Raw genomic sequence first — 57411 nt, forward strand, 5'->3', positions numbered from 1 at the left:
GAACCGTCAAATCCCCATAGCCGCAAAACCGAAATCTCCACCCCGCGGGTTCCTTCCCTGGAGGCTTCCGGACGCCGGCCTCGAGCCACGCCATCTCAGTAGAGGGCCGGCATCCGAAACCCATCACAGGGAACGAACCTTGCCAGTGATGCCGTGAATGTTAAGTCTCGGCTCCGATGCGGACGTTCCGCCCGAGTTCGAAGACTGACCGCGACCGTTCTGTGGCCTTCGTATCGACAGCGCCAATGAGCGGCGTCCCACATCCTACTCCTTGCGTCCATGGGAGGGTCGTTGTGAACCAAGCCCTACTGCCCGGGCTTGTGGGAAAGCCGATCCAGCGCGTCTCGAAGCGCAGTGGCGGCATCGCCACGCTCGTCAGGGGACATCAGCTCCGGTTCAAGTTCCAACCTGAAGTGCGGCAGCTCGGTTCGAACAGCACGACGAGCGGCCGCCAAATTGGCCTTCAGATCGATGACGCGGTAGGTGGCGACGGGATAGGCGATCCCCTTGACCTGGACTTGCCCCAGTTCCTCACAGTCGATTGCGTCCTTCACTTGCGCAAACGTCTCGTAGGAAATGAGGATGGCCCCCGGCGGCGCCTCTTGCTCCAGGCGCGAGGCGAGATTCACGGCGCCGCCGATTATCGTGTAGTCCATCCGGTCCTCGCTGCCGAAGTTACCGACAGTGCAGTAGTCGGTATGGATGCCGATGCGACAGCGCAGCGGTGTTTCGATCCCCATGTCCCGCCAGACTTCGGCAAGCTCGCTAATCCGCTTTTGCATTGCAAGTGCCATCTGCGCGCAAGCCAGCGCGTCCTCCTTGACGCCGCGAGTCTCGGGATCGCCGAAAAACATCAGGATCGCGTCGCCGACATATTTGTCGATCGTCGCGCCGTGATCCGAAGCAATTTTCGACATTTCCGTCAGATAGTGATTGAGGAGTTGGGTGAGATCCTCGGATTCCATTTTATCAGTGGTCTCGGTAAAGCCGGCGATATCGGAGAAGCATATTGTCAGTTTCTTCCGCTGGCTGGCGATCCTGACCTCCTGGCGGCCGGTGAATATCGAGCGATACACCTGGGGCGCCAGATACTTCGCCAGCTTGCTGGAAAGCGCCTCCAGAACCACGGATTTCTCGGCGAGGTTCTCCTCCCTTTGCTTCAGCTCAGTGATGTCCGAATAGACGGCGACCGTGCCGCCGGCGCTGATCCGCCGCTCGCTGACCATGACCCATCGCCCGTCGCCTCGCCTCTGCACCCAAGGTTCGCCAGGGTTGCGGTGCCGCGAGAGGCGCTCGGCGACCCACTCCTCGACCCGCCCCTCGGCGTCCCTGATGTAGCCGCGCTCAGCGGATCGGCGAATGATTTGCTCGAATGTCGTGCCGGGCGTCAGTTCGCTCTCCAGACCGGTGTAGAGCAATTCGCGGTAGCGGCTGTTGCTGAGGACGAGCCGGTCCTCCCAGTCGTACAGAGCGAATCCTTCGGAGATGCTTTCGATGGCATCGATGAGCCGCTGACGAGCTTCCGCAACGTCGCGCAGGTTCTTTTCCTCGACCTCGACAGCAGTATCCCGGAAGAGTCTCAGCGCTTCGGCCATGCGCCCGATTTCGTCGCTGCCCGCGGCTGGCAGCGGCGCACGAAGATTGCCCCCCGCAATCGCGAGCATGCCTTGGCTCACGGCCCCCAGTCGGGCGAGGAGGCTGCGGTCGACATAGAGCCAGACAACCAGAACCGAACTCAGGAGGCTGAGAAAGGCGGAGCCGAGTACAACCGCGGTGCCGTAGCGCTGGACGAGCGCGGCTTCGCGACCGGACGCAGCGATCTCCTGGTCTGCCGTGGCGACCAGGCGATCGACGCCAGCGGTGAGATTGCGCGACAGTCGATTGTTCTCGGCCAGAAGCCTTTCGCCCTGTGCCAGGACAGCAAACTCGTCCTCCCGCACCTTGGGGATGCTGTCCTCGCCGTCGGTCAAACCCCTGAACTCGTCAACACGCTGCCGGAAGCGGGTCCGCAGCTTTTCGTCGATCTCCGTGGAAACCTTTTCAAGAGCAGTGAGCGAACGGCGTAGCGGAAAAAGGATCAACGCCAGGTCGCCCGGCGTCGGCGCGTTCGCGACCTTCACCAGCGCGTCGTTGACCGCCGAGATCTCCAGCTGCGCCTTCTGCTGGGGAATGTAAGCCGCAATCGCCTGGACCAGGTCGGCCATCGCCGCTGCGCGTCGATCGGGCGACAGCGACGTGTCGGCCGCGACCGCCCGCCATTGCGGGAGCCTGGAATCCATTACTAGGATGCCGGTGGCCACAAGGCGCTGGCTTCCGGTCGTCGTCGCGGCGAGGCGGTTCAGGAGCTCCTCCTTGCGGGCGACCACGTCGAGCCGGGCGACAACAAGAGAGTCGAGCTCCTTCAGGTTGCGCCTCAGAACAATCGCGGCTTCCTCGATCTCGGCCAAAGGCAGTGTGCCCAACGTGGCATTCCGGAGGTCCGTACGCAGGGCCTCGAGGCGGGACATCTCGAGCGCGACGGCAGCCGAGACCTCGCTGTGCTGAGCCCTGCTTGTCGCCGCCAGCACCGATGGCGCGGCAGCAGCGACCCGTTCGGCCTGGCGCGACAGCTGGAGGGAGGCAAGCGCCGACGGCACTCGATCCGTGGTAATTCGGTCCACGACGTCGCCAACCTGGAGGAAGGCATAAAGCGCCGCAGCGGTTGCCAGCACCGCAAGGGCGCTGATCCCGAAAAAGGCGAGCAACAGCCGGCCGCGTATGCCGAGGCGTTCAAGCTCGGCGAGTCGGAACAGTCCGGCCACACTGGTCTGCATCAGACTAGACATCTCAGCCGGCACGCCGGCGATCAGCGAACCCTATTCAACCGGCACGTACTCTCCGCCGCGCCAGACGTACCAAACCCAGCTCTGCTTCGTGAGGTCGCCCTTGTCGTCGAAATCGACCCGGCCGATCACGGTGTCGAATTCCTGTTCGTGCAGTGCCGCAATGACGGCCTTCGGCTCCAGCGAACCTGCCTTCGAGACCGCCTGGGCCCAAACCTGGACCGCGCAGTAGCTCAACAGCGTGTAGCCCGCGGGTTCGAAATTCTCCGCACGGAACTGCTCAACGACCGCGGCCGCTTCGGGGCTTCGCCTCGCGTCCGCCGGGAACGTGAAGAGGGTCCCCTCCGCCGCGGGGCCGGCGATCAGGGCAAATTCCTCGGTCGCCAAAGCATCTCCGGATATGAGCTGAACCGTGTAGCCACTGTCGTGTGCAGCGCGAGCGATCAGCGCAACCTCGGCATGATACCCACCCACATATAGGGCGGAGACGCCGGCGGTCTGCAACGTAGCGACCTCGGCCGAATAATCGTCCTTCCCGGGAATGTATGCGTCGTAAACGGCCTCAGTCACGCCCCGCTTGTTCAGCTGCTTCCTGGTCTCGTCGGCGAGACCCTTCCCATAGGTCGAATTGTCGTGGAGGATCGCAATCTTCTTGTTGCCCCAGCGATCGGCAAGGTAGTTGCCGGCGATGAAACCTTGCGCATCGTCGCGGCCAATGGTGCGAAAGACATTGGCACGGCCCTGTTCGGTCAGCTGCGGATTGGTCGAGCCTGGGGATATCTCAACGACGCCCGCCTCCTCGTACACTTTTGATGCGGGGATCGAGGCCCCGGAGCAATAATGCCCGACGACGAGCACGACCCCGTCAGCCACCAGCTTCTTGGCGGCCGCCACAGCTTGCTCGGGATCGCAGAAGTCGTCGACCGAGATGAGCCTCACCTTCTGGCCGAGCACGCCGCCCGCCGTGTTGACGTCGGCCACTGCCATCTCCGCGCCGCGCTGTCCCTGCTCGCCGATCCAGGCGAGCCGTCCCGTCATCGCAGCCGAGACGCCGATCAGCACCTCAGCCCGCGCGGAGCTGAACACGGCCGCGAGAACTAAGATCGCTATGGCGATGATGCGGTGCATGTGTGCACCCCCTTAACTGTAGCTTACGCCAATCCCGTCAAAGCCGACAGCCCCTTCGGCAAGCGCGACTGTCTCGGGCTGCTATTGCAGCGCACACCCAATTTGGCGAAGCAAGCATACACTGGAATGGCGTGTCATAACTTCGTTCGCCGAGGTCGGAATCGCGCGCCAAATCCGAACGTTACCACTGACCGGAGTGAGCGTCGTGATCCCCCGCCTCAGCTTCCCTCCATCTCTCCTCCACAATCCGCAAATAAGCCGCCGTCACAAACAGCACGATCAGCCCAAACAAGATCCGCCGCGCCCCTTCGGGCATCTGCAGGATGGTCAGCAGCGTCGTCAGCACGGTGAGGATCAGCGCCCCGATGATGGTGCCGGTGCAGCTGCCGCGGCCGCCGAAGATCGAGGTGCCGCCGACAACGGCGGCGGCCACCCAAGGCAGCACCAGCGGGTCGGCGAGCGACGGCCTTGATCAGGCCGATGTAGTGCAGTGCCGACGAGCACGCTCGAGATAACGTAGAGCGCCGTGATCACCTGCCAGTAGCGGGCGCCGGACAGGCGTGTTGCCCGTTCGTTGTCGCCGACCGCCCCAGCACCACCGCTGCGACGCTGGCCGTCGCTTCCAATTCCTCAGGCGGCGCCTGGACGCCGGCTTTGTTTCCGTGAATCTCGCGATGCCGCATTGCACAATCATCTCGCCTGCGCAAAATGCGGCATGATCCGCAAATCCCTCACTGTCCTGGTGATCGATGAGAACCACATCCGCGCTTCGATAATCGAAGCGGGATTGCGGGAGGCTGGGCATCAGCAGGTCACGGTCATCCACGACGTCGCCGGCATCGCGCGACGGATCGCCGAGATCGAACCCGACGTGATCGTCATCGATCTCGAAAATCCCAACCGAGACATGCTCGAAAACATGTTCCAGCTTTCGCGCGTGGTGAAGCGGCCGATCGCCATGTTCGTCGACCGCTCGGATCAGGCTTCGATCGAAGCTGCGGTGGAAGCGGGGGTATCAGCCTATGTCGTCGACGGCTTGCGCCAGGAGCGGGTCAAGCCGATCCTCGACATGGCGATCAGCCGCTTCAACGCCTTCTCGCGCATGGCGCGCGAACTGGAAGAAGCCCGCAGCGAGTTGGAGAGCCGCAAGGTGATCGATCGCGCCAAGGGCATCCTGATGAAGTCGCGCGGCCTGTCGGAGGACGCGGCCTACACGCTGCTGCGCAAGACCGCCATGAACCAGAACCGCAAGATCGCCGAGATCGCCCAGAGCCTGGTAACGGCGGCAGGCCTGCTGGATCCCGAGGAGAGTTGAGAATGGCGGCCGAGCACCGGATCAATGCTGGCTTCATGCCGCTCTTCGACAGCGCTGTCCTTGTCGCGGCGAAGGAAATCGGCTTCGCCCTGCGTGAAGGCATCGACCTGACGCTCAACAGGGAAACATCCTGGGCCAACATCCGCGACCGCATCGCCATCGGCCATTTCGATCTGGCGCATATGCTGGGGCCGATGCCGATCGCCTGCAATCTGGGGCTGACGCCGCTCGCCTCCGATACGGTCGTGCCGTTCTCGCTCGGCCTCGGCGGCAATTGCGTGACGGTTTCGAACGCGGTCTGGGCCGGCATGGCCGCGCACGGCGCCCAACCCGATCTCGATCCGGCGCGGGCCGGCAAGGCGTTGGGAGCGCTGATTCGTGAACGGGCGAATGGCGGCGGCGATCCGCTTCGCTTCGCCGTCGTCCATCCGCACTCCGGTCACAATTACGAATTGCGCTACTGGCTCGCCGCCTGTGGCATCGACCCGTCGCGTGAAATCGAGATCGTCATCGTGCCGCCCCCCTTCATGGCCGACGCACTCGCCGCTGGCAGGATCGACGGCTACTGCGTCGGCGAACCCTGGAACAGCGCCTCGGTCGTCGCGGGCACCGGCCATATCGCGACGGTCAAGGCGGCCATCTGGAAGACCAGCCCCGAGAAAGTCGTCGGCGTGCGCAAGGCATGGGCGGAAAGAGAGCCGGAGGCGCTTTCGGCCCTGCTGCGCGCGCTGCATCATGCGGCGCGCTGGTGCCAGGATCCGGCAAACCGCGGCGAACTCGCGGCCCTGATGGCGCAGCCGGCCTTCCTCGGGCTTGAGCCGGCGCTGCAGATGCCGATCCTCAGCGGCCATCTTGGGCTCGGCGGCGGCGCCGAACTCACCGTCGGCGACTTCTTTCTGTCCTTCAGCAAGGCGGCGAACTTCCCGTGGAAGAGCCATGCGCTGTGGTTTTACACGCAGATGGTGCGCTGGGGGCATGTCGCGCACACGCCGGAAAACCTCGCTATTGCCCGCGACTGCTACCGCCCCGATCTCTACCGCTCGGCGTTGAAGCCGCTCGGCGTGGCGCTTCCCGGTGCCAATGCCAAGGTCGAGGGCGCGCTGAAGGCCGCGACTCCGGTCGGTTCGGCGGGGGCAAGCCTGGTGCTCGGTCCCGATGGTTTCTTCGATGGCCAGATCTTCGATCCCGACGAGATCGACGCCTACATTGCCGGCCAGAAATTGGCGCGCGCCGAAGTCTGATCATTTCGGCGGCATTCTTGTGCGCTGCACAAAAAATGTGCGTGCAACTGCGCTAATGAACAATCTTTGGCTTGCTCGCCCAGCGGGCCGGCGCGCCGACGATTTTGGCATGTCATTGATCTCGTTGACATTTGTCATCCATTCCGAAACTGGCACGGTTCCTGCGTTGCAATAGGCAGACTCTTCTCGGGTCACGGAATAGGCGTCCAATGGCGGGCGCTACAGGCAACGCTGCCGCTCAGGTCAACACGCGATCCCGGATGGACGGACGCGCGCGGCCTGGCCGGCGGCTTTTTTGTTTTGGTCGAACACGCAATCGACGGCGCCGATCCCAAGCCGCGCCCAACCGGAGATGACGATGACGAAAAGCACCAATAGCCATTCCGCCCAAACGGCGATCAGCCGCCGCGATTTCCTGAGGATCAGCGCGGCCACCGCGGCAACGCTGGCTGCGGCGCGTGCGCTGCTGCCCTCCGGCGCCTATGCGGCGCCCGCCGCGCCGGAAGTCACCGGCGCCAAGCTCGGCTTCATAGCGCTGACCGATGCGGCGCCGCTGATGATTGCCAAGGAGAAAGGCCTGTTCGAGAAATTCGGCATGCCCGACGTCGAGGTGCTCAAGCAGGCCTCCTGGGGGGCGACGCGCGATAATCTGGTGCTCGGCGGCGAAGCCAACGGCATTGACGGCGCCCATATCCTGACGCCGATGCCTTATCTGATGCACACCGGCAAGGTGACGCAAAACAAGCAGCCGCTGCCGATGGCGATCGTGGCCCGGCTCAACTACGACTGCCAGGGCATTTCTGTCGCCCAGGAATATGCCGGCACCAGTGTCGGCCTCGACGCCTCCAAGCTGAAGGACGCCTTCGCTGCGAAAAAGGCCGCAGGCAAGGAGGTGAAGGCCGCCATGACCTTCCCGGGCGGCACGCACGATCTTTGGCTGCGCTACTGGCTGGCTGCCGGCGGCATCGATCCCGACAAGGACGTCTCGACCATCGTCGTGCCGCCGCCGCAGATGGTCGCCAACATGAAGGTCGGCAACATGGACGTGTTCTGTGTCGGCGAGCCGTGGAACGAGCAGCTCGTCCACCAGGGCGTCGGCTTCACCGCCGCCACCACCGGCGAACTGTGGAAGGGCCATCCGGAAAAGGCGCTCGGCCTGCGCGCCGCCTTCATCGACAAGTATCCGAACGCCACCAAGGCGATCCTGATGGCCGTCATGGAAGCCCAGCAATGGTGCGAAGCCAAGGAAAACAAGGACGAGATGGCCGCCATCATCGGCAAGCGGCAATGGATGAACGTGCCGACCGCCGACATCATCGGCCGCCTCAAGGGCGACATCAATTACGGCAATGGCCGCGTCGCCAACGGCACCGATCTCTACATGAAGTTCTGGCAGGGCGGCGTGTCCTATCCCTTCAAGAGCCACGACAGCTGGTTCCTCGCCGAAAATATCCGCTGGGGCAAGTTCGCGCCGACCACCGACATCAAAGCACTGGTCGGCCAAGTCAACCGTGAGGATCTGTGGCGCGAGGCGGCCAAGGATCTTGGTGTCGCCGCGGCCGATATTCCGGCGTCTTCATCGCGCGGCGTCGAGACCTTCTTCGACGGCAAGATCTTCGACCCGGAGAACCCGTCCGCCTATCTCGACAGCCTGAAGATCAAGGCATCGGCCTGAACGGTGCAAACGGCGCTCGCGCCGTTTGTCGCCACAAGCGCAACGGCGCCGCTTGTCGCCAAATGCCAAAGGAACGTTCGAGAAATGTCTATCCAAGCCATCGAGGACCGCAAGGTGAAGCCGTTCCCCGCGCCTGCCAAGCCCGCCGAAATCATCGCCTTCACCGCCAGGGCGCGGCGCCGCTTCGACCCGGCCGCGATCGCACGCAAGCTGGCCAGCACGCTGGTGCCGCCGGTCATCGTCATCACCATTATGCTCGTCGTCTGGCAGGTCGCCTGTTCGTCGCCGACGGCCAGCCTACCGCCGCCAAGCCAGGTTTGGAACGAGGCCTATGACCTGATCGCCCATCCGTTCTTCAACAATGGCCCGCAGGATATCGGACTCGCCTGGCGGGTGCTGATCTCGCTGCAGCGCGTCGCCATCGGCTTTGGCCTTGCGGCTGTCGTCGGCGTCGCGCTCGGCGCGTTGGTTGGCCAGTCGATCTGGGCGATGCGCGGTCTCGATCCGGTGTTCCAGATCCTGCGCACAGTACCGCCGCTCGCCTGGCTGCCGCTGTCACTGGCGGCGTTCCGCGACTCCAGCCCGTCGGCGATCTTCGTCATCTTCATCACCTCGATCTGGCCGGTGATCATCAACACCGCCGTCGGCGTCCGTAACATTCCAGAGGACTATCGCAACGTCTCCCGCATCCTCAGGCTCAACCAGCTCGAATTCTTCGTGAAGATCATGGTGCCGGCCGCGGCACCTTACATCTTCACCGGCCTGCGCATCGGCATCGGTCTGTCGTGGCTGGCCATCGTCGCCGCCGAAATGCTAACCGGCGGCGTCGGTATCGGCTTCTTCATCTGGGATGCCTGGAATTCGTCGCGGCTGCCCGACATCATCGTCGCACTCGCCTATATCGGCGTCACCGGTTTCTGCCTCGACCGCCTGGTCGCGGCGGTCGGCGCCTTCGTCACCCGCGGCACAACGGCAAAGTGAGGAGAGGGACGATGACGGCCTATCTGAAACTCGACCACATCGACAAATCCTTCGCCCGCGGCAGCCAGGTCAGCGACGTGCTGAAGGACATCCGGCTGACCATCGACAAGGGCGAATTCGTCTCGATCATCGGCCATTCCGGCTGCGGCAAGTCGACCTTGCTCAACCTGATCGCCGGCCTGACCAAGGTCTCGGCCGGCGCGGTTCTGCTCGAAGACAAGGAGGTCGATAGTCCCGGCCCGGAACGCGCCGTGGTGTTCCAGAACCACAGCCTGCTGCCATGGCTCACCGTCTACGAAAACATCAATTTGGCAGTCACGAAGGTCCTTGGCCGGAGCAAGAGCCGGGCCGAGCGGCATGAATGGATCATGCGCAATCTCGATCTCGTGCAGATGGCGCATGCCAAGGACAAACGTCCGGCCGAGATTTCGGGCGGCATGAAGCAGCGCGTCGGCATCGCCCGGGCGCTGGCCATGGAGCCGAAGATCCTGCTGCTCGACGAGCCCTTCGGGGCGCTCGACGCGCTCACCCGCGCGCATCTGCAGGACGCGGTGATGGATATCCATTCGAGGCTCGGCTCGACGACGATCATGATCACCCATGATGTCGACGAGGCGGTGCTGTTGTCCGACCGCATCGTGATGATGACCAACGGCCCGGCGGCCACCATCGGCGAGGTTCTTGCCGTGCCGCTGGCCCGGCCGCGCCGGCGCATCGAGCTTTCCTCCGACCGCACCTTCCTGCGCTGCCGCGAGGCGGTGCTGAAATTCCTCTACGAACGCCACCGCTTCGTCGACGCCGCGGAGTAAGGCCATAATTGGAAACTCGTCATCATCATTGGCAATCTGCATCGGCAATGAGCAATCTACCGCATTGCACAAATATTATGCTGCTGTGCAAGGCATTCTGACTAATCTTTGATCCGCTGCCGAGCTTGGTCAAGAGTCGCGCGGCTGCGGTTCACATTGGTTTCATTCGATAATTAAGAGCGCTGTCGAATTGGCACGCTTCCTGCTTTTCAAAATGTAGGTCCGCAAGGGCCAAGTGACACGGCGTCCAATGGCGGGCGCCACAGGCAAAGCTGCCGCTCAGGTCCACACGCGCTCCCGGAAGCCCGGACGCGAAGACCTGGCCGGCGGCTTTTTTGTTTTGATGCAATCGACGGCGCTGGTCCCAAGCGGCGCCCAACCGGAGACGACGATGACGAAACGGATCGGAACTGGCGCGTCCCTCGCGGACTTCACGCGCCGCGATTTTCTGGCCGTCAGCGCGCTGCCGGCGGCGCTGTTCACCGCCGCGCTCCTCCTCTTTCCCGCCGGCGCCAAGACTGACGGCAAAGGTCTCGAAGTGACCGCGCAAAGGTCGGTTTCAATCAGTTCGCCGATGCTGCGCCGCTGACAGTCGCGAACGAACAGACAAGGGCGGTGCCTCCCACGCCGCAAACCGGAGCCAGAAAATGACCGCAAATCTCCCAGCCGCGCCCAGCCAGGACAGCGCTCCCCGGCAGGCGCTTGCCATGTCCACCATCGCCTTCACCGTCTGCTTCGCGGTGTGGACGATCTTTTCAATCATCGGCGTGCGCATAAAGCAGGAGCTGGGGCTGAACGAGACGGAGTTCGGCCTGCTCGTCGGCACGCCGATCCTCACCGGCTCGCTCGTGCGTATGGTGCTCGGTGTCTGGACCGACCGTTTTGGCGGACGGCTGGTATACACCGCGACCATGCTTGCGGCGGCGATCGCGACCTTTCTGCTCGCTTTTGCGCACACCTACGGGCAGATGCTGGTTGCCGCACTAGGCGTTGGGCTCGCCGGCGGTTCCTTCGCCGTCGGTGTCGCCTATGTCTCGCGCTTCTTCCCGGCCGGCAAGCAGGGTACGGCGCTTGGCATTTTCGGTGTCGGCAATGTCGGCGCCGCGGTCACCAAGTTCCTGGCACCGTTCGTGCTTCTCTCCTGGGGCTGGCAGTCGGTCGCGCTGATCTGGGCGGCAGCACTCGTCGTCATGGCCGCCGTCTTCTGGTTCACGACCGGCGACGATCCGGTCATCCGCGAGCGCCGCGCCGGCAAGGCAGCGCCCGCGAGAAGCTTCTTGCAGGAATTCGCGCCGCTCAAGAACCTGCAGGTCTGGCGCTTCGCCTTCTATTATTTCTTCGCCTTCGGTGCATTCGTGGCGCTCTCGCTGTGGCTGCCCCGCTACCTGATCGGCGTCTACGGCTTCGGGCTTGCGACCGCCGGCATGATCGGGGCGGCCTATTCAATTCCGGCAAGTATTTTCCGCGCCTATGGCGGCGTGCTTTCCGACCGGATCGGCGCCCGCACCGTGCTCTACTGCACCTTCGCTGTCAGTGCCGTCGCGACTCTCGTTCTGTCTCTCCCCTCGGCAGATTACGTCGTGCGCGGTGTCAGCGGGCCGATCGCCTTCCATTTCGAGGTCGGCCCGCTCGCCTTCATAGCCGTTGCCTGTGTGCTCGGCTTCTTCATGAGCCTTGGCAAGGCTGCCGTCTACAAGCACATCCCGGCTTACTATCCGCAGAGTGTCGGCGCGGTCGGCGGCGTTGTCGGCATGATTGGCGGGCTCGGCGGCTTTATCCTGCCAATCGTCTTCGGCGCGCTCAACGACCTCACCGGCGTCTGGTCGAGCTGCTTCATGCTGCTCTTCGTCATCGTCGCCACCTGCTTTGCCTGGATGCATTTTTCCATCCGGCGGATGGAGCGCACGGCGTCTGACGAAGCTTCAGGCCTTTCCTACGCGGCTGAGTGAGACCGGAGTGGATCAGGACATGACCGAGAAACTCGTTATCATTGGCAACGGCATGGCCCCCGGGCGCATGCTGGAGCACCTCCTGGAAAACGCGCCTGGGCGCTACCAGGTCACCATCTTCAACGCCGAGCCGCGCGTGAACTACGACCGCATCATGCTCTCGCCGGTTCTGTCGGGCGAAAAGGCCTATGAGGAGATCATCATCCATGGCGACGGCTGGTACATCAAGCACGGCATCACCCTCTACAAGGGCCACAAGATCGTCGCCATCGACCGGCAGGCAAAGACCGTCACCTCCGATCATGGCGTGACCGAGCCCTACGACAAGCTCGTCATCGCCACCGGCTCGGTGCCGTATATCATTCCGGTGCCAGGCCATGATCTGCCCGGCGTGCTCACGTATCGCGATCTCGACGACGTCCAGGCGATGATGCTTGCCGCCCAGTCGCGGGCCAAGGCGGTGGTCATCGGCGGCGGCCTGCTCGGCCTGGAAGCGGCTGCGGGTCTGAACGCGCAAGGCATGGACGTCACCGTGCTGCACGTCATGCCGACGCTGATGGAGCGTCAGCTCGATCCGGCCGCCGGATATCTCCTGCAGCGCGCCGTCGAGCAGCGCGGCATCAAGGTCATCACCAAGGCCAACACCCAGGCGATCACCGGCAACGGCAAGGTCGAGCGGGTGGAGCTTGCCGACGGCACAGTCATTCCCGCAACGCTCGTCGTCATGGCGGTGGGCATCAGGCCCAATGCGGCGCTGGCGAAGGAAGCCGGCATTGCGGTCAATCGCGGCATCGTCGTCGACGCCGGCATGCGCAGCAACGATCCCGATATCTACGCAATCGGCGAATGCGCCGAGGTCAACGGCCAGGTCTACGGGCTGGTCGCGCCGCTCTACGAGATGGCGCGCGTCGCCGCCAGCCATCTGGCCGGCAATGAGGCGGCGGCTTTCGTCCACATGGACACGCCGACCAAGCTCAAGGTCACCGGCATCGAGCTGTTCTCGCTCGGCGACTTCGCCGAGGGCGATGACCGCCAGGAGATCGTGCTGCGCGATGCCGCGGCCGGCGTCTACAAGCGCCTGGTACTCAAGGACGACCGCATCATCGGCACCGTGCTCTATGGCGAGACGGCGGACGGCGCCTGGTTCAACGACCTCAAGAAAAAGCAGACCGACATATCCGAGATGCGCGATACGCTCATCTTCGGCCAGTCCTACCAGGGAGGCGCCCCCCTGGACCCTATGGCGGCCGTTGCAGCCTTGCCGGATGATGCGGAAATCTGCGGCTGCAACGGCGTATGTAAGGGAAAGATCACCGGCGCGATTACGGCCAGGGGCCTGACCTCGCTCGACGACGTGCGCGCCCACACCAAGGCGTCGGCCTCCTGCGGCTCCTGCACTGGGCTGGTCGAAAAGCTGATGGTGCTGACCATCGGCGACAAATACAACCCCGCGGCGGTCCAGCCGATGTGCAGCTGCACCGCGCTTGGCCATGACGAGGTCCGCCGGCTGATCAAGGCCAAGGGCTTGAAGACCATTCCCGCCGTCATGCAGGAACTGGAGTGGAAGACCTCCTGCGGCTGCGCCAAATGCCGGCCGGCGCTCAACTATTATCTTGTCTGCGACTGGCCCGACGAATACGCCGACGATTACCAGTCGCGCTTCATCAACGAGCGCGTCCACGCCAACATCCAGAAGGACGGCACCTATTCGGTGGTGCCGCGCATGTGGGGCGGCGTCACCAACGCCGCCGAATTGCGCGCCATCGCCGACGTCGTCGACAAGTTCGAGATCCCGATGGTCAAGGTCACCGGCGGCCAGCGCATCGACATGCTCGGCATCCGCAAGGAAGACCTGCCGGCGGTATGGGCCGATCTCGGCCAGGCCGGCTTCGTCTCCGGCCACGCCTATGCCAAAGGACTGCGCACGGTGAAGACCTGTGTCGGGTCGGACTGGTGCCGCTTCGGCACGCAGGATTCGACCGGCTTGGGCATCCGTATCGAAAAATTCATGTGGGGCTCGTGGACCCCGGCCAAGGTCAAGATGGCGGTGTCGGGCTGTCCGCGAAACTGTGCCGAGGCGACCTGCAAGGATGTCGGCGTGATCTGCGTCGATAGCGGCTACGAGATCCATTTCGCCGGCGCCGCCGGTCTCGACATCAAGGGCACCGAAGTGCTCGGCCTGGTCAAGACCGAGGACGAGGCGCTGGAGCATATTGTGGCGTTAACGCAGATGTATCGCGAGCAGGGCCGCTATCTCGAGCGTATCTACAAATGGGCCAAGCGCGTCGGCATAGCTGAGATCAAGCGTCAGATCATGGACGATGGCGAGAAGCGCAAAGCCTATTTCGACCGCTTCGTCTTTTCGCAGAAATTCGCCCAGGTCGACCCATGGTCGGAACGTGCTTCCGGCAAGGACAAGCATGAATTCCGGCCGATGGCTTCGGTCGGCTTTGCCCAGGCGGCGGAGTAGGCGCGTGTTCCCGAAAAGTGGAATGCAGTTTTCGGACAAGAGCACGCGCAAAAGAGGAATGGCCACATGAATTGGGTATCGATCGGCACGCTCTCGGACATTCCGCGTCGCGGCGCGCGCTGCGTCGCCACGCCGGAAGGAAAGATCGCCGTCTTTCGCACGGCCGACGATCAGGTCTTTGCCATCGACGACCATTGCCCGCACAAAGGTGGGCCGCTCAGCCAGGGCATCGTCCATGGCACGGCGGTGACCTGTCCCTTGCACAATTGGGTGATCTCGCTGGAGACAGGCAAGGCGCTCGGCGCGGACGAGGGCGCGGTGCGCACCATTGCCGTGCGGATCGACGGCGAGCGGCTGTTCATTGCGCTGGAAGCGCTGGCCAGCCGCGCGGCGTGAACCATGCAGATTGATGAAGCGCGCGAGGTGAGGACCACCTGCCCCTATTGCGGGGTGGGTTGCGGCGTGCTGGCGAAGGTCGCCGCGGACGGTGAAATAACCGTTCGCGGCGACCCGGACCACCCGGCGAATTTCGGCCGGCTCTGCTCCAAAGGCTCGGCGCTGGCTGAGACCATCGACCTCGACGGCAGGTTGCTATACCCGGAGATCCACGGTCGCCGCACTGACTGGGACGAAGCGCTCGACCTTGTCGCTTCGACCTTCTCGCAAACCATTGCCGAACTCGGCCCCGGCTCGGTCGCCTTTTATGTTTCCGGCCAGTTGCTGACCGAGGACTATTACGTCGCCAACAAGCTGATGAAAGGCTTTATCGGCTCGGCCAATATCGACACCAATTCGCGTCTGTGCATGGCCTCGTCGGTCGCCGGCCACCGCCGCGCCTTTGGCTCGGACACCGTTCCGGGAAATTACGAGGATCTGGAACTTGCCGACCTGATCGTGCTGGTCGGCTCCAATCTCGCCTGGTGCCATCCGGTACTCTACCAGCGCATTGCCGCCGCCCGGGAAAAGCGGCCCGAGATGAAGGTGGTGCTGATCGACCCTCGCCGCACCATGACCTCAGACATCGCCGACATGCATCTGGCGATCGCGCCCGATGGCGACGTCGCTTTGTTCACCGGGCTGCTCGCCTATCTCGGCCAGCACAACGCGCTGGACCGCACCTATATCACGGCACACACGACCGGCTTCGGGCAAGCGCTTTTCGCCGCCTCGGCGCTCGATCTTGCCGGCATCGCGGCTGCCACGGGTCTCAGTGAGGACGAACTGGCCCGCTTCTACAGCCTGTTTGCCGCGACGGCGAAGACGGTGACCGTCTACAGCCAAGGCGTGAACCAGTCGTCTTCGGGCACCGACAAGGTCAACGCCATCATCAACTGCCATCTGGCCACCGGCCGCATAGGCAAGCCCGGCGCCGGGCCGTTCTCGGTGACCGGCCAGCCCAACGCCATGGGCGGCCGTGAGGTCGGCGGCATGGCCAACATGCTGGCCGCCCACATGGAGATCGAAAACCCCGAGCACCGCGAACGCGTGCAGCGCTTCTGGAATGCCCCAACCGTCGCCGAAAAACCCGGCCTGAAAGCGGTCGAGATGTTCCAAGCGGTGGCCGACGGACGCATCAAGGCGCTGTGGATCATGGCCACCAACCCGGTCGATTCGATGCCGGACGCCGATGCCGTCGAGGCGGCGATCAGGGCCTGCCCGTTTGTTGTGGTCTCGGACGTGCTGGGCGAGACCGACACGGTCCGCCACGCCCATGTCCGGCTGCCGGCCACCGCATGGGGCGAAAAGGATGGCACCGTCACCAATTCGGAGCGCCGCATCTCGCGCCAGCGGGCTTTTTTGGCCAGGCCCGGCGAGGCAAGGCCAGATTGGTGGATCATCGCTGAAGTCGCCAAGCGGATGGGCTTCGGCGAGGCTTTTTCGCATGTGTCGCCGGCCGACATCTTCGCCGAGCACGCGGCGCTGTCGACATTCGAGAATGATGGCGTTCGCGATTTTGATATAGGCGCGTATGGCGATATCGGTGCAGAGGCCTATGAGGATCTTCTGCCGTTCCAATGGCCAGCGCCGGCCTCACCCTCCCCCTTGAGGGGAGGGTCGGCACGCGCGTTGAGCAAAGCGAAACAAGCGGGACGGGGTGGGGTCGGTGGTGAAGTCTCGACCTCTCCGGGTCGCCCCACCGAGGTGGAGGCCGTCGCAGATGACCCCCTCTGGCCTGCCGGCCATCTCCCCCTCAAGGGGGGAGATCAGCCTGCTGCTCGGCTATCGCCAGTCTCCCAGGTTGATGAGTGGGCGCAGCCGGCAAAGCCGCCAATCTCCCCCCTTGAGGGGGAGATGGCCGGCAGGCCAGAGGGGGGTGTTCAGGCTGGACATAGCTCAGCCAGCATCCGCTTCTTCGCCAATGGCGGCTTCTACACGCCCGACGGCAAGGCGCGCTTCATTGCCATCCGCCCAGCCGCACAAACCCGCACCAACCCGGACTACCCGCTCGTCCTCAACACCGGGCGCGTCCGCGACCATTGGCACACCATGACGCGGACTGGCAAAAGCCCGCGCCTGTCGCAGCACATGGCCGAACCGTTTGTCGAAATCCACCCGGCGGATGCGCAGCACTATGGTATCGGCGATGCCGACATCGTGCGCGTCTCGACTGGCCATGGCGAGGTGCTGGTCCGCGCGCTGGTGACGGTGCGCCAACGCCAAGGCTCTGTATTCGTTCCGATGCACTGGACCGATCAGATCTCCGCCCGCGCGCGTGTCGATGCCCTGGTCCCGCCGACGACCGATGCGATTTCAGGTCAGCCGGCCTCGAAGAACGTTGCCGCCCGCATCCAGCGGTTCGCCGCCACTGCCTTCGGCTTCGCCGTGCTTGCCGAACGGCCCGCCTCGATCGACGCCGATTACTGGAGCCTCGCCCGCTGCCCCGCCGGCTGGCGGCTTGAAATTGCGCTGCAGGACAGCCGTGACTGGACCGGGTTTGCCGCCTCCCTGTTAGGCATGGAAGGGGAGACGCTCGCCTATCACGACATCGCCGGCGGGCACCATCGCTTCGCCCGTTTCGCAGGCAATCGGCTGGTCGGCGCGCTCTATCTGGCGCCTACCCCGGTGGCGGTGTCGCGCGGCTGGGCGGTCGAACAACTTGGTGCTGACCATGCCGATCGGCAGGCGCGGTTGGCGATTGTCGCCGGGCGGCCGGCCGGCAACAGCGTCGACCGCGGTGCCATCGTCTGCGCCTGTTTCGGGGTCGGTGCCAACCAGATCGCGGAAGCGGTACGCGGCGGCTGTACCAGCGTCGCGGCAATCGGCGCCGTCCTTCACGCCGGCACCAATTGCGGCTCTTGCCGCGCCGAGATCAAGACCATTATCGACGGGCGGCGTTTACAAGCTGCGGAGTGAATGCGCCGAGAAACTCTGCCGTGCCGCTACATGATGCTTACCAGCAATTTACAAACCATGGGCTACCAACGTTCTGACGTCGATTCGCTCGGAACGGGAACCCCATGAGCAAAGCCCTGACCTCATTCGCGCTTGCCGCCGTGCTGACGGCCTTGCTGATGGCGCTCAGCCTGATAGTGGCCAGGCATGGCTATCCCTATGGCGCGATCGGCGCCAAGCGCTTGAGCGACGTCGCCGATGCGGGGACGTTCATTCCGCTCGCGGCGATCTATTTTTTCAGCGCACTGCTGATGATGGTTCTGCCGATCAGGCTCGCTGGCATCGTCCTGACACATGCCGCCGATGCGATCTTCTGGACGGTCATCGTGTTGTTTGCGCTCATCGTTGGATGTCTCGCCGCGAGATTTGCTTTCGGTCAGCGCGATGTGCTCTCCGCACTGCTGAACTGGCGCTTCCTGTTTGTCGCAGCCGTCGTCGGATGCCATCTGTTCATCAACGAGCTGCGCCGCAACATCTTGTTGAGAAGCCTGTTCTTCGTCGTCTTCGCCGCAGCGACACTGGCCTGCCTGTTTTGGTCCTTCACCGTCTGAGCATGTGCGACCGTCGGCAGGCGGCTTAATTCTTGTCGACCGGCTTCGAACGCATTCGCGAAACGGTCTCACGCTCGGCCCGCTTCGAACGCATCGGCGGCAGGCCGCGGTCGATCAGGTCCATGTCTTCCAGCACCATGTCGCCCATCCGCTTGAAGGCGATGTCAAGCGCGCCGGCCCGGTGGGCGGAGCGCAGGAACCCCGGCAATGTACGGACCGGGTAATCCTGGGCCAGAGGCTCCTCAGGAAAAACATCGCTGGCGGCGACGATATGGCCGCTGCGGACGGCGTCCATCAGTGCCGGGAAATCGACCACGCCGGCTCGGCTGAGCAGGATGAAAGCGGCTCCCTTGCGCATCCTGGCAAACGCCTCGGCACCAAGGAAACCCTGGTTTTCGCTGGTCACCGAAGCGACGACGAAGATGAAATCGCTGTTCGACAGAATGTCGTCGAGAGAGGCCGGCTCGACGCCGTTTTCGATCAGGATCGACGGCGGCAGCCACGGGTCGAAGACTTTTGTCCGCGTGCGAAAGCCTGACAGCAGCCGGTTGAGTGCACGGCCAAGATCGCCGAAGCCGATAATGCCGACATCCGAACCGGAAAGAAGCCGCGCCGTCCGGTTGCCGTCGCCGCCCCACAGCTCCTTGCCCTGACGAAATGCGAGATCGGCGTCGACGATGCCGCGGGCGAGGTTGAGCGCCATGGCAAGGCCGAGCTCGGCCACCGGTTCGGCAAACACCAGCCCGGTGGTGACGACATGGATGCCGCGTGAAAACAGCGTCTCATACGGCATGTTGTTGATGAGGTTGCTCTCGACATTGAAGATGCAGCGCAGCGCCTTCATTTTTTCCAGTGTCTCCGGCGCGATCGGCGGCTGGCCGACGATGTAGCTCGCCTCGGCAAGGATATCGGCCGGCAGCATCGCCACCCCTTCGGGCGATGTTTCGACGATGCGGTATTTCGATCGAAATTTCGCCAGCGCAGCCGGCGTGAAGATCAGGTCGAGCGTGCGCGGTTCGGGTGCGCTGATCACCAGCGGCAAGGCGCTGTCGGACATGATACTTCACCTCCCGTGCGATCCGCGTCGCACCACACTAGAATCGTCTTTTCCCGCCCCCGACACCTATCACATGCCTGTCGAGAAGGAGAAGTTTGCCTTCTTCGGCCTTGCGGTGCGGCGGTCGGTGGTCCAGATAGACGGCGATCGAAGGACGACAAGGACGACAGCAACATGATCCCGTTTCGAAAGAACCTCATCGATGGCGAGTGGGTAGGCGATGCCGGCTCCCGCAACATCAACCCGTCCAATCTCGACGACGTGGTCGGCGAATATGCATCGGGGGGCGCGGAGCATGCTCGGCAGGCCATCGCGGCAGCGAAAGCGGCATTTCCGGCATGGTCTCGATCGGGCCTGCTGGCACGCCATGCGGTGCTGAGGAAGACGTCGGACGAGATCACCGCGCGGAAAGATGAAATAGGCCGGGCGTTGGCGCGCGAAGAAGGCAAGACGCTGGTCGAGGGCATCGGCGAGACTGTGCGGGCCGCCCAGATATTCGATTTTTTCGCCGGCGAGACGTTGCGCCTGTCGGGCGAGCTGGTGCCGAGCGTGCGGCCCGGCGTCGGCGTCGAGATCACCCGCGAAGCGGTCGGAGTCGTCGGCATCATCACGCCGTGGAATTTCCCGATCGCCATCCCGGCTTGGAAAATCGCTCCGGCGCTGGCTTACGGCAACACCATCGTCTTCAAGCCGGCGGAACTCGTTCCGGAGAGCGCCTGGACCATTGTCGACATCCTGCACCGCGCCGGCCTGCCCAAGGGCGTGCTCAACCTGGTCATGGGCAAAGGTTCGGTGGTCGGCCAGGCGATGCTCGATAGCCCCGACCTCAACGCCATCACCTTCACCGGGTCGGTCGGCACCGGCAAGCGCGTCGCCGCCGCCAGTGTCGAGCACATGCGCAAGTTCCAACTCGAAATGGGCGGCAAGAACCCGCTTGTCATGCTCGACGATGCCGACCTTGCCGTGGCCGTCGACTGCGCCATCAACGGTGCCTACTTCTCGACCGGCCAGCGCTGCACGGCGTCGTCCCGGCTGGTGGTGACGGACGGCATCCACGACCGCTTCGTCGAGGCGCTCAAGGACCGCATGGCCAAGCTGGTCGTCGGCGATGCTCTCGATGCGAAGACCCAGATCGGACCGGTTGTCGACCAGAGCCAGTTGAAACAGGACGAAGACTATATCGCCATCGGCCGTCAGGAAGGCGCGGACCTTGCCTTCGGCGGCGAGCGGCTCGATCGCGAAACCCGCGGCTTCTATTTGCAGCCTGCGCTGTTCACCGAAACCACCAACGCCATGCGCATCTCGCGCGAGGAGATTTTCGGCCCGGTCGCCAACGTCATCCGCGTCAAGGATTATGACGAGGCGCTGGCGGTGGCCAACGACACGCCGTTCGGGCTGACGTCCGGCATCTGCACCTCGAGCCTCAAGCATGCCACGCACTTCAAGCGCAATTCGGAAGCCGGCATGGTCATGGTCAATCTGCCGACGGCGGGCGTCGACTTCCACGTGCCTTTCGGCGGGCGCAAGGGATCGAGCTACGGCCCGCGCGAGCAGGGCCGCTATGCCGCAGAGTTCTACACCACGGTGAAAACCGCTTACACGTTTGCCGGCTAAGAAAAGGCGGCAGACCAGCCAGGCAGCGAGCAGTCGATGGCATCTGAGAATACGGACCTGACCTGGCTCAATCCGCCGCCGCACCACGCCTTCGGCAACAATACGGTGCATGTACGGACCGGCGAGGAGACCGACTTCTGGCGCGAGACGTTCTACGGCTTCTGGCGCGACAATGGCCATTTCCTCTATCGTGAGGTCGACGGCGATTTCAGCGCCGAAGTCACGGTCAAGGGGCACTATGAGGTGCTTTACGATCAGGCCGGGCTTATGGTCCGCCTGAGCGAGACTCACTGGATCAAGGCCGGCATCGAATACACCGACGGGCTGATGTATTTTTCCGTCGTCGTCACCAACGATGCCTCCGACTGGTCGCTGGCCAGCATTCCGGCCGATCCGGACGGGGTCAGGATCCGCCTGACCCGCCATGCCGAGACGATCCGCGTCCAGTATCGCGACGCATCTGACAAGCACTGGAAACCGGTGCGGCTTGCCTATTTTCCCCCGTCGAAAACGGTCGATGTCGGCATGATGTGCTGTTCGCCGCAGCGCGAGGGTTTCGAAGTGACATTCAGCGACTTTTCGATCGGCCCGCCGATCTCGCGGGAGCTTCACGACTGAGGCGCCGCGTCCGGGAGCCGCTTGCCTTACCGCTCGCTCAGTAGGTCGCCCGGCCGCCGGAGACGTCGAAGACCGCAGCCGTCGTGAACGAGCATTCCTCGGACGCGATCCAGCAAATCAGCGCCGCTACCTCCTCTACCTCGCCAAACCGCGCCATCGGTATTTTGGACAGCATGAAGTCGATGTGTTGCTGGCTCATCTGCTGGAAGATCGCGGTGCGCACGGCCGCCGGCGTGACGCAGTTCACCGTTACTTTGGTCTTGGCCAGTTCCTTGCCGAGCGATTTGGTCATGCCGATCACCGCCGCCTTGGCGGTGCTGTAGGCCGAGGCGTTCGGGTTACCTTCCTTGCCGGCAATCGAGGCGATGTTGATGATCCTGCCGTAATTGCGTTCGAGCATATGCGGGACCAGCGCCTTGTTGCAGAAGAAGACGCCGTTGATGTTGATGTCGATGACCCGGCGCCAATCCTCGACGGAATACTCCCAGGTCGTCATGTTCGGTCCGGTGATGGCAGCGCTGGTGACAAGGATATCGACCGCGCCAAGCCCTTCGATCGTCTCTCCGGCGGCGGCTTCGACCGCTATGGGGTCGGCGACGTCTAAGGTGACGCTGTGCAGGCCTGGAACAATGGCCTTGGCCTGCTCGATCTGGGCGGCATCGCGATCCCAGACCGAAACACGCCCGCCTTCGTCAGTGATCCTTTGCGCGACGGCCAGGCCGATGCCTGAGGCGCCGCCGGTGATAACAGCAGATCGTCCGGCAAATCGTCCCGCGAAACTCATCGGCATGTGGTCTTCCTCCCAATGGGCGGCGAATGTGAAGTCAACGGCGGACAAGTTCAAGCGCGGACTTGCAACCTCAGAACAGCTTATGATGGGCCAGCACCGGTCAATTGTACGGCACTGCCTTCTGGCCAAATCGTCTCGCCCGGTATGGAGAGAACGGCTGGAACGACGCGCCCGGTTGGCATCCGGGTGACAGGCGGCGCCGGATGGGTTATATTGCACTGCACAATGCGAGCGCCTGCAGGCGAGGCTCCCATCGATCCGACGAATCGGCCCACGAGCGGCCCATGAAATCGGCATTGAGCTGCAAGGACGGAAAACCGCTATCGAGATGAAGATTCCAAAATCTCTGTTGATCGATCCGGACAAGAACACGGTCTATGGCAGCTTTGCCGTTGCCGTCTCGATCTGGGCGTTCTCCTACTCGACCATTTTCGGCCAGGCCATGATCCTGGCTTATTATGCGGTCTGGCTACCGCTCATCCTGGTCGACTATCGCAAGATATTAAGGCACGCTTCCAGCGCCTGGCTTCCGCTGGCCTTTGCAACCTATGTCTGCTTCTCGGTGTTCTGGTCGGCGGCTCCCGGCACCACGGCAAGAACGGCCGTCCAATATTGCTCCCATATCGCCTGCGCCTACATTGCCGCGCGCACCGTCAGCGTCCGGACCTTGACCATAGGCGCCCTGATCGGGATTTTCGTCGTCCTGCTCTACTCGCTCAAGGTCGCAAGTTATTCCTACGACGTTCTCGACGGGACATACAATTTCGTCGGCGCTTTCAGCTCCAAGAACCAGATCGGCTTTGTCGCATCGCTCGGCATCTATTTCTGCGTTGTCTACCTGGCCTTTCTCAGGCGCGGACGCATAAGCTTTTTGTTGATTGTACCGATCGTCCTTCTGTCGGGCTATCTGCTGGTGGTGTCGCATTCGGCCACTTCGATGGCGTCGACCCCCGCGGTTCTCGCTCTGGTCGCCCTGCTTTCCATCGGCAAGCTGCTTTCGCTCCGCCATCGCCGGGTGATTTTCATAATCGGTGCGGGCGGGCTGGTCGCCTGCACCGTGATTGCGCTGAATCTCGGGCTGATGGACTTTGTCCTTGGCCTTTTCGGCAAGGATTCGACGCTCACCGGACGAACCTACCTCTGGCAACAGGGCTGGAATGCCGCGCAGCAATCGCCCATCCTCGGCGTCGGCTACGCGGCTTATTGGGTGCAGGGCTTCTCCGAGGCCGAGCGGCTGTGGAACGAATTCTATATCGCCGCGCGAAGCGGCTTCCACTTCCACAACACCTACATCGAGACCTTGGTGGAACTCGGCTTCGTCGGCGCGACACTGCTTTCGCTGATCATCCTGCGCACGCTCTGGGGCCACGTCTCGGCGCTGATATTCAGGACATGGCAAGCCGAGTCCGTGATTCTTGCCGGCGTCATGGTGCTTCTGTTCATCCGATCCTTCGTCGAGGTCGAGACCCTCAATCCCTACATCATGGGATCGTTTCTGCTGTACTACAGCTACTTCAAGCTGCTGAGGGTGCCGGCCGTCGCTCCTTCCCGGTGGAGCGCCGTGAACCATCTAGAGGAACCGGACGCCGTGCGAGGCTAGAGCGGGCGGATCCAGGCGGTTCGTTGCCCGAAGGCCGGCTTGTTTTCTGATCCATAAGATCCCAAACGCAAAAACCCCGCAGACCGCTGCCTGCGGGGTTGGTGCTTTGCTCCGGTGGAAAGAAGCTACTGGATGGCCAGGGGCGCCGGTTTGACCTTGATCACGTCCCCTGGCAGCACCGGCGTGTCTTCATCGGCGGTGATTTCGCTGGTCTTGCCGTCGACAACCCGCACCAGGGAAAATGACAAGGCCGCTGGTTCGTTGTTGCCGTAGAATTGCGGCATGGGGCTGCCCGACAAGGCTTCGGACATCAAGGCCTTTTCCATATTCAGCTTCAGCGTCACCTCGTTGAGATCGGCTTCCGTCTGTTGCCGGTCGGTCGCGAGGCTGGAGTTCTGGGTGTTCTCCAGATCGATGGCGTCCTGGGTGGCCTTGCTGATCGACTGCTTGGCCGTGAGAATCGCCGTTTCGTAATCCAGGATCTGGCCCTCGAGGTCGGCGATGGTTTGCTGCGAGTTCAAAACCCGCGTGTTGACGACCAGGCCCTTTTGCGCCAGCGAGCCGATGCCGTTGAGCTGCTCTTTCGCCAGATCGACCTGCTTCTGCTGGTTGACGATCTTTTTCTGCAGCGAATCGATCTCGCTTTGCAGCAGTGCCTTCAAATCGTCGAGCGCCTGCAAGCGCAGCTTGAGTTTCTTCTGGTCGGCCGCCAGGATCGCCGTCTCATCGGCAACGATGCTGGGCAGCTTCGGATCGTCGGCCACCTCTTTCGGCACCGCGAATGTCGGCTTGTCCGCTAGTTCTGCTTCGATGCGGGCGCGCTTGACGGTCAGCCTGACCAATTGGTCTTGTAGTACGTCGAAATTGCCCTTGGCATTGATCAGGTCGCGGTCGTAGCGCTGTCCGCTCTCCGGGTTCCGCCGGGCTCCGCCGGCAATGCTCATCGCTTTCAGCACGGACAACCCAGGCACACAAGGATACTGGCCGGGCGATTGCACCTCGCCAGAGATGTAGAATGGCCGGTACTGCGCCATTTCGACGGAAGCCTCCGGCTTGTCGGCCAGAGCGAGCTTGCGCTGCAGCGCCTCACCGAGCGATGCCGCGATCTCCGAAGTCGTCTTGCCGGATGCGGGCATCTCGCCGACGAAGGGAACCGACAAGGTTCCAGCGGGGCCGACCGTGTATTCTCCATTGATGGCCGACCAGTCACGGAACGTGCCTTCGACGGTCTGCCATTCCGCCACGCGGATGGTCAGCTTGTCCTGTGCTCCAAGCCGATAGTCGTCGGCGAAGGCAAACTGTGGCAAGGCTAGCGACAGGGTCAGGCCGGTCGCCATTGTAAGGCAAGTCGTCAAAAGCCGTACTCGCCGCATGCGTCTGGAGAGAATGCCGGTGCAAAAGATATCGATTATATCTGCTTTCAACTGAGCGTTTCCGATCTGGTTTGCCCCGCCCGATGAGCTGCCGATGCCTGAGTTAGGGGCCTGAGTTCCGGGCCCGAATTCTGGACAGTCGCTCCTCGATGCACGGCCAGCAAGCGGCCGTCAGTAGCAGCCTCGCGACATCCAGACCGCAGGTACGGTCTTGATGATGATGCGAATGTCTTCGAACATCGACCAGTTCTCGACATAGTGCCTGTCGAATGCGACGCGGCTGTCATACGAAACATCGTTGCGTCCGCTGACCTGCCAAAGCCCGGTGAGGCCGGGGCGCGATTTCAGGTAATAGACGGCCGAATTGCCATATATCTCCAGCTCATCGCGCACCACGGGACGAGGCCCGACCAGGCTCATATCCCCCTGCAGGATGTTGATGATCTGCGGCAACTCATCGAGGCTGAGCTTCCTCAGCACCGCTCCGACGCGCGTGATCCGCGGGTCGTTCTTCAACTTGCGGGTCGCTATCCATTCGGCGTTGGCCTCCGGATTCGCGGCGAGATAGGCAGCAAGCACCCGCTCGCCGTCTGGAACCATGGTGCGGAACTTGAGGCACGGAAAAATCCGTCCTCCGCGGCCGATTCGGCTGTGACCATAGAAAATCGGCCCGCCATCGGAAAACCTGACAAGCAGCGCTATCATTACGAACAGCGGGCTGAGAGCGACCAGGCCGATCAGCGAACCGGCAATATCGAAGCTGCGTTTGAGCAGGCCGCCAATCGGTGGCGGAAAATCGACGCCGGCCTGCGAAAAATCCGCGTCGGCCGGCTTGGCTACGTCCCTCATGCGTAAACTCCATACGTTGAACGGATGGTTTACCGCACGATACCGAAAAAATGTTGCAGCGCAACACACAATTTCCCAGACGGCTGTAATAGTCGCGTCATGAACTGACTAAATAATAAACTCGTCCTGCACAAAATTTCGCCTTTATGTCACAAAAGAGACAGATTATGGGCAATTTTGGAAAAGCTAGTCCAATTTTGAGGCTGATTTTAGGCGAATCGCTCTTTATACCCTGCAATGGAGCTTCGCCGTCATTTAGAATTTCAAAAAACGACTGATGTTATGACAAATTACTAGTTAATATTGTAAATGCTACTGGAGCTGGTCGATATCCGGCAATCAGTGGTGATGCCAATGTGTGCATTGCACCATGGCAGAGTCGATCCCGAGGATTCGTTCAAAATTATTCCGCAGCTGCCCTTGCCGCCTATTGCGCGGCTCAATAGAGTTGTAAATTGTTTCTGTCGGACTATGGACAGATTGGGCTAGGCCGGAAGCAACCGGCCAGACGCGGGCAACCTAAATAAGCTCGCAGAGTTTAAGGGAGGTGCTCGGGGTGGGCTTGTCGACATTTTTTCCCGAGCCGGTTGATGGGCTATCGGGTATGTCACTGCCAAAGTTCATTATCGGAATGTGTTTTGCGCTGGCGATCGTGATCGTCTGGTCCTATTTGGGCGGCGCCTCGCTCGGTACGACGCTGTTTCGCGTCATCGGCTGTGCCATAGTCATCCAACTGGGTTATTTTCTGCTGGTCTTTGCCATGGTCGCCAGAAATGCCCCGACCCCGGCCGACAAAATTCGCGACGCTGAACGAAAGCTGAGTTCGAACGAAGCGGCCGAAGGCGAGAAACTCAGCGCCAGGAGAGGCCTTCACTGATTTCGGGCCTGGCCGCGGTCTGCGATGTCCATGTGACCTGTGGTTAAGCTCGCCGGTCCTCTGACGAATTGCTCGCCTCAACAACACCGGCAGTCGGCATTCCTGTTCTTTCAATTCCTTGACACTGCGGGCCTCGACGCGCTCGCTCCGCCCCGCCGCCGTCCGGTCGGCGAGGATCAGCAACTGGTTTCTGCCAGTCCAGCGCTCTGACGGAGCGTGTAGGAACGGCTCTGCCAAGCGGCGCATTTCTGGAGCCATCCCGATTGAGGCTCGCCGCCTGCCCAACCGGGCCATGACACCCAGCAAAATGAAAAACTGGACGGCGCCGATGATTTTGGCGATGCTTGCTTCGCACTTGCAGCATAGGCGTTTGGGCCGATGCATTTCAGAATGGGCGGTGGGGCATTGAGCGGACGGGGCGAGGAAATCCGCAACGACTTCTGCAATCGAGAGGCATGTCCATGACACCATTCCAGGTCTGCGTGATCATCGCCGCCCGCAATGCGGCGCGGACAATCCCGGCTGCCATTGCGTCGGCATTAGGCGAGCCTGAGGTTGCGGAAGTTGTCGTCGTCGACGACGCGTCCACCGACGATACCGCGAAAGTCGCCCACGCGGCCGGCGACGGCACGGGCCGCCTTTCCGTCATCCGCTTCGACGTCAATCGCGGCCCATCCTTTGCACGCAACGCCGCGATAGCCGGTTCCAGGTCGCCGTTCATCAGCATTCTGGACGCTGATGATTTCTTTTTCGAAGGCAGGTTTCACAGACTGTTCGCCAGCACCGATTGGGATTTCGCCGCAGACAATATCATGCTTGTCAGGGATGACGCGGCAACCGACGTTTCGAAAATCGTTGCTCCACCGTTCTCGCCCGAGCCGGAATTCCTCGATTTCGAGGGTTTCATCGACGCCAACATCTCCAGGCGCCGTGTGCAACGCGGGGAACTGGGCTTCCTCAAGCCAGTGATCAGCCGCGCCTTTCTCGATCGGCATGGGCTGCGCTACGACGAGAAGCTGCGCCTGGGTGAAGACTATGAACTCTATGCGCGCGCGGTTGCCCATGGCGCGCGCTTCAAGGTCATCAAATCCTGTGGCTACGGCGCGATCGTGCGCGCCGATTCGCTGAGCGGACGGCACAAGACCCAGGACCTGAAGCATCTGGCCGATGCCGACCTGGCACTGCTTGCGATCGACAGTTTGCCGGAGGCATCGAAGGCTGCGCTGAGAAGGCACGAGCGGCACATCCGCGACAAATACCGGTTGCGGAAGTTTTTAGACGTGAAGGCTGAGCGCGGGCTGGCGCCGGCCGCGGCCTACGCCTTGGCCGGCTCGTCCAACCTCACAGCCGTCGTCCGCGGCGTCGCCTCCGATAAGCTGGATGCGCTGTTTCGCCGCGCCGGCCTCGCCGCGAAGCGTCAGCATGTGCCGCCGCTGCGCTTCCTCATGGCCGGAACCAGCACGGCCGGCGAAAGCTAGGCCCGTCAACGTGCGACGGCGGTAGCTACTTCCTTACCCTTCGGTCGGCTCGGACCGTTTCAACGAGATTCATGAGTTTACGATCTAGGTGGTTGCCTATCCGCGCAGGGAATGGCAATCTATGTTGCGGTGCAGCAATTTTGGACGGCCAACCGAACTGGCCCGAGACATACCCTGTCGGAGGAGCTGGACGATGCAAGAAATGTCTTTTGAATGTGGACGGGCACTAAGGCCGTTCACCAGCTCGACGATGATGGGGCGCTGACTGCATGGCCTCGATCTTTGGCTTCCGATCGAGAGATCCGGCGCGCGACACGCAGACCGACACCTCGCGCCTCGATCGGTTGGCAAAGCTGCTGGACCAGATCTCGGCCGAAGTCGAGGCGGAGAAGAGCGGCGTTGAGAACCGCTACAGGACGACGGCTACCAATGCCGCCTTCCTGGTCGAGGCCATGGAGAACGGAGCGGTCTCCTCTCGCAGGTCTTCCGAAGTCGGCGAACTGACCAGGTCGATCCTGAATTGCGAGCGGCGCATCGCAGCGCTGTCGCGCCAGATGCAGATGATGAAGGATCTCCGTCGTTCGCTGGATGAAATCTTCGAGGAGAAGCGGCAGAACGGTCCCGACATAAGGACCGATTTTGTGAGGGCCGCCGGTTCCGGCACAGGCTGAGCGAACACCCGGGTCGGCGCAATGGTTTTAGGCACAACACGGAGCTTGGGAGCGACAGAGGTCAAGATCAGGTTGTTTCGTCACGGTTCGAACGATCGCTTTGGGGGCGCACAGCACAAGGTGAGTTTGATATGAACGCAGATCTTAAAAGCACGCCCGCCCCGGCAACCCGAGGCACCCCGTTCACGCGCCCGATCCCAGGCAAGCTGCGGCGGCTCCGTTCAGACGGCGCGTTACTGCTGGTCATTCTCGGCAGCATGGTTGCGGGCCTGGTCCCCGTGCGCGCCCAGGATCTCCCAACCGCGCCGTCCTTTGTCGATGATTTCACCAGCCTCAGTCGCGCGCGCTGGTACATTTCCGACGGCTGGACGAACGGCAAGCATCAAAACTGTACCTGGTCCAAAAGCCTGATCGGGCTTTCCGACGGCATGCTGACGCTCGGTTTGGAGAAGCGCAAGCTGAAGGATCGCGAATTCGCCTGCGCCGAGATCCAGACCAAGCAGCGCTTCGGCTACGGCACTTACGAGGCGCGGATGAAGACCGACACGGGCTCCGGCGTCAACGCGGCATTCTTCAGCTTCGTCGGCGATGCCGACAAGCAGCCGCATGATGAAATCGACTTCGAGGTGCTGACCAAGGACACGTCCAAGGTTCAGGTCAACGCCTACATAGCCGGCAAAGGCAAGAACGAGAAACTGGTCGACGTCGCCGGCGGCACCGACAAGGCCTTCAACGACTACGCCTTCGTCTGGGAAAAGGACCGGCTGCGCTGGTACGTCAACGGCAAGCTTGTCCACGAGATCACCGATCCGGCGAAGCTGCCCACCCATTCGCAAAGGATTTATTTCAGCCTGTGGGGTAGCGATACGATGAAGGGCTGGATGGGGCCGTTCTCGGATCCGGGCCGCAAGCTCACCATGCAGGTGGATCGCGTTGCATTCACCGCACTTGGCCAGCCCTGCCAATTCCCCGAATCGCTGGCATGCAACACCAACTAGAAGCGCATCTGAACCGGCCGGGCCGAAGGTGGTCGGAAACCCGAAGCTCGAAAAGGCCCGAAACCTTGAACAGGAATGAAACCGAATGAATTTGACTGTCTTTGGAATCGGCTATGTCGGTCTTGTACAGGCGGCGGTGCTTGCCGAAGTCGGCCATCAGGTGGTCTGCGTCGACATCGATGCAAAAAAGGTCGAGCGGCTCAACCAGGGTCATGTCCCGATCTTCGAGCCTGGACTCGAAAACATGGTCAAGGAGAACCATGCCGCCGGCCGCATCAAGTTCACCACCGACGCCGCCGCGGCGATCAAGCATGGCCAGATCCAGATGATCGCCGTCGGCACGCCGCCGGGCGAGGATGGTTCGGCCGACCTCAAATATGTGCTGGCCGTCGCCGAGGCCGTCGGTCGTGAGATGGACGAGCCCAAGATCGTCGTCGGCAAGTCGACCGTGCCCGTCGGCACCTGCGAAAGGATAAAGGCCAGGATCGCCGCAACGCTGAAGGCGCGCGGGCGCGAGGATCTGGCTTTCGACGTCGCCTCCAATCCGGAATTCCTCAAGGAAGGGTCCGCTGTGAGCGACTGCATGAAGCCCGACCGGATCATCGTCGGCACCAGCAACGAGGACACCGAGGCGGTGATGCGCGAGCTCTACGCGCCGTTCAACCGCAACCACGAAAAGATGATCGTGATGGACGTGCGCAGTGCCGAGTTCACCAAATACGCGGCCAATTGCATGCTGGCGACCAAGATCAGCTTCATGAACGAAATGGCCAACCTGGCCGAGCAACTGGGTGCCGACATCGAGGAGGTCCGCAAGGGCATCGGCAGCGACCCGCGGATCGGCTACCACTTCATCTATCCGGGCCTCGGCTATGGCGGCTCGTGCTTCCCGAAGGATGTGCGTGCCCTGATCAAGACCGCCGAGGCCGTCAAGTTCGACGCCAAGCTGCTGCGTGCCGTCGAGGAGCGCAACAACCAGCAGAAGTCGGTCCTGTTCGAGAAGGTGGACCGCTATTTCAAGGGCAATCTCAAAGGCAAGACATTTGCGCTGTGGGGCTTGGCCTTCAAACCCAATACCGACGACATGCGCGAGGCCCCGGCCCGCACGCTGATGGAAGCGCTCTGGGCCGCCGGTGCCAATGTGCAGGCCTATGATCCGGAGGCGATGCAGGAATGCCAGGCGATCTACGGGCTGCGCGACGACCTGCAACTGTGCGGCACCAAGGAGGCCGCGCTGCGAGGCGCCGATGCGCTCTTGATCGTGACCGAGTGGAAAAGCTTCAGCGCGCCGTCTTTCGATGCGCTGAAGAACGCGCTGACCACGCCCGTTATCTTCGACGGACGCAATCTCTACGACCCCAAGGTCATCGCCCGCCACGGCATCGAATACCACAGCATCGGCAGAATGGCGGCGTGACGCTAGGGCGGTCCAGCAAGGAGCCAGGTCCATGAAAGTTCTGTTTGCGGGCGGCAACGGCTACACGCCGCAGTTCAGCGGTGGCGTTCAGTCGAGCACGCATCATCTGGTCGAGCAGCTGCGCGAGCACGGTCATGACGCCTCGGTTCTGGCGGCGCTGTTCGGTGACGGCATGTTCGGCTTCAAGGCGCGCGCCAAGATGAAGCTGCTTCGTCAGCGAGCGGTCATCGACAGCTATCCCGGCTATCCGGTCGTGCGGGCATGGTTTCCCTGGGAGGCGGCGCGCTTCGCGGTCGAACGGCTCGATCCCGATGTCGCCGTCGTGCAGTGCCACAAATCGGTGCCGATCGGTAAGGCGCTGCAGGCGCTCGGCGTGCCGCTGGTGGTCTATCTGCGGAACGTCGAATTCCACGAACTGGCCGGCGACCTGCGCGAATTGCATTCGGCGCTTTATATCGCCAACTCCGAATTCACTGCGCGCACCTATAAGGAAAGGTTCGGCATCGATTCGACCGTGATCCCGCCGACCATCAATCCCGGGCTCTACAGCACGCCGACCACCGGTGAATTCGTCACGCTGATCAATCCTTACAATGAAAAAGGGTTCGAACTCGCCGTGCGCATCGCCGGCCAATGCCCCGAAATTCCGTTCCTGTTCGTCGAAAGCTGGAAGCTCGACGACGACCACCGGGCACAGATCGAACGGATCATCGCGCCGCTGCGCAACGTCAGGCTGGAAAGCCGCACCAGCGACATGAAGACCGTCTATGGCCGCACCAAGATCCTGCTGGCGCCCAGCAAATGGGAAGAAGCTTGGGGGCGGGTGGCATCCGAGGCCCATTGCAGCGGCATTCCAGTCGTCGGGTCCCGTCGCGGCGGCCTGCCGGAAGCGATTGGCGCCGGCGGCGTGGTGCTCGACTATGACGCACCGCTCGACGACTGGGTCGCCGCGGTCAGGCGACTATGGAGCGACAAGGCCGAGTACGATCGGCTGTCGGCGGCGGCGCAGCTGTTTTCGGAGCGGCCGCAAATGAACCCCGACAGCCAGTTCGCGACTTTTCTCGGCGTTCTCGACCGCGCCAGGCAAGGCGCGCTGGAGCGTGCCGCCTGATGCAATTCGTCCAAAACCATGCACGTCGTTCAAAAGCCTGCCTTTGCGCCTGACCCAGGGGTGCGAGCGGCTTTGGGACAACGACACGCACAACACCAGACGCTTGAGGCGCCTCGCACGGCGGCGACGGGCGTCATCCCTCGTCCGCGCGAGCAGATCGCCGACCGGCCTCGAAAGATCGTCCATTCGATGAAGATTTGCTTCGTAGTTGATAAGTTCCCCTCTTTGTCGGAGACCTTCGTCCTCGACCAGATAGAAGGGTGCCTCGAGCGCGGCATGCAAGTCGGCGTCGTCTGCAACGAGACGTCCTTCGGCAAGGACAGCAACATCGACGATCGCCGCTGGCAGGCTCTCCCTGGCAAGGTCGTCTGCTGGTGGGGCGGGCTGGGGCGCTTTCGCCCGACGCTCAGGAAATGGTCGGGCAGGTTCTGGGATAAGCTCTCGACCGCTGTCGACATCGCTTTTGCGCGCAAATTGCAGAACGCCGATGTGATCGTCGCGCATTTCGGCAATAACGGCATGCGCGTCGCCCGCGCCATGAAACGAGGCCGGATTTCCGCTCCGCTGGTGACCATATTCCACGGCCGCGATGTCGGCGAACCGCTGCATGACAACACGCTCACGCGCTACAAGGTTGTGTTCGACAAGGGCGTTCTCCAGCTCCCGGTGAACGCGTTTTTCCGCGATGCCCTGATCGGCGTCGGAGCACCCCCGGCGCAAGTCATGGTTCACCATATGGGCGTGCGGCCCGGTGAGATCGGCTACCATTGGCGTTCCTGGGACCGGGACACGCTGTCCTTCATCTCGGTCTGCCGGCTGACCGAAAAGAAGGGCATCGAATTCGCCCTTGGGGCGCTCGCCAGCCTGCCGCGGCGCGACTGGGTCTATTCGGTGATTGGCGGCGGCGAATTGCTGGAAGAGTTGAAGAAGCTCGCCGCAAATCTCGGCATTGCCGACCGGGTGACTTTCCTCGGGCCGCGTCCGCACGCCGAGGTCAAGCAGCGCCTGCGCAATGCCCACGTATTCCTGCTGCCTAGCGTTGCCGCGCGAGACGGCGATCTCGAGGGTATTCCGGTGGCGCTGATGGAGGCTATGGCCGCCGGGCTGATCGTCGTCAGCACCTATCACTCGGGCATTCCCGAACTGATAGAGGATCAGGAGACAGGCTTCCTCGCACCGGAGCGAGACGTTGCGGCGTTGGCCCGCAAGCTTGTCTGGGTGGCCGAGAACCCGGACAAATGCGAGCGCATCGCATGTGCGGCGCGCCGCAAGATCGAGCAGGATTTCAACGCGGACGTACTCAACGAACGTTTTGCGCAGATCGTTGCCCAGCTGGCCGAAGCCAGGCACCCGGCATGAACGCCAACCCGCCCCCTCAGTTCGGTCGCGTCGCCCTGCGCGGCGGCATGGTGACGATCGGCGCGCAAGGCTTCAAGATGGCGATCCAGTTTCTCTCGGTCATCGTGCTTGCCCGTCTGCTCGTGCCCGAGGATTTCGGCCTGGTGGCTTCCGTCGGGCCGATCGTGGCCTTTGTCGGGCTGCTTCAAAATCTTGGCCTGCAACAGGCTGTGGTCCAGCGCAAGGACATCAGCACCGAGCAGCTCAACCAGGTATTCTGGATCAGTGCGCTGGTGGGGATGGGCAGTGCCGTGGTGGTTGCATGCCTGGCGCCCGCCATCGCTGCCTTCTATGGCGATCAACGCATGGTCGGAATCACCATCGGCTCTGCCTTGCCGCTGCTGCTTGGCAGCCTCGCCGCGGTGCCGCTGGCGCTGATGAACCGTCACTTGCGCTTTGGCCAGCTCGCGCTGAACGACGTGATAACCGCTGCTGCCGGACTTGCGACTACCGCAATCGCCGCCTATGCGGGACTGGGCTACTGGTCGCTGGTCATCGGCCCTGCGGTATCGGCTGTTGTCGCGCTGGCCGCGGCATGGCAGGTGGCGCGCTGGACGCCGTCGCGGCCGGACCTGAAGGTCGATACCGACATATTGTCCTTCGGCGCCAATCTGACCGGCTTCAATCTGGCCAACTTCTTCTCGCGCAATCTCGACAACATCCTGATCGGAAAATATTCGGGCGCGATCGAGCTCGGCTATTATGACCGCGCCTACAAGCTCCTGCTGTTTCCGCTGCAGAACATCAACCAGCCGCTGACACGCGTGATGGTGCCGCTGCTGAGCCGCATCCATGAGGACAAGGCGCGGTTTCGCGACATCTATGTGCGAACCAATTGGATGCTGGCGGCCATCACTATGCCCGGCATCGCGGCGCTGACGCTGACGTCGGACCAGGTCGTCGGGCTTCTCTTCGGCGAGCGCTGGACAGCGGTGGCGCCGATCTTCGCCTGGCTCGGCATCGCCAGCCTGATCCAGTCCGTCTCGAGCACCACCGGCTGGATCTTCATCTGCCAGGGCAAGACCAAGACCATGTTCCACTGGGGCATCTACTCGTCGCTGACGACGGTCGCCGCCTTCATCATCGGCCTGCACTGGGGCGCCGTCGGTGTCGCGGCGGCCTATGCGATCAGCGGCTATGTGCTGCGCGTCCCGGTGCTTGCCGTTCTTGTCCACCGGGTCGGCCCGGTGACCGCAGCCGACTTCCTGGTCATGCAGGGACTTTTCATCGCGTCGTCGCTGCTTGCCTGGTCCGTGTACCGCGAGTTGCCGGCATCGCTGACCGGCCAGTCAGACCTGCTCGCGGTGGTCCTGGCGGTTGCCCTCAATTATTTGATCGGCCTGGTCCTCATGCTTGCCCTTCGCCAGTCTCGCAGCGCCCTGTTCACCACGCTTTCGAGCGCCATGCGCAACGCCCGCTAGGCCGGCAATCACCGGGCTCAAAAGCTCACCTGCCGACATCGCCGACGCATGCTCCTCAAGCACTGCCTGAAGGCTCGTCCTGCGATAGAGGTCGAGATTGGCGGTAAGTCTGCCGAGCTTCTCGCTCGCTTCCTCGGGCGTCACCGTGTCGATGTCGAGCAGCAGGTCGGCGACGCCGATTCGCTTGGCAAGTTCCTTGGTCTTGAATTCATAGGCGATCGGCAGCACCGGCGTGCCGACGCAGAGCGACATGATCATCATGTGCATGCGCGTTGCGACAACGAAGTCGAAGCCTTTCACCAGTGCCATCAGTTGCTCCGGCGTGTGGAACGAAGCGTCCACGCTTACGTGCCTGGCGATCTCCGGATCGAGTTCGGCAACGATAGCCCGCGCCGTCTTGGAATCATCATGGGCGTATTCCGGCACGCCCTGGCAGGTGGAGACGAAGGTGACCTCCTTGGCGTGGTCCCTGACCAGGATGGTCGCGATCGCGCGGATCGAGTCGATGTAGCGGCGCATGCCGCCCTCGCCGTCGCTGACATAGTTCCAGTGACGGACGGAAATGGCGACGCGGCCGGTGACGGTCGCCGACTGGCCGGAGGCCAGAATTTTTCCGATCCTGTCGGTGTCGGCCAGGGCAAAGACGGCGTCGGCCACGACGCGGCATTTGCCGGGGTCTTTCACCATGTCCACAATGTGGCCTCGCGAACGTTCGTCGCGCAGCAGGATGAGCGGGCTCCGATCGAAGATTGGGCTCAACTCCTGGCGATTGTAACTTTTGTTGAACGGGCCGAGCGATTGCGTGAAGAACACGGGGTCCTTGCCCAGAATCGCGTCGATCCGGAATTGATTGAGTCGCCGTTCCAGATTGTAAGTCTCGACAAGATAGGTTCCGCCTGTCGTGACCACGAGGTCGGCGTCTTTGTAGATCTCGAGACCACGGCGATTGCTTGAGCTGAACAAACGCCCGAGAACGCCGCGGATGCCGAACCGCCGCAGGGCATTGAGGACGAGCCGATTGTAGATCGGCTTGAACAGGTTCTTCAGCCCGCTGCCGTATTTGTAGCGGAACAGCGATTCCGACAGCAGCTTGTGGAATTCGAGATCAGGATACTCTTTCTTCGTGTAGAGCCCCGCCGCCACCTCCGGCTGGCTGTCGAAGACGTAGAACTGGATATCGTCTTGCACGATCGTCTTGAAAACATGGCGGATCGCCAGGAGAATCGCTGCATCCCCGGTATTCAGGCAGACGGTGTTTTCAACCGCGATCTTCATGGAATGACCTCATTTCGTGAGTAGTCCCGTGCTTCCATCGACGGGTGCGAAGGGGCGGATTGCAGGCGGGTTGGCCGAAAATGCTGCACGCCAAGGATGGTCCTCGCGTCGTGATTATTGGCGCGCAGCCCGATGGCAGGCCAACGCGCGGTCCATGTGGCCCAAGCAGAGCGAGATTAACCCATCGATTTTGCAGTGCAACAAAAAACGGGGATCTTTGCTACGCTGCAACCAAAAATGTTGCGATGCAGCAAGAGCTGTACTAGCATTGTCGCGGGCGGGCCAACAGCGGTCGAGTTTTCATGCTGCATGTCTTGTACTTGGTACACGACGTCTCCGACCCGGCAGTGCGCCGGCGGATCATAATGCTCAAGGCAGGCGGCGCCCAGGTTACGCTGGCGGGCTTTCGTCGTACGGCAAGCGCAGTTGCTGATGTCGAGGGCTTGCAGCCGATCGATCTCGGCCCGACTCGTGATGGCCGATTCGCCCAACGTCTGGCCGCGATCATGAAGGCAGTCGTCTCGACCGGCTCGAAGCTGGGCTCAATGCCACGGCCCGACCTCATTATCGCGCGCAATCTGGAAATGCTGGCGCTTGCCCGCCGCGCCAGGTCGGCTTTCCAGGCAACGGTGCCGATCGTCTACGAGTGCCTGGATATCCATCGCCTGCTGCTTCGCGACGATCCGCTGGGCTGGGCGATGCGCGGCGCAGAACGCTTCCTGGCCAGGGATGTGAAGCTTCTGGTGACCAGCTCTCCGGCCTTCATCGCCAACTATTTCAAGCCGTTCGGACAGATTGCCGCCCCGGTCGAACTGCTCGAAAATAAGTATTTCGAGCCAGCCGCGGCCTCGCTGGATGACCGCGCGGCGCCGGAGAACCCCGTTGCGCCGCCTTGGCGGATCGGCTGGTTCGGGGCGCTTCGCTGCCGTCGCTCCCTGGAGCTTCTGGCCGAATTTTCGCGCCGCCTCGACGGCCACTTTGAAATCGTCCTCAGGGGCCGCCCGGCGCTGTCCGAATTTCCCGATTTCCACGGTTTCGTCGAATCGGAACCCTGGCTCTCGTTTGGCGGGCCCTACCGCAATCCCGAGGATATGGCGGCGATCTATCGCGAGGTCCACTTTTCCTGGGCCATCGACTTTTTTGAGCAGGGCCTGAACTCCGAATGGCTGCTGCCCAATCGGCTCTATGAGGGCTGCCGCTTCGGAGCCGTGCCGATTTCGATGGGAGCCACCGAAACCGGCCGGTTTCTCGACCGGCAAGGCATAGGGGTTCCTTTGCCAGAAGCCACGCCCGAGGCGCTCGAAGCCGCCGTCGGCACGATGGAGCAGAATCGGTTCGAGACATTGAGGGCGCGTGTTCTCGCCCGCGATCCGCGCATATGGAGCTACGACCGCGCCGATTGCCGGGCGCTCGTCGAAAAGCTCCGCGGGCTGACCGCGGCTCCCGGTCCATATGCTGCCGAAGCATTGGCATAGAAGGACTGCCGATGACGCAAACCGAAATTCCATCCTGCATGATCGTGGTTCCGTGCCTGAACGAAGCGGCCCATATCGGCGCGTTGCTTCGAGAGCTCCGCCCTGCGGCCGAGAGGCTGGGCGCCGTGATCATCGTTGCCGATGGCGGCAGCACGGACGGCACCAGGACGATCGTCGCGGACATCGCCGCAAAAGATCGGCGGGTGATCCTGCTGCACAATGAAAAGCGCTTGCAGAGCGCGGCAATCAATCTCGCCGTCGCCAGGTTCGGGGAAGGCGTCGACTATCTCATTCGCATCGACGCGCATGGCGGCTATCCTACGGATTATTGCGACCGGCTGGTCGAAGAAGCGCAGGCCACCGGTGCGGATTCGGTCGTCGTCTCGATGCTGACCAGTGGCAGCGGCATGGTTCAGAAAGCAGCGGCAGCGGCGCAGAACTCCAGGCTCGGCACCGGCGGCTCCAAGCACCGGCATCTTTCGGCGGGGGAATGGGTCGATCATGGCCACCACGCACTGATACGGATATCGGCCTTCACCGCGGTCGGCGGCTATGACGAAACCTTCAGCCACAATGAGGATGCCGAACTCGACTATCGGCTCCGCCAGGCCGGCTACCGCATCTGGATGACCGGCAAGACGCAAATGGTCTACTACCCGCGCTCCTCGCTGAAGGGCCTCTATTTTCAATATCTCGGCTATGGCCGTGGCCGGGCAAAGAACGTTCTCAAGCACCGCATGATCCCGAAGATCCGGCAGATGGTGCCGCTTCTGGTGTTCCCCGTGGTTCTTCTCGCCGCCTTTTCCTTCGTCCACTGGCTGGCGGCCGTGCCGCTTTTGCTATGGGCGTCGGTCTGCCTCGGCTACGGCTTTTGGACCGCCGTCAGCCAGCGCAAAGCCGACATTGCGCTTGCCGGGGTCTCGGCAATGGTCATGCATTTCGGCTGGTCGGTCGGTTTCTGGCTGCAACTGCTCGCACCGCGACCGCAGCGCGGGGTGGCGTGATGGACCCCCTCAGGAAAAATCGGAGCATCGATATCTGCGTCTGCACATTCCGCCGGCCGGAGCTTGCCGACACGCTTCGCTCCATAGCGGCCATGGACATGCCCGCGGGGTTCGACGTCGGTATCGTCATCGCCGACAACGACGATACGCCGACGGCCGGAACGCTGGTCGCCAAGCTGGCGGGGGAGTTGAAGCTGCCGGTGACCTACCGGCACGCCCCGGCCCGCAACATCTCGATCGCGCGCAACGCTTGCCTCGATACCAGTGCGGCGGATTTCGTCGCCTTTATCGACGACGACGAGACGGCCACCGCTGGCTGGCTTGCCGAACTGGTGGCGACGGCGGAAGCAACAGGTGCTGCGACGGTGCTTGGGCCGGTGCAAGCCCGTTACCTGCCGGATGCGCCCGCCTGGATGCGCAAAGGCGATTTCCACTCGACCTTGCCGGTCTGGGTGAGCGGCGAAATCCGCACCGGCTACACCTGCAACCTCCTGCTCAGGATTGGCGCTGAGAGCCTGCGCGGCCGGCGCTTCAGCCTGGCACGTGGCCAGACCGGCGGCGAAGATACGGAATTCTTCGACCAGATGGTCAAGGCCGGCGGCCGCATCGCCTTTTCGCCGGAGGCTTGGGTCGACGAAGCGGTGCCACCTGCCAGGGCGGCATTCGACTGGCTCGGCCGCCGCCGGTTCCGCGTTGGGCAGACGCACGGTCATCTTCTGGGGCGCAACGCACACGGCCTTGCCCGGCTCAAGCAGGTCGGCATTGCCGCGGCAAAGGCCGCCTACAGTTTCCTGTCGGCAATTCCGGTCGCCATCGACCCCGTACGCCGGAACCGCAGCCTGCTTCGCGGCATTATGCATGTCGGCGTCGTCAGCGGCCTCGTCGGGATTCGTGAAATCCGCCAATACGGCCTGTCTTCGCCGCAGCAAGGGGGCAAGCGTGCAGCCTGACGTGAGCTTCGTGATTGCCGCCTACAATGCCGAGGCGACCATCGATCGGGCGATTGCCAGCGCCGTCGCCCAGCGCAATATCAGCGTCGAGGTCATCGTCGTCGACGACAAGTCGCGCGACCGGACGCTCGACCTGGCGAGATCCTACCCCGAAGACATCGTACGCGTTGTCGCGCTCGAGCAAAACCGTGGCCCCGGCGGCGCCAGGAATGCGGGCCTTGAGCTTGCCCGCGGCAGGTGGGTCGCGGTCCTAGATTCGGACGACGCGGTCTATCCCGGGCGAATCTGCACCATGATCGAACGCGCGGAGAAAGCGGGCGCCGAGATCGCGGTCGATAATCTGCAGGTCGTTCGCGAGGATGGCGTTGCCGAAGAGACGATGTTCCCGGCCGACTATCTGGAAGGGCTCGGTTCAATCTCGCTGGCGGATTTCATCGGCGGCAATGTCCTCTTCGAATCGAGGTTCAATCTCGGCTACCTCAAGCCGATCTTCGAGCGCCGGTTCCTGAACGAGAACGGGCTGCGTTACGATGAAAGCCTGATCATTGGCGAAGACTATATCCTCCTGGCCAGTGCTCTGGCCAAGGGGGGCAAATGCGTGGTCGAGCCGACGACGGGCTATATCTACCACATTCGCACCGGCTCCATCTCCCGGGTGCTCGAACTTCATCACGTCGAGGCGATGCGCAGGGCCGATGCCACCTTCGCCGCGACCCATTCCATGGATGCTGCGGCCGAGGCGGCGTTCGCCAGGCGCGCTCGCAGCCTGCGCCGGGCGGCATCATTCCTGTCGCTGGTCCAGCACATCAAGGCGCGATCCCCGCTCAAGGCGATATGGACGGCGCTCAGCGATCCGGCGGCGGTTCGGCATATGAGCATGCCGATCGCCGTCCGGCTGCGAAGGGTAGCGGCACAGTTTGCCGTGGTGGCGGGGAGGTGAAGGGCTGCAGGTGAATGAAGACAGTTTCGCCGCCTGCGACAGGGTTGAAATCGATCTCCTCAGAAGGAACATGCAATGAAAAAAGTCAGGAAGGCAGTCATACCGGTGGCGGGGCTCGGAACGCGGTTCCTGCCGGCGACCAAGTCCATGCCGAAGGAAATGCTGCCGGTGGTCGACAGGCCTGTCGTGCAATATGCGGTTGACGAGGCGTTCGAGGCCGGCATCGAGCACATCGTCTTCGTCACCGGCCGCAACAAGGCGGTGATCGAGGACTATTTCGACCTACATCCTGAACTGACCGGAACCCTGGAGCAGAGCGGCAAGAAGGCGCAACTCGAATCGCTTGAAAGCCTGCTTCCCGTCGCCGGCGCGACGAGCTTCATCCGCCAGCAGTCGCCGCAAGGCCTCGGCCATGCCGTCTGGTGCGCGCGCGAAGTCATCGGTGACGAGCCCTTCGCATTGCTTTTGCCGGACATGGTGTCCTTCGGCGGGCGCGGGTGTCTCGCCGAGGTCGCCGATCTTTATGCGCAGACTGGCGCAAACGTTATCGCCGTCGAGCGTTGCGATCCGACCGAGACCAGCAAATACGGCATTGTCGGGCGCGGCGCTGATGTCGGCACGGGCTTCGAGGTGACGGCCATGGTCGAAAAGCCGGCTCCTGCCAACGCGCCATCGAACTTCTACATCAACGGCCGCTACATCCTGCAGCCCGAGATATTCTCGTTGCTGGCCAGCCAGCAGCGCGGCGCCGGCAACGAGATACAACTGACCGACGCAATGGTGCGTCTCGCACAGACCCAGGCCTTCTTCGCCCAGCCTTTCGACGGCCGCATGTTCGACTGCGGTTCGAAGGAGGGCTTCATTCAGGCCAATGTCGCTTTCGCGCTGGCGCGGGAGGACATGAAGGGCCCGATCTTCGAGATGCTGCAGGAATTCGTCCGGTCGCATCAGCGTCGGGAAGAAGCCGCATAATGTCCATTTTTTCGAGGCATTGTGGGTGCGGCTGATGACGCAGGACAGGCCGTTGCGCCGCGCGCGACGCGCACTGTCCGGCGCAAGGTTTGCACCCTATGTCCCGACCTTCGAGGCGGTAGCGCCTGCAAACTAGAATTGGACCGAAGATGAACTATGCCAATTTTCCTGTCGACAAGAGGACGCCATTGCCGGCTTCTAATGCGGCAAACGCCGAAGATTTCATCGACATCGAGCGCCTGCTTGGCATGGCCGCGCGGCAGGCGAAAGTGGTTGCCGCCTGCGCCGTCATCGGTCTCTTTCTCGGCGTGCTCTATTTGCAGACGACGCCTCCTACCTATGTGGCGACGAGCAGCGTGCTGATCGACGAAGGATTGAACAAGGTCGTCGACGACATTTCGGCGGCGTCGGTCAGCATGCAGACCGACTCCGCCGTTCTGAGCCAGATCGAAATACTACAGTCGGCCAGGCTGGCTGGGGTGGTCGTCGACAAGCTGAAGCTCGATCAGAACGACGCTTTCATGAACCCTCCGACATCGGCCCTGTCGAAGGTTGCTGGCTTTGTGCGCGGTATCGTCCAGTCTGTCCGCCCCAAGCGCGCCGCTAGCACAACCGATGTCACTCAGCTTGATGCTGCGACGCGTGACGCGATCACCGCATCCTCATCGCCCCGTGACTACGCAATCTTCAAACTGCAGACCCAACTCGATGCCGAGCGGATCGGCCGGAGCTTTGTCATCAGCATCTCCTTTCAGGCGACCGATCCGGCGCTTGCGACCGCCATCACCAAGGCCTATGCCGATGCCTATCTAGCCGATCAACTTGATGCCAGCTTCGACGCGACCGAGCGGGCGGCGGTCTGGCTGCAAGGCCGGCTGACCGAGCTTCGTGAGAGCTCCCAGGCGGCTGCACTGGCGGTCGAAAAGTTCAGGGCCGAACACGGATTGGCCGTCAATGACGGCCAGCTGATCAGCGACAAGCAATTGTCCGATCTCAACACCCAGCTGATCGTCGCGCAGGCCGATACCGCACGTGCCGGCGCCCGCTATCAGCAGTACAAGTCGATCGTCGAAAGCGGCTCGGACAATGCGTTCAAGGACGCTGCGATATCGAACGACCAACCGAGCAGCTCGGTCATCACGACGCTGAAGAACCGCTATCTCACCGTATCCAAGCGGCAGCAGGATGTCGAAGCCAATTTCGGCCCGCAACATCCGCAGGCCGTCGCGCTCGCCAAGGAGAAGGTCGACATATCGGCGCAGATTTTCGGCGAGCTGAAGCAACTGACCGAAAGCTACCGCAACGAATACGAGGTCGCTCTGGCGCGCGAAACCGCGCTCCGCGCAAATGTCGCCTTGGCGGCTGGCAAGAGCTCCATCGACAACCAGTCGCAGGTCAAGCTGCGTGAGCTGGACCAAAAGGCGACGGCGCTGTCGACGCTCTACCAGACGTTCCTGAACCGCTATGAGGAGGCCGCCCAGCAGCAATCCTTCCCGGTCGGCAAGATCCGGGTCATCTCGGACGCGACGATGCCGCAGTCGGCCGCAACCCCGCGCACAGCCATCGTGCTGGGGCTTTCGCTGGCGCTTGGCATGATGCTGGGGGCAGGGGTTGGTGGCCTGAATGAATTCAGGGAACGCTTCTTCAGGACCGGCGAGGATGTCCGCGACCGTGTGGGCCTCAAATTCCTCGGCTACCTGCCGGTCATCGGCAAGGCTGGCAAGGATGACCAGCGCAATGGCGGTCAGCCTGACGTCAAAGTCGTTGAATCCAAGACCGCCAAGTCCTCCAAATCCCAGCCCTCCAGAACATTGTCGGCAGCCGAAAAACGTGCGCGGATGCGGGTAACCGTCGATGCCCCGGCATCGATGTTCTCCGAGACGCTGCGCAACGCCAAGATCGCCTTCGACGTCGTGATGGAAGGCCAGGGCAGCCGGGTCATCGGCGTGGTCTCGGTGCTTCCCGGCGAGGGCAAGTCGACCGTGGCGGCCAATCTTGCCGGGCTGCTTGCCGTCAACGGATCGAAAACGCTGCTGATCGATGGCGACCTGCGCAATCCCGGCCTCAGCCGCAGCCTCGGTATGGAGGCCGAGCAGGGCCTGATGGAAGCTGTGGTGAGCGGGCAGACATGGCAGTCGGTCGGCAAGATCGACCGGCAGACCAAGCTGGCTATCATCCCGGCCGTCCTGCGTGGCCAGTTTTCGCATACCAGCGAGCTTCTGTCTTCAGCCGGCATGCGGCGTTTCATCGATAACGCCAAGGAAACCTTCGAATACATCATCGTCGATCTGCCGCCGCTCGGGCCTGTCGTCGACGCCAAGGCCTTCGCTCCGCTTGTCGACGGCTTCGTGCTGGTCACCGAGTGGGGACGCACGCCGCGTGCGATGGTGCAATCCATGCTCAGCTCGGAGCCCTACATCGCCAAGAAGATCATTGGCGCGGTGCTGAACAAGGTCGAACTGAAGAAGCTGGCCAAATATGGCGCGATCGGCGGCTCGGAAAAATTCTTCGACAAATATTCGAGCTACTATCTGGAAAAATCGGAAGCGCGCACCAAGGCAGCCGCCTGAGCGACGACATCGCGCTCAGGAAAATATCAACCTGGCGCGGTTGTCGACGATCCTGAGGGCGGTCAGCTGGCCGGTTTGGAAGGCGCCGGTGTCTATGCCAAGCCGGCGTCCCTCGAGCTTCGGAGTGTCGACCGGCGTATGTCCGTGCACGACATAGCGGTCGAGAAGATGCGCTGCTTCGAAGAACTCCGAGCGGATGTTGAGCAGGTCGTCCTCGTCTTGTGCGGCTAGGTCGATGCCCGGCCTGATGCCGGCATGAACGAATACGAATTTCGCCGAACAGACCATGACCGGCAGCGCACGCATGAAACTGACGTGGTCGGCGGGGATGATCTCCCGAATGCGCCTGTCGACCTCCTCGTTTGAACCGTAGAGATCGGCCATGCGCTCCGGGTCGACGCCGTAGGAAAACAGCGTTTGCAGGCCGCCTATTGCCAGCCACGACTCTCTCGAAATGATCCCGTCGAGATAGTTCAGCATCACGACTTCGTGGTTACCGGCAAGGCAGATGCGCTGGAAGCCTTGGAGTGGCGGCGCCAGCAGATGATCGAGCACGCGCGCCGACTGGGGGCCACGATCGACGTAGTCGCCAAGCATGATTATGAGCTTGCGCCCTTCGAAGGGCGCCGAATCGAGCAGGATCTTCTGCTCCAGGGCGCGGAGTTCCTTGTAGCAGCCATGCACGTCGCCGATCGCATAGACGACTGCGCCCCGCATATCGATCTCCAGCCGCTGGCGTGCCGCGGCCTGGGGCTTTCTCGATCGCTGGAACAGGGTCACGTATGGCGTCTCGCATGGCTGTGGGTGCGTCTCGATTCCGAAACAACATGACGACACCGCGCGTGGATACCACGTCCGGCGCCGGTCGTTCCATACCGGAGCTTCGGACGCAACTCGGCTTCGGCGCCCCTTACAGGCCGATGCCGCGCCGGTTCAGCGCGGCGGTGATCTCGTCGAGGATGGCCGGGTCGTCGATCGTTGCCGGCATGGCCCATTCCTCCTTGTCGGCGATCTTCTGCATGGTGCCGCGCAGGATCTTGCCGGAGCGCGTCTTCGGCAGGCGCTTGATCGTCACCACAGTCTTGAAGGCAGCGACCGGGCCGATCCGTTCGCGCACCAGGGTGACAACCTCATTTTCGATGATGCCGGCGTCGCGGTCGACGCCGGCATTCAGCACGACGAAGCCGAGTGGAACCTGGCCTTTCATAGCATCGGCAATACCGACGACGGCGCATTCGGCGACGTCGGGATGCGCGGCCAGAACCTCCTCCATGGCGCCGGTCGATAGCCGGTGGCCGGCGACATTGATGATGTCGTCGGTTCGAGCCATGACATAGAGATAGCCGTCCTCGTCCATCATACCGGCATCCGCGGTTTTGTAGAAGCCGGGGAACTCGTCGAGATAGGCTTGGCGAAACCGCTCGTCGGCATTCCACAGCGTCGGCAGGCAGCCGGGGGGCAACGGCAATCTCACCACGACATTGCCAAGTGTACCACGCTTGACCTCATGCCCGGCATCGTCGAGCACGCGGATGTCATAACCGGGCATCGGCACGCCGGGCGAGCCGTATTTGACCGGCAGCAGGCCCAGTCCGGCGGGGTTGATGGTCATCGGCGAGCCGGTCTCGGTCTGCCACCAATGGTCGATCACCGGCACGGTCAATTTCTGCTCCGCCCATTTGATGGTTTCCGGATCGGCGCGCTCGCCGGCGAGGAACAGCGTCCGGAATTTGGACAGGTCGTATTTCGGGACGAATTCGCCCTTCGGGTCCTGTCCTTTGATGGCGCGAAAGGCGGTTGGCGCGGTGAACAGCGCGACGACGCCATGCTCGGCGATCACACGCCAATAGGTGCCGGCATCGGGCGTGCCGACCGGCTTGCCCTCGAACAGGATCGTTGTGCAGCCATGCAGCAGCGGGCCGTAGACGATATAGGAATGGCCGACCACCCAGCCGACGTCGGAAGCCGCCCAGAACACTTCGCCCGGTTTGACGCCGAACTCGTTTTCCATCGACCATTTCAGCGCGACCATATGGCCGCCATTGTCACGCACGATTCCCTTCGGCTGGCCGGTCGTGCCCGACGTGTAGATGATGTAGAGCGGATCGGTGGCAAGCACCGGAACACAGTCGACATTGGCACCCGCGGCCCGCTCCCGCGCCACGGCGTCGGCATAGTCGATATCGTGGTTTTCCCTGAGTTCGCAGCGCAGTTGGTCGCGCTGCAGGATAAGGCAGCTTTCCGGCTTGTGCCGCGACATCTCGATCGCCTTGTCGAGCAGCGGCTTATAGGCAACCACGCGCCCTGGCTCCAGGCCGCAGGAAGCGGAGATGATCAGCTTCGGCTTGGCGTCGTCGATGCGGGTGGCGAGCTCATGCGAGGCAAAGCCGCCGAAGACCACCGAATGCACGGCGCCGATCCGCGCACAGGCAAGCATGGCGAAGGCTGCTTCCGGTACCATCGGCATGTAGATGATGACGCGATCGCCTTTTTGGATGCCACGATTCTTGAGCACCGAGGTCAGCGCGACCACCTCGCGCTTCAACTCGGCATACGTGAATTTCCTGATTGTGCCCGAAATCGCGCTGTCATGGATCAACGCGATCTGGTCGGCACGGCCGCCCGCCACATGACGATCGACGGCATTGAAGCAGGTGTTGCACGAGGCGCCAATGAACCACCTGCCATAGACGCCGGCATTGGCGTCGAACACCGTCTCGAAGGGCGAGAACCAGTCGATTGCGCCGGCGGCATCGGCCCAGAATTTTTCCGGGTCGCGTTTCCAGCCGTCATAGACCTCGTGGTAGCGTGACGCCATCCAGCTTCCTCCCCAGGAATGTTTGCTGTCCTTGAAATAGCGTATGCTGGTTTGTGTAACCATGTATTTGTGCGTTTCGTTTGCTGTCGTTCTAACTTGGCCGCAAGTGCGGGTCATGGTGGTCTGGGGGCCGGTATCGTTCGAATTTTCGGCATTAGGGGCAGGGCGAGATGAAATTGCGATATGAGCTTGGGTTTGCCGCGGTTGCGACGCTGGCGGTGGTGCTCGCTTCAGCTGCTCAGGCAGGCGACGCGGCGGCCCGGCGCGTCATCGGCTTTTCGCCAGACGGCAACTACTTCGCCTTCGAACAGTACGGCACGCTCGATGCCGGTGCTTCGGATTCGGGCTGGTCGGAGATCGACATCATCGACACGCGGACCGATGAGTTCGTCGGCGGCAAGCCGATCGTCATCGCCGACGAGACGGAGGATTCGACATTGACGCTTGCGCAGGCGAGGGCACAGGCCGCCGAACTGGCGGCGCCCTTGCTGGCCAAATATGCCATCGCGCCGCGCGGCGAGCGGACTGCCTTGGACAGGTTCACCTTTCCCGACGACATGGTCGCCTACAATGACATTGCGCGCCTCGAGCAGGTTTCGCAAAAATGGCTTTCGCCGGCCTATGACGAGCTTGGCACCATCCAGCTCGAGCAGATCCGTGCCGACAGCACGGCGGATTGTTCAGCGAGTTTCGACGCGACGCAGCAAGGCGAAACGACCGGCAAGGCGCTCGGCTTTCGCCTGACGCTGCGGGGTCAGGATGGCAAGCCGATCAAGCTGCTGCATGAGGACAAGGCGGTGCCCGGTTCGAGGAATTGCCCGACTTCCTACAGCCTGTCGGAATCTTACGCATTCACCCCGGATGGAAAACCGGGCGTGCTTGCGGTGCTCGTGCAGCGCTTCAGCCAGGGATTTGAAGGGCGCGACCGCCGTTTCATCGCCGTGACTGGCCAGGCGCACTGAGGCAACGCGTGAGACGTAGTCCGCTACCCGAGTTTGTTGTCCCTAAAGCGGGAGGGCAGCGAGCATAAGTCCGACCCCGCCGACGATCAGCAAGGCGGCTGCCAGCACCTTTCCATGGCGCTCGAAACCCGTCGGCGCCCGATCCCAATTGTAACGCATGCTCGAACTCCCCAAACCCGCAGATTCTTTATCTTGCGCAGGGTGAGGAGGGCAACTGTCTGGCGATGCGCGGCGTTGCCGATACCGGTCTTGTCACCGACTATTTCTGGGGCATTCTCCGCTGCTACATGCCCCAGCGCAGCGCGGCCGTATGTACCGGTGCATCCCACCAAACAGCCGCCTCGTCGTCGAGCATGCTCAGCGTGATCGAACAGCCGGCCATGTCGAGCGAGGTCACATAGGACCCGACCAGCGACCGGATCACCGTCACGCCGTGCTTCTCGAAGATTTTGCGGGCGCTGTTGTACATCAGATAAAGCTCCATCAACGGTGTGCCGCCAAAGCCGTTGACGAAGAGTAGCGCCTGGCCTCTGGCACCGTCGCCCAGGTCACCCAGGATTGCGGTACAGATCTCCTCGGCGATAGCATCGGCGCTTTTCAATGTGTCGCGCCGCCTCCCAGGCTCGCCGTGGATGCCGACCCCGAACTCCATCTCGCCGTCGCCGATATCGAAGGTCGGCTTGCCCGCCGCCGGCACGGTGCAACTGGTCAGCGCCACGCCCATCGAGCGCGTCGCGCCGTTGACGCGCTCGCCGAGCGCCTTCAACGGCTCCAGTGCCATGCCTTGTTCGGCCGCCGCGCCGACGATTTTCTCGACCACCAGCGTGCCGGCGACGCCGCGCCGGCCGGTGGTGTAGGACGAGTTTTCGACCGCAACGTCGTCATTGGTCACGATTTGCATCACGCCTTCCGACATTTCAGCGGCCATGTCGAAATTCATCACGTCGCCCTCGTAGTTCTTGACGATGAACAGGCAGCCGGCGCCCGTATTGACGACTTCGGCCGCCGCCATCATCTGGTCAGGCGTTGGCGAGGTGAATACCTGGCCGGGGCAGGCCGCATCCAGCATGCCGTGCCCGACGAACCCGCCATGTAGCGGCTCGTGACCCGAGCCGCCGCCGGAGATCAGCGCCACCTTGCCCGGTGTGAGCAGCTTGCGGCGGACAAATTTGTGTTCCTCGCCAAGCGCCAGGATATCGGCATGCGCGGCAACGAAGCCGTCGAGGCTCTCGGTCAGCACCGTATCGACCGAATTCAAAAATTTCTTCATGGCCGTCCTCCCGAAATAGCCCAGCGTCAGCTGCCCTTGCCGGCGATGCTGGTGATCTTCTGGATGAAATCGTTGACCGCCCGGTCGAGCGCCGCGTTCTGCTTGTCGTCGCCGAAATCGGGAACGATCAGCGAGACATGGCGTGTCTTGCGCAAGCCTGCGGCCAGCGACATCTTTCCCGGATGCGCCCGATGGTAGGCCTCAAGGAAATGATCGCGTTCGGCCGGGCTGAAATGGCAGACGGAGAAGATAGCCGGCAAATGCTTCGACGGGATCGGCGTCGAATAGGCCGGGCTGGAAATCTGCGTGACGAAGCTGCGATGCTTGCCCAGCGCATCAGCGAGGCGCTGGCGCATGCCGGACGGGCGCTGGTCGATCACCTGCGACAGGATCGTCTTGTAGGCGCGGATCGCCTCTTCGGGGCCGGATTGCGACGCCTTGTCTGCCATACCGGGGCCTAGATCGAAACGTCCGCGATGGCCGCCTTGGCCATCGCGAGTTGGGCGGGAGCGACGGAGAGGTCACGCAGGCCGGTTTCGAGCAGCGCCGGGATCGAGGCGGGGTCGCCGCCGGCATCGCCACACAGGCTGACCGGGATATTATGCTCGCGGCCGAAGGCGGCAACCGAGGCGATCAGCCGGAGCACGGCTGGGTGCCTGACGGAATTCAGATGTGCGACCGACGCATTGTCGCGCGCGGCGGCCATCACGTATTGGGTCAAATCATTCGAGCCGATCGAGAAGAAGGCGGCCTTGGCGAATGCCTCCGGTGCGATGGCCACCGACGGCACCTCGACCATGATGCCAAGCGGCGGCATTTTGTGCGCGATGCCGCGCGCCAAAAGGTCAGCCTGCTCCTCAGCGAACAGCGCGGTGGCGTGTTCATACTCTTCCGGAACGGCGATCATCGGGAACATCACCTTCAGATTGCCGTGCATGGCAGCACGTAGCAAAGCGCGGATCTGCACACGAAAGACCGCCGGACGCATCAGTGACAGCCTGATCCCGCGCAGGCCAAGGAATGGATTACCTTCCTCGACGGTCAGGCCCGGCACAGGTTTATCGCCGCCCGCATCGACAGTACGGATCGTCACCGGCCTGTCGCCTGCCCATTCCAGCACCGTACGGTAGGCGCGATATTGCGTCTCCTCGTCCGGCAGCGTCTTGCCGAACAGGAATTCGGTCCGCATCAGCCCGACACCGTCGCACGCCGCAGCATCGATGCGGTCGACATCGGACGGATCGGCAATATTCACCTGCACGTGGACCGCTATGCCGGTCTTCGTTGCTGCCGGCCTTGTCAAATAGGCTGCCGCATTGTCGCGATGCGCCGCGAAAGACGACGACGATCGCCGGAATGCCTCGATCTCCGCTTTCGAAGGCGCCAACACGATGCCGCCATGTTCGGCATCGAGCAGTGCGATTCCGACAAGCTGAGCCGGCGAAGCACCGGGCCCGGCTACCCCACGCGCTACGAGCCCCAACCCCACCACCATTGGCACGCCGCGTGAGCGTGCCAGCATTGCGACATGACTTGCGGCACTTCCGGCCGTAAGTGCTATGCCGCCGCCGGCACTCCAGTCGGTTTCGAGGAAGCGCGTCGGTGCGATATCCTCGCCGTAGAAGATCGCACCTGCCGGCGCGGCAATGTCGCCGCCCCCGGCAAGCGCGCGTAGCACCTGGTCGCGTATGTCGCGCATGTCGGCCGCGCGCGCCCGGAAATAGTCCTGCTCGGATGTTTCATAGCCGGCTATCTCGGCGTCGAGCCCTTTTCGCCAAGCCACATCAGCAGCCATGCCCTCGGCAATTCGCGCAAAGGCCGGGCCGGTCAGCGCGTCGTCCTCCAGCATGGCGAGCTGGAATTCGAGGATCCCGGCCGCCTCGCTGTCGCTGGTTTCGATCAATGTCGCGAGCCGGCCTGCGGCAATGGAGATGGCGGCCTCAAGCGCCGCCTTCTCGTCCGCGGCAGTCGCCTTGCGGACATAACGCACAGCAGCCTGGCCCAGATCGAACAGCGGCCCCTCGGCATAGCCGGCCGATGCCGAAATGCCCTGCAGCCTAAGCGGTTCGGGCATGGTCCTTGCCTTCGTCGAAATCGCGCCGCACCAGCTCGACCAGTGCGCCGACCGCCTCGCCGGCGCCGTCCCCTTTGGCTCTGATATGCAGGACAGTGCCTTTCGGCGCTTTCGCCGCCATCACCTTGACGATGCTCTTGGCGTCGAACCATGGCCCGTTGGCGGCGAGCGCAATCTCGACGTCGGCCGAAAACGTCTTGGCAAGCTTGGTGAACTTCACCGAAGGACGCGCATGCAGTCCCACCTCATGGGTGATCAGGACGCTGGCTTCGGCTGCTGCGGACATGCTTGTCAAAATTCCCGTTCGTTCACGACGGCGACAATTCGTGCGCCGTCGCCACCACTTCCCTGAGCGAGGCGCCGCCGGAAGCCTCGGTCGCCGCCATCACCGCGCCTTCGACGATCGGCGCATTGCAGACGATGATCTTCTGGGCGCGTGGTTCGCCGATCATCTCGACCGCTATCTCGCTATTGGTCTCGGCACCGCCGAGATCGACGAGGATCGCGACCCCCGCCTCCGACCAGGCCTTGTCGATGGCGCCCATGATCGCCTCGACATTGGTTCCCAGCCCGCCATGGCCGTTTCCGCCGCACCATGCAAGCGGCACTTCGTTGCCGACCATCTGCCGCACCATGTCGGCGGTGCCTTCGGCGACCAGCGGCGAATGCGATACGATGACGATGCCGACATTGCTCATGCGCGCCTCTCGATTGCCTCGGCTACGGCCCGCACCAGAAGCGCAGTCGAGCGTGCGCCGGCATCCATATGACCGACCGAACGGTCGCCAAGGAATGAGGCGCGCCCACGCAGCGCCTTCATCGGCACGGTCGCGTCGGCCGCGTTGTCGGCGATCTCGACGATGTCCGCTGCCGTCTTTCCCTGCAGCAGGGCCTCATGCACCGGCTGCAGCACGTCGAGCATGGTTTTTTGCCCGGCCTGCGACTTGCCTCTAGCGGCAACCGCTTCGATCGCCTTGCCGAAGGCCGCCGCCAGGTCGGCGCGACCCGGCGCGGCGGAAATCTCCTTGCCGAGCGCCATGAACAGCGTGCCGAACAAGGGACCGGAGGCTCCGCCGACGGTCATCACCAGTTTGGTGCCGATCGCCTTCAGCGCCTCGGGCAACGGCTTTGCCGCAAACGCGCCGGCCTCGGCCCGCACTGCCTCGAAGCCGCGTTTCATGTTGAGCCCATGGTCGCCGTCGCCGATGGCCTGGTCGAGACTGGTCAGCTCTTCGGCATGTGCGGCGATCGCGTTTGCCGCCGCCTCGATCAGCCTGGAAATATCCGCTGCCGCCATATCACCCATGCTCCTGGCCCCTGCGCTGCCGGCAGTACGAGAAAATTGCATATCCGGCAATTGAAGCATTCTTTTCCCCAGTCAAGCGGGTTCGAGCAACGCAGCGAGGGCAGTGAAGACCTCGGCGACGGCAAAGGCGCCGGGGTCGACCACGCCGTCGAGCTGGCTGCCAATATAGGCGGACCGCCCGGCCTTGGCCTTGCGCATGGCAGCGGTGGCCTCGGCTCCGCGTTGCGCCGCGACTGCCGCATCTTCCAGACTCCCCCTATCCAGCGCCCTCAAGGCGGGTTCCAGGGCATCGATCATCGTGCGATCGCCGACCCTCGCTCCACCATAGAAGGACATCCGATCGAGGCCGGCGAGAAGCGCCTTGGGAAGCGTTTCGCCAGACTCCAGCGCCTGCGCGGCGGCGGTGAAGAAGATCGACAACAGCACGCCGCTAGAGCCGCCCATGCTGGCGCTCAGGATGTCGCCGACGGCGGCGAGCGTTGCGGCAGGGTCAGCGAGCGGCAGTGTCGCAATGCGGCCAAGCACGCTGCGCGCACCGGCCGCCACAGTCGATCCGGTGTCACCGTCTCCCGCCTTGGCATCCAGTCCGTTCAACGCGCCTTCAAGCGAGATCAGCCGTTCGCAGACCGCGACAACCAACCGGTCGGTGCGTGCGTCCTGGCTGGCTTTCGACGCGTTGTTCGGGCCGGCGGCTTTGGCCATCGGCACGACGCTGGCTTGGCGAACGGCTCTTGCCGGCAGCCAGGCGTGAGGGCCTACCGGCGCCCGCAACGCCGCTTCGCGCGACGCATCGAGCCGGATCAGCGACAGGGAAAAGCCGTTCATGTTGAGCGCGGTCATAAGCTGCCCGGGCCCGATTGTCAGCGTCACCTTTTGTGCCAGCGGTGAAGCCAATACCGCATTGGCGACAAGCAACATTTCCAGCGGTGGCACCGAACCGAGATTATTGATCAGCAAGGCGTAGTCGCTGACCGGATCGAGCCGCGCGGCAAGGCGCTCCGACATGATCGCAACCAGCCTTTCGGCACTTTGCACCGCAATCCGCTCAACGCCCGGTTCGCCATGGATGCCGAGGCCGAGTTCAGCGTCGTTGGCGCCAAATCTTTCGTCATGGCTCTGGCCGGGGATCGAGCACGATGACAGCGATATGCCGAGTGAAATGATATCCGCCGCGGCCGCCCGCGCCGCAGCGGCAACCGTCGCCAGATCGTTGCCGGCTTCCGACAGGTGGCCGGCGATCTTGTGCACGAACAAGGTGCCGGCAACGCCACGCGGCTGGGCAATATCAGGCAGGGCAATGTCGTCCGCGACGATCACCATCTCGACGCGGAAGCCTTCGGCGCGCGCCTTCTCGGCGGCCAAGCCGAAGTTGAGGCGATCGCCGGTATAGTTCTTGACGATCAGCAGGCACCCGGTGGGACCGGTCACCGCGCGGATGGCGGCCAATACCGCTTCCACGCTCGGCGAAGCAAAGATATCGCCCGAAACCGCCGCCGTCAGCATGCCAATGCCGACAAAGCCGGCATGGGCAGGTTCGTGCCCGGCCCCGCCGCCGGAAATGACCGCGACCTTGGTCTTATCCCAGTCCGCGCGGAGAATGACCTTGATCTGGGGATAGCCGTCGAGGCGAGCGAGATCGCCGGCGCCGGTCGTACCGAGGAAGCCGTCCAGGGCCTCAGTTACGATCGTATCCCTGCGATTGAAAAAATGCTTCATCGAATTGGTCCAGTCCGGTGCCCGAAATTGCCGGTTGAAAGGTGCCAGGAAAACACTCGCGCAGCGCTCACATCAGCCGTCGCCCATCGGGGCCGAAATACAGCGGCGAGCGATAGCGGATCATGATCTTGTCGCCCTGCGCCAGGTCGGTGTCGGGGTCGGTTAGCGTCACCAGCTTCCTGGTCCCCACCGTCACATGCAGATGGTTCTGGTCGCCGAGATGCTCGACCCAATCGACGACGCCGTCGGCATGGCCGTTCGCCGCCTTCTCGATCGAAAGATGTTCGGTACGAGCACCGATCGTCTTTGTTCCCGCCGGCGCGCCACCATCCGGCAGCAGTCCGACCGGCAACAAATTGATTGCCGGTTGGCCGAGCCTTGCGGCGACGTGAAGGTTTGCCGGCTCAGAATAGATCGTGCGCGGGGAACCGATCTGCACCAGCACGCCGTCGGCGAGAATGCCGATGCGGTCGGCCATGGTCATCGCTTCGATCTGGTCGTGCGTGACGTAGAGCATTGTGGCGCCGAGTTCCGCCTGGATGCGCTTCAGCTCGAGCCTGAGATCAGCGCGCAGCTTGGCGTCGAGCGACGACAGCGGCTCGTCCATCAGGTAGATCGACGGCTTGCGCACCAAAGCGCGGCCGATGGCGACGCGCTGCATCTCGCCGCCAGAGAGTTTGGTCGAGCGATTATTCAGCTTGTGGTGGATGCGCACCATCTTGGCCACGTCCTCGACGCGGCGGCGGATCTGATCCTCCGGCATTTTCCGTGCTGGCGAGCGCAGCGGAAAGGCGAGGTTGTCGTAAACCGACAGATGCGGATAGAGCGAATATTGCTGGAACACGAAAGCGGTGTCCCGCTCGGCCGGCGACAGCGTCGTCGTGTCGTGGCCGGCAATATGGATCGAGCCCGCTTCCGGACGCTCCAGCCCGGCGATCAGCCTGAGCGTCGTCGTCTTGCCGGCGCCGGTCGGCCCGAGCAGCACGACGAATTCCCCGTCGGCGATATGCAGGTCGAGATTGTCGACGGCGACATGCTCGCCAAAAGCCTTGGTCACGCTTTTGATGTGAACGTCAGCCATGATGTGCTCGCCCCTGGGAGGCCGAGTCATGGATTTCGGTGCGCACCGCACGGCCGGATCCTTTTGCGAACAGCGACAGCCGCGCGCTGCTCAGCGCCAGGCCCACATGATCGCCCGGATTGAGCCGGATTTCGGCCGGCACCCTGGCCTTGATGATGCCGTCTGCTGTCTCCACCGCCACGATCTGAGTGGTGCCGAGATATTCCGTGCCGTAAATAGCACCGCGCAGCTTCGAAGCGTCGTCGAAGCGGATGTGCTCCGGTCGGATGCCAAGCGCCATCTCGGCCGGCGCGACGTCCTCGCGGATCTCCGGCACGGCCACCTTCGCGCCTTGCACAACAATTTCCCTGGCGCCCTTTGAAAGCCCGCCGCCGAAGCCGAGGAAATTCATCGGCGGCGAGCCGATGAAGTCGGCGACGAACATCGTCGCCGGCCGGTCGTAGATCTCGCGCGGCGTGCCGAACTGCTCGATGACGCCGTGGTTCATCACCGCGATCTTGTCGGCCATCGACATCGCTTCCATCTGGTCATGCGTGACATAGACGGTGGTGGCGTGGATGCGGTTGTGCAGTTCTCGCAATTCATGGACCATCAGGTCGCGGAATTCGGTGTCGAGCGTGCCGAGCGGCTCATCCATCAGGAAACATTTTGGCCGCCGTACGATGGCGCGGCCGAGCGCCACGCGCTGGCGATCGCCGCCGGCAAGCCCGGAGACCGATTTGTTGAGCAGATGGTCGATCCGCAAAAGCTTCGCCGTCTCCTCCACTCGGCTCCGGATTTCAGCGCCTGGCATGCCTTGCGCCAGCAGTGGAAAGCCGATGTTCTTCCGCACATTCATGTGCGGATAGAGCGCGAACAGCTGGAAGACGAAGGCGATGTCGCGCTCGCGGGCACGCCGCATGGTGACGTCCTCGCCGCCAAGCAGGATCTTGCCGCCGGTCGGTAGTTCGAGCCCGGCGATCATGCGCAACGTCGTCGTCTTGCCGCAGCCGGACGGCCCCAGCATGACGAAGAATTCGCCGTCCTCGACGACGAAGTTGGAATCCTGCACGGCGACGAAATCGCCGAATGCCTTCCTCAGATGTTCGACCCTGATCTCGGCCATCGTCTACTCCGGAAATTTCGAGACGATGATGAACATCGCCGTGCCCGCAAGCATGGTGATGAAGGAATAGGTGTAGAGCACCAGTGCGAAGGGCTGGAACAGCATCAGGAAGCCGATGGCGATGATCGCGGTGGCGACGTTTTCCATCAGCCCGCGCCTGGCCCAGACGGGCCAGCGCGATTTGCGTTTTGCGGTCATGCTCATTTACGCACCGCGCCAAAGGTGATGCCGCGCAGCAATTGCTTGCGAAGCAGGATGGTGAAGACCAGGATCGGCACCAGGAAGAT

The 57411-nt window shown here is 62.7% G+C and carries 49 protein-coding genes and 2 pseudogenes (1 of these 51 only partly in view); 29 read left to right on the forward strand and 22 right to left on the reverse strand.

Annotated features, from left to right (window positions below; translation table 11 throughout):
• Positions 1 to 305: 305 nt before the first annotated feature.
• From NKI59_RS06865 to NKI59_RS06875, 3 genes and pseudogenes are all read right to left on the reverse strand, one after another.
• Positions 306 to 2813, reverse strand: a complete 2508-nt coding sequence (locus NKI59_RS06865; RefSeq protein ID WP_352703180.1) for an adenylate/guanylate cyclase domain-containing protein — start codon at positions 2811 to 2813, stop codon at positions 306 to 308.
• A 42-nt stretch (positions 2814 to 2855) separates the two neighbouring features.
• Positions 2856 to 3950, reverse strand: coding sequence for a branched-chain amino acid ABC transporter substrate-binding protein (locus NKI59_RS06870; RefSeq protein ID WP_352703183.1), 1095 nt, complete (start codon positions 3948 to 3950; stop codon positions 2856 to 2858).
• A gap of 181 nt (positions 3951 to 4131) precedes the next feature.
• A pseudogene (locus NKI59_RS06875) lies at positions 4132 to 4538 on the reverse strand (ABC transporter permease subunit); the annotation flags it as partial.
• Positions 4539 to 4665: 127 nt separating this feature from the next.
• Here NKI59_RS06875 and NKI59_RS06880 point away from each other — a divergent pair.
• Together NKI59_RS06880 and NKI59_RS06885 are read left to right on the forward strand one after the other, a co-directional pair.
• Entirely contained in the window at positions 4666 to 5265 is a 600-nt protein-coding gene (locus tag NKI59_RS06880) for an ANTAR domain-containing response regulator (RefSeq protein WP_023676288.1), read from the forward strand.
• A 2-nt stretch (positions 5266 to 5267) separates the two neighbouring features.
• On the forward strand, positions 5268 to 6506 hold the full coding sequence (locus NKI59_RS06885) for a CmpA/NrtA family ABC transporter substrate-binding protein (RefSeq protein ID WP_352703185.1): 1239 nt from the start codon (positions 5268 to 5270) through the stop codon (positions 6504 to 6506).
• Positions 6507 to 6749: 243 nt separating this feature from the next.
• Here NKI59_RS06885 and NKI59_RS06890 read toward each other — a convergent pair whose 3' ends face one another.
• Complete coding sequence (locus tag NKI59_RS06890) at positions 6750 to 6878, reverse strand: hypothetical protein (RefSeq protein ID WP_352448433.1); 129 nt, start codon at positions 6876 to 6878, stop codon at positions 6750 to 6752.
• Between NKI59_RS06890 and NKI59_RS06895 the strand changes: the two genes are divergently transcribed.
• The 9 genes from NKI59_RS06895 to NKI59_RS06935 all read left to right on the forward strand — a co-directional run bounded on the left by NKI59_RS06895 (position 6865) and on the right by NKI59_RS06935 (position 18334).
• Positions 6865 to 8181 carry a CmpA/NrtA family ABC transporter substrate-binding protein gene (locus NKI59_RS06895; protein WP_352703187.1) on the forward strand — a complete coding sequence of 439 codons (1317 nt, stop codon included), beginning with the start codon at positions 6865 to 6867 and terminating at the stop codon, positions 8179 to 8181. The genes NKI59_RS06890 and NKI59_RS06895 overlap by 14 nt on opposite strands.
• Before the next feature lie 84 nt (positions 8182 to 8265).
• Positions 8266 to 9162 (forward strand): nitrate ABC transporter permease, encoded by an 897-nt coding sequence (gene ntrB, locus NKI59_RS06900; RefSeq protein WP_352703190.1) that lies wholly within the window; start codon positions 8266 to 8268, stop codon positions 9160 to 9162.
• Positions 9163 to 9173: 11 nt separating this feature from the next.
• Complete coding sequence (locus NKI59_RS06905) at positions 9174 to 9971, forward strand: ABC transporter ATP-binding protein (RefSeq protein ID WP_352703192.1); 798 nt, start codon at positions 9174 to 9176, stop codon at positions 9969 to 9971.
• A gap of 250 nt (positions 9972 to 10221) precedes the next feature.
• Positions 10222 to 10560: a hypothetical protein gene (locus NKI59_RS06910; protein WP_352703194.1), complete on the forward strand. Its 339-nt coding sequence runs from the start codon at positions 10222 to 10224 to the stop codon at positions 10558 to 10560.
• 58 nt (positions 10561 to 10618) lie between these two features.
• Positions 10619 to 11920, forward strand: a complete 1302-nt coding sequence (locus NKI59_RS06915) for an MFS transporter (protein WP_352703197.1) — start codon at positions 10619 to 10621, stop codon at positions 11918 to 11920.
• Between the two features lie 19 nt (positions 11921 to 11939).
• On the forward strand, positions 11940 to 14390 hold the full coding sequence (gene nirB, locus NKI59_RS06920) for a nitrite reductase large subunit NirB (protein ID WP_352703199.1): 2451 nt from the start codon (positions 11940 to 11942) through the stop codon (positions 14388 to 14390).
• Positions 14391 to 14456: 66 nt separating this feature from the next.
• Complete coding sequence (nirD, locus tag NKI59_RS06925; protein WP_023676297.1) at positions 14457 to 14786, forward strand: nitrite reductase small subunit NirD; 330 nt, start codon at positions 14457 to 14459, stop codon at positions 14784 to 14786.
• A 3-nt stretch (positions 14787 to 14789) separates the two neighbouring features.
• Positions 14790 to 17744, forward strand: coding sequence for a nitrate reductase (locus NKI59_RS06930; protein WP_352703201.1), 2955 nt, complete (start codon positions 14790 to 14792; stop codon positions 17742 to 17744).
• Positions 17745 to 17848: 104 nt separating this feature from the next.
• Positions 17849 to 18334, forward strand: coding sequence for a hypothetical protein (locus NKI59_RS06935; protein WP_352703204.1), 486 nt, complete (start codon positions 17849 to 17851; stop codon positions 18332 to 18334).
• 25 nt (positions 18335 to 18359) lie between these two features.
• Here the strand turns inward: NKI59_RS06935 and NKI59_RS06940 are convergent, their stop codons facing one another.
• The gene (locus NKI59_RS06940; protein ID WP_352703206.1) at positions 18360 to 19391 is read right to left on the reverse strand and encodes a hydroxyacid dehydrogenase; all 1032 of its coding nucleotides are present in this window, start codon (positions 19389 to 19391) and stop codon (positions 18360 to 18362) included.
• Between the two features lie 177 nt (positions 19392 to 19568).
• Between NKI59_RS06940 and NKI59_RS06945 the strand changes: the two genes are divergently transcribed.
• Positions 19569 to 21005 carry an aldehyde dehydrogenase family protein gene (locus NKI59_RS06945; protein WP_352703581.1) on the forward strand — a complete coding sequence of 479 codons (1437 nt, stop codon included), beginning with the start codon at positions 19569 to 19571 and terminating at the stop codon, positions 21003 to 21005.
• A 36-nt stretch (positions 21006 to 21041) separates the two neighbouring features.
• A complete protein-coding gene (locus tag NKI59_RS06950; protein WP_352703208.1) occupies positions 21042 to 21623 on the forward strand; it encodes a DUF1349 domain-containing protein in 582 nt (193 codons plus the stop codon).
• Between the two features lie 37 nt (positions 21624 to 21660).
• Here the strand turns inward: NKI59_RS06950 and NKI59_RS06955 are convergent, their stop codons facing one another.
• Positions 21661 to 22413: an SDR family NAD(P)-dependent oxidoreductase gene (locus tag NKI59_RS06955; RefSeq protein ID WP_352703210.1), complete on the reverse strand. Its 753-nt coding sequence runs from the start codon at positions 22411 to 22413 to the stop codon at positions 21661 to 21663.
• 328 nt (positions 22414 to 22741) lie between these two features.
• On the opposite strand from NKI59_RS06955, the gene NKI59_RS06960 reads away from it, so the two are divergent.
• Entirely contained in the window at positions 22742 to 24013 is a 1272-nt protein-coding gene (locus NKI59_RS06960) for an O-antigen ligase family protein (protein ID WP_352703212.1), read from the forward strand.
• Between the two features lie 125 nt (positions 24014 to 24138).
• Here NKI59_RS06960 and NKI59_RS06965 read toward each other — a convergent pair whose 3' ends face one another.
• Both NKI59_RS06965 and NKI59_RS06970 read right to left on the reverse strand, forming a co-directional pair.
• Positions 24139 to 25350 (reverse strand): polysaccharide biosynthesis/export family protein, encoded by a 1212-nt coding sequence (locus tag NKI59_RS06965; protein ID WP_352703583.1) that lies wholly within the window; start codon positions 25348 to 25350, stop codon positions 24139 to 24141.
• Positions 25351 to 25557: 207 nt separating this feature from the next.
• The gene (locus NKI59_RS06970; RefSeq protein WP_023717993.1) at positions 25558 to 26235 is read right to left on the reverse strand and encodes a sugar transferase; all 678 of its coding nucleotides are present in this window, start codon (positions 26233 to 26235) and stop codon (positions 25558 to 25560) included.
• Between the two features lie 547 nt (positions 26236 to 26782).
• Here NKI59_RS06970 and NKI59_RS06975 point away from each other — a divergent pair.
• The 8 genes from NKI59_RS06975 to NKI59_RS07010 all read left to right on the forward strand — a co-directional run bounded on the left by NKI59_RS06975 (position 26783) and on the right by NKI59_RS07010 (position 35606).
• Positions 26783 to 27112, forward strand: a complete 330-nt coding sequence (locus NKI59_RS06975; RefSeq protein ID WP_245274682.1) for an exopolysaccharide production repressor protein — start codon at positions 26783 to 26785, stop codon at positions 27110 to 27112.
• Between the two features lie 455 nt (positions 27113 to 27567).
• Positions 27568 to 28590, forward strand: a complete 1023-nt coding sequence (locus NKI59_RS06980; protein ID WP_352703214.1) for a glycosyltransferase family 2 protein — start codon at positions 27568 to 27570, stop codon at positions 28588 to 28590.
• A 269-nt stretch (positions 28591 to 28859) separates the two neighbouring features.
• Positions 28860 to 29261, forward strand: a complete 402-nt coding sequence (locus NKI59_RS06985) for a single stranded DNA-binding domain-containing protein (RefSeq protein ID WP_352703217.1) — start codon at positions 28860 to 28862, stop codon at positions 29259 to 29261.
• A 131-nt stretch (positions 29262 to 29392) separates the two neighbouring features.
• Positions 29393 to 30259 carry an endo-1,3-1,4-beta-glycanase ExoK gene (gene exoK, locus NKI59_RS06990; RefSeq protein WP_502901031.1) on the forward strand — a complete coding sequence of 289 codons (867 nt, stop codon included), beginning with the start codon at positions 29393 to 29395 and terminating at the stop codon, positions 30257 to 30259.
• 85 nt (positions 30260 to 30344) lie between these two features.
• The gene (locus NKI59_RS06995) at positions 30345 to 31676 is read left to right on the forward strand and encodes a UDP-glucose dehydrogenase family protein (protein ID WP_352703220.1); all 1332 of its coding nucleotides are present in this window, start codon (positions 30345 to 30347) and stop codon (positions 31674 to 31676) included.
• A gap of 31 nt (positions 31677 to 31707) precedes the next feature.
• The gene (locus NKI59_RS07000) at positions 31708 to 32787 is read left to right on the forward strand and encodes a glycosyltransferase (protein ID WP_352703222.1); all 1080 of its coding nucleotides are present in this window, start codon (positions 31708 to 31710) and stop codon (positions 32785 to 32787) included.
• A 72-nt stretch (positions 32788 to 32859) separates the two neighbouring features.
• On the forward strand, positions 32860 to 34146 hold the full coding sequence (locus tag NKI59_RS07005; protein WP_352703224.1) for a glycosyltransferase: 1287 nt from the start codon (positions 32860 to 32862) through the stop codon (positions 34144 to 34146).
• Positions 34143 to 35606 (forward strand): lipopolysaccharide biosynthesis protein, encoded by a 1464-nt coding sequence (locus NKI59_RS07010; protein ID WP_352703226.1) that lies wholly within the window; start codon positions 34143 to 34145, stop codon positions 35604 to 35606. Before NKI59_RS07005 ends, NKI59_RS07010 begins: the two co-directional genes overlap by 4 nt.
• Positions 35607 to 35828: 222 nt before the next feature.
• Here NKI59_RS07010 and NKI59_RS07015 read toward each other — a convergent pair.
• Positions 35829 to 36881 (reverse strand): annotated as a pseudogene (locus tag NKI59_RS07015) (polysaccharide pyruvyl transferase family protein); the annotation flags it as partial.
• A 302-nt stretch (positions 36882 to 37183) separates the two neighbouring features.
• On the opposite strand from NKI59_RS07015, the gene NKI59_RS07020 reads away from it, so the two are divergent.
• The 6 genes from NKI59_RS07020 (at position 37184) to NKI59_RS07045 (ending at position 44792) form a co-directional block, all read left to right on the forward strand.
• Complete coding sequence (locus NKI59_RS07020; RefSeq protein WP_352703228.1) at positions 37184 to 38356, forward strand: glycosyltransferase family protein; 1173 nt, start codon at positions 37184 to 37186, stop codon at positions 38354 to 38356.
• An 11-nt stretch (positions 38357 to 38367) separates the two neighbouring features.
• Entirely contained in the window at positions 38368 to 39360 is a 993-nt protein-coding gene (locus NKI59_RS07025) for a glycosyltransferase family 2 protein (protein WP_352703230.1), read from the forward strand.
• Positions 39360 to 40310 (forward strand): glycosyltransferase family 2 protein, encoded by a 951-nt coding sequence (locus NKI59_RS07030; protein ID WP_352703233.1) that lies wholly within the window; start codon positions 39360 to 39362, stop codon positions 40308 to 40310. The genes NKI59_RS07025 and NKI59_RS07030 overlap by 1 nt, the downstream gene beginning before the upstream one ends.
• Positions 40300 to 41250: a glycosyltransferase family 2 protein gene (locus NKI59_RS07035; RefSeq protein ID WP_352703235.1), complete on the forward strand. Its 951-nt coding sequence runs from the start codon at positions 40300 to 40302 to the stop codon at positions 41248 to 41250. The genes NKI59_RS07030 and NKI59_RS07035 overlap by 11 nt, the downstream gene beginning before the upstream one ends.
• Before the next feature lie 75 nt (positions 41251 to 41325).
• Positions 41326 to 42222: a UTP--glucose-1-phosphate uridylyltransferase GalU gene (galU, locus tag NKI59_RS07040; RefSeq protein WP_352568344.1), complete on the forward strand. Its 897-nt coding sequence runs from the start codon at positions 41326 to 41328 to the stop codon at positions 42220 to 42222.
• A gap of 149 nt (positions 42223 to 42371) precedes the next feature.
• Complete coding sequence (locus tag NKI59_RS07045; protein WP_352703237.1) at positions 42372 to 44792, forward strand: polysaccharide biosynthesis tyrosine autokinase; 2421 nt, start codon at positions 42372 to 42374, stop codon at positions 44790 to 44792.
• 15 nt (positions 44793 to 44807) lie between these two features.
• Here the strand turns inward: NKI59_RS07045 and NKI59_RS07050 are convergent, their stop codons facing one another.
• Entirely contained in the window at positions 44808 to 45509 is a 702-nt protein-coding gene (locus tag NKI59_RS07050) for a metallophosphoesterase family protein (RefSeq protein ID WP_352697111.1), read from the reverse strand.
• 193 nt (positions 45510 to 45702) lie between these two features.
• Positions 45703 to 47610 carry a propionyl-CoA synthetase gene (locus NKI59_RS07055; RefSeq protein ID WP_352703240.1) on the reverse strand — a complete coding sequence of 636 codons (1908 nt, stop codon included), beginning with the start codon at positions 47608 to 47610 and terminating at the stop codon, positions 45703 to 45705.
• Between the two features lie 170 nt (positions 47611 to 47780).
• Between NKI59_RS07055 and NKI59_RS07060 the strand changes: the two genes are divergently transcribed.
• A complete protein-coding gene (locus NKI59_RS07060) occupies positions 47781 to 48572 on the forward strand; it encodes a DUF2259 domain-containing protein (RefSeq protein WP_352703242.1) in 792 nt (263 codons plus the stop codon).
• Positions 48573 to 48855: 283 nt separating this feature from the next.
• On the opposite strand, the gene dhaK is transcribed toward NKI59_RS07060, so the two are convergent.
• The 11 genes from dhaK to NKI59_RS07115 all read right to left on the reverse strand — a co-directional run.
• The gene (gene dhaK, locus NKI59_RS07065) at positions 48856 to 49842 is read right to left on the reverse strand and encodes a dihydroxyacetone kinase subunit DhaK (protein ID WP_352454687.1); all 987 of its coding nucleotides are present in this window, start codon (positions 49840 to 49842) and stop codon (positions 48856 to 48858) included.
• Between the two features lie 26 nt (positions 49843 to 49868).
• Complete coding sequence (locus tag NKI59_RS07070) at positions 49869 to 50291, reverse strand: hypothetical protein (RefSeq protein ID WP_023676327.1); 423 nt, start codon at positions 50289 to 50291, stop codon at positions 49869 to 49871.
• An 8-nt stretch (positions 50292 to 50299) separates the two neighbouring features.
• Positions 50300 to 51916: a phosphoenolpyruvate--protein phosphotransferase gene (gene ptsP / locus NKI59_RS07075; protein ID WP_352703244.1), complete on the reverse strand. Its 1617-nt coding sequence runs from the start codon at positions 51914 to 51916 to the stop codon at positions 50300 to 50302.
• Complete coding sequence (locus tag NKI59_RS07080; protein ID WP_023676329.1) at positions 51900 to 52202, reverse strand: HPr family phosphocarrier protein; 303 nt, start codon at positions 52200 to 52202, stop codon at positions 51900 to 51902. Before NKI59_RS07080 ends, ptsP begins: the two co-directional genes overlap by 17 nt.
• Positions 52203 to 52224: 22 nt before the next feature.
• On the reverse strand, positions 52225 to 52614 hold the full coding sequence (dhaM, locus tag NKI59_RS07085; protein WP_352703246.1) for a dihydroxyacetone kinase phosphoryl donor subunit DhaM: 390 nt from the start codon (positions 52612 to 52614) through the stop codon (positions 52225 to 52227).
• Positions 52611 to 53213 carry a dihydroxyacetone kinase subunit DhaL gene (gene dhaL, locus NKI59_RS07090; RefSeq protein WP_352703249.1) on the reverse strand — a complete coding sequence of 201 codons (603 nt, stop codon included), beginning with the start codon at positions 53211 to 53213 and terminating at the stop codon, positions 52611 to 52613. Before dhaL ends, dhaM begins: the two co-directional genes overlap by 4 nt.
• An 81-nt stretch (positions 53214 to 53294) precedes the next feature.
• On the reverse strand, positions 53295 to 54938 hold the full coding sequence (locus NKI59_RS07095; RefSeq protein WP_352703251.1) for a dihydroxyacetone kinase subunit DhaK: 1644 nt from the start codon (positions 54936 to 54938) through the stop codon (positions 53295 to 53297).
• A gap of 67 nt (positions 54939 to 55005) precedes the next feature.
• The gene (locus NKI59_RS07100) at positions 55006 to 56019 is read right to left on the reverse strand and encodes an ABC transporter ATP-binding protein (RefSeq protein ID WP_023676332.1); all 1014 of its coding nucleotides are present in this window, start codon (positions 56017 to 56019) and stop codon (positions 55006 to 55008) included.
• Positions 56012 to 57124 (reverse strand): ABC transporter ATP-binding protein, encoded by a 1113-nt coding sequence (locus NKI59_RS07105; protein WP_023676333.1) that lies wholly within the window; start codon positions 57122 to 57124, stop codon positions 56012 to 56014. Before NKI59_RS07105 ends, NKI59_RS07100 begins: the two co-directional genes overlap by 8 nt.
• A 3-nt stretch (positions 57125 to 57127) precedes the next feature.
• Complete coding sequence (locus NKI59_RS07110; RefSeq protein WP_023676334.1) at positions 57128 to 57328, reverse strand: hypothetical protein; 201 nt, start codon at positions 57326 to 57328, stop codon at positions 57128 to 57130.
• Positions 57325 to 57411, reverse strand: partial view of a carbohydrate ABC transporter permease gene (locus NKI59_RS07115; protein ID WP_023676335.1) — the 3' portion only. The gene runs 864 nt beyond the window's last position; 87 of the gene's 951 nt are visible here — the last part of the coding sequence; its start codon lies beyond the right edge, outside the window; it ends in the stop codon at positions 57325 to 57327. Before NKI59_RS07115 ends, NKI59_RS07110 begins: the two co-directional genes overlap by 4 nt.

It is taken from the genome of Mesorhizobium sp. M0598 (assembly GCF_040320865.1).
GTDB lineage: Bacteria > Pseudomonadota > Alphaproteobacteria > Rhizobiales > Rhizobiaceae > Mesorhizobium.

What these genes read in the sequence shown, in the direction of transcription:
- NKI59_RS06865 (WP_352703180.1), bottom strand. Translation starts at nt 2,813, where the DNA reads ATGCAGACCAGTGTGGCCGGACTGTTCCGACTCGCCGAGCTTGAACGC.
- NKI59_RS06870 (WP_352703183.1), bottom strand. Translation starts at nt 3,950, where the DNA reads ATGCACCGCATCATCGCCATAGCGATCTTAGTTCTCGCGGCCGTGTTC.
- NKI59_RS06880 (WP_023676288.1), top strand. Translation starts at nt 4,666, where the DNA reads ATGATCCGCAAATCCCTCACTGTCCTGGTGATCGATGAGAACCACATC.
- NKI59_RS06885 (WP_352703185.1), top strand. Translation starts at nt 5,268, where the DNA reads ATGGCGGCCGAGCACCGGATCAATGCTGGCTTCATGCCGCTCTTCGAC.
- NKI59_RS06895 (WP_352703187.1), top strand. Translation starts at nt 6,865, where the DNA reads ATGACGAAAAGCACCAATAGCCATTCCGCCCAAACGGCGATCAGCCGC.
- ntrB (WP_352703190.1), top strand. Translation starts at nt 8,266, where the DNA reads ATGTCTATCCAAGCCATCGAGGACCGCAAGGTGAAGCCGTTCCCCGCG.
- NKI59_RS06905 (WP_352703192.1), top strand. Translation starts at nt 9,174, where the DNA reads ATGACGGCCTATCTGAAACTCGACCACATCGACAAATCCTTCGCCCGC.
- NKI59_RS06910 (WP_352703194.1), top strand. Translation starts at nt 10,222, where the DNA reads ATGGCGGGCGCCACAGGCAAAGCTGCCGCTCAGGTCCACACGCGCTCC.
- NKI59_RS06915 (WP_352703197.1), top strand. Translation starts at nt 10,619, where the DNA reads ATGACCGCAAATCTCCCAGCCGCGCCCAGCCAGGACAGCGCTCCCCGG.
- nirB (WP_352703199.1), top strand. Translation starts at nt 11,940, where the DNA reads ATGACCGAGAAACTCGTTATCATTGGCAACGGCATGGCCCCCGGGCGC.
- nirD (WP_023676297.1), top strand. Translation starts at nt 14,457, where the DNA reads ATGAATTGGGTATCGATCGGCACGCTCTCGGACATTCCGCGTCGCGGC.
- NKI59_RS06930 (WP_352703201.1), top strand. Translation starts at nt 14,790, where the DNA reads ATGCAGATTGATGAAGCGCGCGAGGTGAGGACCACCTGCCCCTATTGC.
- NKI59_RS06935 (WP_352703204.1), top strand. Translation starts at nt 17,849, where the DNA reads ATGAGCAAAGCCCTGACCTCATTCGCGCTTGCCGCCGTGCTGACGGCC.
- NKI59_RS06940 (WP_352703206.1), bottom strand. Translation starts at nt 19,391, where the DNA reads ATGTCCGACAGCGCCTTGCCGCTGGTGATCAGCGCACCCGAACCGCGC.
- NKI59_RS06950 (WP_352703208.1), top strand. Translation starts at nt 21,042, where the DNA reads ATGGCATCTGAGAATACGGACCTGACCTGGCTCAATCCGCCGCCGCAC.
- NKI59_RS06955 (WP_352703210.1), bottom strand. Translation starts at nt 22,413, where the DNA reads ATGCCGATGAGTTTCGCGGGACGATTTGCCGGACGATCTGCTGTTATC.
- NKI59_RS06960 (WP_352703212.1), top strand. Translation starts at nt 22,742, where the DNA reads ATGAAGATTCCAAAATCTCTGTTGATCGATCCGGACAAGAACACGGTC.
- NKI59_RS06965 (WP_352703583.1), bottom strand. Translation starts at nt 25,350, where the DNA reads ATGGCGACCGGCCTGACCCTGTCGCTAGCCTTGCCACAGTTTGCCTTC.
- NKI59_RS06970 (WP_023717993.1), bottom strand. Translation starts at nt 26,235, where the DNA reads ATGAGGGACGTAGCCAAGCCGGCCGACGCGGATTTTTCGCAGGCCGGC.
- NKI59_RS06980 (WP_352703214.1), top strand. Translation starts at nt 27,568, where the DNA reads ATGTCCATGACACCATTCCAGGTCTGCGTGATCATCGCCGCCCGCAAT.
- NKI59_RS06985 (WP_352703217.1), top strand. Translation starts at nt 28,860, where the DNA reads ATGGCCTCGATCTTTGGCTTCCGATCGAGAGATCCGGCGCGCGACACG.
- exoK (WP_502901031.1), top strand. Translation starts at nt 29,393, where the DNA reads ATGAACGCAGATCTTAAAAGCACGCCCGCCCCGGCAACCCGAGGCACC.
- NKI59_RS06995 (WP_352703220.1), top strand. Translation starts at nt 30,345, where the DNA reads ATGAATTTGACTGTCTTTGGAATCGGCTATGTCGGTCTTGTACAGGCG.
- NKI59_RS07000 (WP_352703222.1), top strand. Translation starts at nt 31,708, where the DNA reads ATGAAAGTTCTGTTTGCGGGCGGCAACGGCTACACGCCGCAGTTCAGC.
- NKI59_RS07010 (WP_352703226.1), top strand. Translation starts at nt 34,143, where the DNA reads ATGAACGCCAACCCGCCCCCTCAGTTCGGTCGCGTCGCCCTGCGCGGC.
- NKI59_RS07020 (WP_352703228.1), top strand. Translation starts at nt 37,184, where the DNA reads ATGCTGCATGTCTTGTACTTGGTACACGACGTCTCCGACCCGGCAGTG.
- NKI59_RS07025 (WP_352703230.1), top strand. Translation starts at nt 38,368, where the DNA reads ATGACGCAAACCGAAATTCCATCCTGCATGATCGTGGTTCCGTGCCTG.
- NKI59_RS07030 (WP_352703233.1), top strand. Translation starts at nt 39,360, where the DNA reads ATGGACCCCCTCAGGAAAAATCGGAGCATCGATATCTGCGTCTGCACA.
- galU (WP_352568344.1), top strand. Translation starts at nt 41,326, where the DNA reads ATGAAAAAAGTCAGGAAGGCAGTCATACCGGTGGCGGGGCTCGGAACG.
- NKI59_RS07045 (WP_352703237.1), top strand. Translation starts at nt 42,372, where the DNA reads ATGAACTATGCCAATTTTCCTGTCGACAAGAGGACGCCATTGCCGGCT.
- NKI59_RS07050 (WP_352697111.1), bottom strand. Translation starts at nt 45,509, where the DNA reads ATGCGGGGCGCAGTCGTCTATGCGATCGGCGACGTGCATGGCTGCTAC.
- NKI59_RS07055 (WP_352703240.1), bottom strand. Translation starts at nt 47,610, where the DNA reads ATGGCGTCACGCTACCACGAGGTCTATGACGGCTGGAAACGCGACCCG.
- NKI59_RS07060 (WP_352703242.1), top strand. Translation starts at nt 47,781, where the DNA reads ATGAAATTGCGATATGAGCTTGGGTTTGCCGCGGTTGCGACGCTGGCG.
- dhaK (WP_352454687.1), bottom strand. Translation starts at nt 49,842, where the DNA reads ATGAAGAAATTTTTGAATTCGGTCGATACGGTGCTGACCGAGAGCCTC.
- NKI59_RS07070 (WP_023676327.1), bottom strand. Translation starts at nt 50,291, where the DNA reads ATGGCAGACAAGGCGTCGCAATCCGGCCCCGAAGAGGCGATCCGCGCC.
- ptsP (WP_352703244.1), bottom strand. Translation starts at nt 51,916, where the DNA reads ATGCCCGAACCGCTTAGGCTGCAGGGCATTTCGGCATCGGCCGGCTAT.
- NKI59_RS07080 (WP_023676329.1), bottom strand. Translation starts at nt 52,202, where the DNA reads ATGTCCGCAGCAGCCGAAGCCAGCGTCCTGATCACCCATGAGGTGGGA.
- dhaM (WP_352703246.1), bottom strand. Translation starts at nt 52,614, where the DNA reads ATGAGCAATGTCGGCATCGTCATCGTATCGCATTCGCCGCTGGTCGCC.
- dhaL (WP_352703249.1), bottom strand. Translation starts at nt 53,213, where the DNA reads ATGGCGGCAGCGGATATTTCCAGGCTGATCGAGGCGGCGGCAAACGCG.
- NKI59_RS07095 (WP_352703251.1), bottom strand. Translation starts at nt 54,938, where the DNA reads ATGAAGCATTTTTTCAATCGCAGGGATACGATCGTAACTGAGGCCCTG.
- NKI59_RS07100 (WP_023676332.1), bottom strand. Translation starts at nt 56,019, where the DNA reads ATGGCTGACGTTCACATCAAAAGCGTGACCAAGGCTTTTGGCGAGCAT.
- NKI59_RS07105 (WP_023676333.1), bottom strand. Translation starts at nt 57,124, where the DNA reads ATGGCCGAGATCAGGGTCGAACATCTGAGGAAGGCATTCGGCGATTTC.
- NKI59_RS07110 (WP_023676334.1), bottom strand. Translation starts at nt 57,328, where the DNA reads ATGAGCATGACCGCAAAACGCAAATCGCGCTGGCCCGTCTGGGCCAGG.